At 51.2% G+C, this 57,671-nt stretch carries 58 protein-coding genes and 3 tRNA genes (2 of these 61 running past the window's edge); 16 read left to right on the top strand and 45 right to left on the bottom strand.

What is annotated here, in order from left to right; all coding sequences use genetic code 11:
* From HMY34_RS16365 to HMY34_RS16345, 5 genes are all read right to left on the bottom strand, one after another.
* On the bottom strand, window positions 1–990 hold the 5' portion of the coding sequence (locus HMY34_RS16365; protein WP_202716506.1) for an IS5 family transposase. Its footprint begins 51 nt before the window's first position; 990 of the gene's 1,041 nt are visible here — the first part of the coding sequence; it begins with the start codon at window positions 988–990; the stop codon falls past the left edge of the window.
* Window positions 991–1,109: 119 nt separating this feature from the next.
* Complete coding sequence (locus HMY34_RS16360) at window positions 1,110–1,739, bottom strand: transposase (RefSeq protein ID WP_202716505.1); 630 nt, start codon at window positions 1,737–1,739, stop codon at window positions 1,110–1,112.
* Between the two features lie 18 nt (window positions 1,740–1,757).
* On the bottom strand, window positions 1,758–1,961 hold the full coding sequence (locus HMY34_RS16355) for a hypothetical protein (protein ID WP_202716504.1): 204 nt from the start codon (window positions 1,959–1,961) through the stop codon (window positions 1,758–1,760).
* Between the two features lie 202 nt (window positions 1,962–2,163).
* Window positions 2,164–2,754 carry a putative adenosine monophosphate-protein transferase Fic gene (locus tag HMY34_RS16350; protein WP_202716503.1) on the bottom strand — a complete coding sequence of 197 codons (591 nt, stop codon included), beginning with the start codon at window positions 2,752–2,754 and terminating at the stop codon, window positions 2,164–2,166.
* A complete protein-coding gene (locus tag HMY34_RS16345; protein ID WP_202716502.1) occupies window positions 2,744–2,929 on the bottom strand; it encodes a YhfG family protein in 186 nt (61 codons plus the stop codon). Before HMY34_RS16345 ends, HMY34_RS16350 begins: the two co-directional genes overlap by 11 nt.
* Window positions 2,930–3,176: 247 nt before the next feature.
* Between HMY34_RS16345 and HMY34_RS16340 the strand changes: the two genes are divergently transcribed.
* Both HMY34_RS16340 and HMY34_RS16335 read left to right on the top strand, forming a co-directional pair.
* Window positions 3,177–3,419, top strand: a complete 243-nt coding sequence (locus HMY34_RS16340) for a hypothetical protein (RefSeq protein WP_202716501.1) — start codon at window positions 3,177–3,179, stop codon at window positions 3,417–3,419.
* The gene (locus tag HMY34_RS16335) at window positions 3,412–3,822 is read left to right on the top strand and encodes a type II toxin-antitoxin system VapC family toxin (RefSeq protein ID WP_202716500.1); all 411 of its coding nucleotides are present in this window, start codon (window positions 3,412–3,414) and stop codon (window positions 3,820–3,822) included. Before HMY34_RS16340 ends, HMY34_RS16335 begins: the two co-directional genes overlap by 8 nt.
* A gap of 168 nt (window positions 3,823–3,990) precedes the next feature.
* Here the strand turns inward: HMY34_RS16335 and cysM are convergent, their stop codons facing one another.
* Complete coding sequence (gene cysM, locus HMY34_RS16330) at window positions 3,991–4,884, bottom strand: cysteine synthase CysM (RefSeq protein ID WP_202716499.1); 894 nt, start codon at window positions 4,882–4,884, stop codon at window positions 3,991–3,993.
* Window positions 4,885–5,028: 144 nt separating this feature from the next.
* Here cysM and HMY34_RS16325 point away from each other — a divergent pair, with 144 nt between their 5' ends.
* Entirely contained in the window at window positions 5,029–6,870 is a 1,842-nt protein-coding gene (locus HMY34_RS16325) for an ATP-binding protein (RefSeq protein ID WP_202716498.1), read from the top strand.
* Here the strand turns inward: HMY34_RS16325 and HMY34_RS16320 are convergent.
* The 17 genes from HMY34_RS16320 to rpoE all read right to left on the bottom strand — a co-directional run bounded on the left by HMY34_RS16320 (window position 6,833) and on the right by rpoE (window position 20,505).
* The gene (locus tag HMY34_RS16320) at window positions 6,833–7,492 is read right to left on the bottom strand and encodes a class I SAM-dependent methyltransferase (protein ID WP_202716497.1); all 660 of its coding nucleotides are present in this window, start codon (window positions 7,490–7,492) and stop codon (window positions 6,833–6,835) included. The two genes, HMY34_RS16325 and HMY34_RS16320, sit on opposite strands and share 38 nt — an antisense overlap.
* 65 nt (window positions 7,493–7,557) lie before the next feature.
* Window positions 7,558–7,938 carry a holo-ACP synthase gene (gene acpS / locus HMY34_RS16315; RefSeq protein ID WP_202716496.1) on the bottom strand — a complete coding sequence of 127 codons (381 nt, stop codon included), beginning with the start codon at window positions 7,936–7,938 and terminating at the stop codon, window positions 7,558–7,560.
* The gene (locus tag HMY34_RS16310; RefSeq protein WP_202716495.1) at window positions 7,935–8,783 is read right to left on the bottom strand and encodes a DUF4435 domain-containing protein; all 849 of its coding nucleotides are present in this window, start codon (window positions 8,781–8,783) and stop codon (window positions 7,935–7,937) included. The genes acpS and HMY34_RS16310 overlap by 4 nt, the downstream gene beginning before the upstream one ends.
* Complete coding sequence (locus HMY34_RS16305) at window positions 8,784–10,154, bottom strand: AAA family ATPase (protein ID WP_202716494.1); 1,371 nt, start codon at window positions 10,152–10,154, stop codon at window positions 8,784–8,786.
* Window positions 10,155–10,166: 12 nt separating this feature from the next.
* Window positions 10,167–10,901, bottom strand: coding sequence for a pyridoxine 5'-phosphate synthase (gene pdxJ, locus HMY34_RS16300; protein WP_202716493.1), 735 nt, complete (start codon window positions 10,899–10,901; stop codon window positions 10,167–10,169).
* Window positions 10,894–11,583 carry a DNA repair protein RecO gene (gene recO / locus HMY34_RS16295; protein WP_202716492.1) on the bottom strand — a complete coding sequence of 230 codons (690 nt, stop codon included), beginning with the start codon at window positions 11,581–11,583 and terminating at the stop codon, window positions 10,894–10,896. Before recO ends, pdxJ begins: the two co-directional genes overlap by 8 nt.
* Window positions 11,584–12,489: a GTPase Era gene (era, locus tag HMY34_RS16290; protein ID WP_202716491.1), complete on the bottom strand. Its 906-nt coding sequence runs from the start codon at window positions 12,487–12,489 to the stop codon at window positions 11,584–11,586. It lies immediately after the preceding gene.
* A complete protein-coding gene (gene rnc / locus HMY34_RS16285) occupies window positions 12,486–13,151 on the bottom strand; it encodes a ribonuclease III (RefSeq protein WP_202716490.1) in 666 nt (221 codons plus the stop codon). The genes era and rnc overlap by 4 nt, the downstream gene beginning before the upstream one ends.
* Window positions 13,148–13,528 (bottom strand): DUF4845 domain-containing protein, encoded by a 381-nt coding sequence (locus HMY34_RS16280; protein WP_202716489.1) that lies wholly within the window; start codon window positions 13,526–13,528, stop codon window positions 13,148–13,150. Before HMY34_RS16280 ends, rnc begins: the two co-directional genes overlap by 4 nt.
* A gap of 80 nt (window positions 13,529–13,608) precedes the next feature.
* Window positions 13,609–14,367, bottom strand: a complete 759-nt coding sequence (gene lepB, locus HMY34_RS16275; protein WP_202716488.1) for a signal peptidase I — start codon at window positions 14,365–14,367, stop codon at window positions 13,609–13,611.
* 19 nt (window positions 14,368–14,386) lie between these two features.
* Entirely contained in the window at window positions 14,387–16,192 is a 1,806-nt protein-coding gene (gene lepA / locus HMY34_RS16270) for a translation elongation factor 4 (RefSeq protein WP_202716487.1), read from the bottom strand.
* Entirely contained in the window at window positions 16,185–16,442 is a 258-nt protein-coding gene (locus HMY34_RS16265; protein ID WP_202716486.1) for a glutaredoxin family protein, read from the bottom strand. The genes lepA and HMY34_RS16265 overlap by 8 nt, the downstream gene beginning before the upstream one ends.
* On the bottom strand, window positions 16,429–17,823 hold the full coding sequence (locus HMY34_RS16260; protein WP_202716485.1) for a Do family serine endopeptidase: 1,395 nt from the start codon (window positions 17,821–17,823) through the stop codon (window positions 16,429–16,431). Before HMY34_RS16260 ends, HMY34_RS16265 begins: the two co-directional genes overlap by 14 nt.
* 27 nt (window positions 17,824–17,850) lie before the next feature.
* Window positions 17,851–18,333: a SoxR reducing system RseC family protein gene (locus HMY34_RS16255; protein ID WP_202716484.1), complete on the bottom strand. Its 483-nt coding sequence runs from the start codon at window positions 18,331–18,333 to the stop codon at window positions 17,851–17,853.
* A gap of 82 nt (window positions 18,334–18,415) precedes the next feature.
* Entirely contained in the window at window positions 18,416–19,297 is an 882-nt protein-coding gene (locus HMY34_RS16250; protein WP_202716483.1) for a MucB/RseB C-terminal domain-containing protein, read from the bottom strand.
* Window positions 19,284–19,892, bottom strand: coding sequence for a sigma-E factor negative regulatory protein (locus tag HMY34_RS16245; protein WP_202716482.1), 609 nt, complete (start codon window positions 19,890–19,892; stop codon window positions 19,284–19,286). The genes HMY34_RS16250 and HMY34_RS16245 overlap by 14 nt, the downstream gene beginning before the upstream one ends.
* Window positions 19,893–19,929: 37 nt before the next feature.
* Window positions 19,930–20,505 (bottom strand): RNA polymerase sigma factor RpoE, encoded by a 576-nt coding sequence (rpoE, locus tag HMY34_RS16240; protein WP_202716481.1) that lies wholly within the window; start codon window positions 20,503–20,505, stop codon window positions 19,930–19,932.
* Between the two features lie 112 nt (window positions 20,506–20,617).
* On the opposite strand from rpoE, the gene nadB reads away from it, so the two are divergent.
* The 6 genes from nadB (at window position 20,618) to HMY34_RS16210 (ending at window position 27,717) form a co-directional block, all read left to right on the top strand.
* Window positions 20,618–22,216: an L-aspartate oxidase gene (gene nadB, locus HMY34_RS16235; RefSeq protein ID WP_202716480.1), complete on the top strand. Its 1,599-nt coding sequence runs from the start codon at window positions 20,618–20,620 to the stop codon at window positions 22,214–22,216.
* A 67-nt stretch (window positions 22,217–22,283) separates the two neighbouring features.
* The gene (gene purB / locus HMY34_RS16230) at window positions 22,284–23,651 is read left to right on the top strand and encodes an adenylosuccinate lyase (protein ID WP_202716479.1); all 1,368 of its coding nucleotides are present in this window, start codon (window positions 22,284–22,286) and stop codon (window positions 23,649–23,651) included.
* A 1-nt stretch (window position 23,652) separates the two neighbouring features.
* Window positions 23,653–24,807 carry a cupin domain-containing protein gene (locus tag HMY34_RS16225; RefSeq protein ID WP_228287892.1) on the top strand — a complete coding sequence of 385 codons (1,155 nt, stop codon included), beginning with the start codon at window positions 23,653–23,655 and terminating at the stop codon, window positions 24,805–24,807.
* Window positions 24,808–24,994: 187 nt separating this feature from the next.
* Window positions 24,995–25,297: a hypothetical protein gene (locus HMY34_RS16220; RefSeq protein WP_202716478.1), complete on the top strand. Its 303-nt coding sequence runs from the start codon at window positions 24,995–24,997 to the stop codon at window positions 25,295–25,297.
* Between the two features lie 227 nt (window positions 25,298–25,524).
* Window positions 25,525–26,226 (top strand): response regulator transcription factor, encoded by a 702-nt coding sequence (locus HMY34_RS16215; RefSeq protein ID WP_202716477.1) that lies wholly within the window; start codon window positions 25,525–25,527, stop codon window positions 26,224–26,226.
* Between the two features lie 24 nt (window positions 26,227–26,250).
* Window positions 26,251–27,717 carry an ATP-binding protein gene (locus tag HMY34_RS16210; RefSeq protein ID WP_202716476.1) on the top strand — a complete coding sequence of 489 codons (1,467 nt, stop codon included), beginning with the start codon at window positions 26,251–26,253 and terminating at the stop codon, window positions 27,715–27,717.
* 12 nt (window positions 27,718–27,729) lie between these two features.
* Here HMY34_RS16210 and pbpC read toward each other — a convergent pair whose 3' ends face one another.
* The 9 genes from pbpC to HMY34_RS16165 all read right to left on the bottom strand — a co-directional run bounded on the left by pbpC (window position 27,730) and on the right by HMY34_RS16165 (window position 38,307).
* A complete protein-coding gene (gene pbpC, locus HMY34_RS16205; protein WP_202716475.1) occupies window positions 27,730–30,066 on the bottom strand; it encodes a penicillin-binding protein 1C in 2,337 nt (778 codons plus the stop codon).
* A 12-nt stretch (window positions 30,067–30,078) separates the two neighbouring features.
* Window positions 30,079–34,923, bottom strand: coding sequence for an alpha-2-macroglobulin family protein (locus tag HMY34_RS16200; protein ID WP_202716474.1), 4,845 nt, complete (start codon window positions 34,921–34,923; stop codon window positions 30,079–30,081).
* A 129-nt stretch (window positions 34,924–35,052) separates the two neighbouring features.
* Window positions 35,053–35,128: transfer RNA gene (locus tag HMY34_RS16195), tRNA-Glu, on the bottom strand.
* 49 nt (window positions 35,129–35,177) lie between these two features.
* Window positions 35,178–35,253 (bottom strand) — tRNA-Glu (locus tag HMY34_RS16190).
* A gap of 20 nt (window positions 35,254–35,273) precedes the next feature.
* Window positions 35,274–35,477 (bottom strand): hypothetical protein, encoded by a 204-nt coding sequence (locus HMY34_RS16185; RefSeq protein ID WP_202716473.1) that lies wholly within the window; start codon window positions 35,475–35,477, stop codon window positions 35,274–35,276.
* Between the two features lie 24 nt (window positions 35,478–35,501).
* Window positions 35,502–35,577, bottom strand: a tRNA-Ala gene (locus tag HMY34_RS16180).
* A 43-nt stretch (window positions 35,578–35,620) separates the two neighbouring features.
* Window positions 35,621–36,070, bottom strand: coding sequence for a CBS domain-containing protein (locus HMY34_RS16175; protein ID WP_202716472.1), 450 nt, complete (start codon window positions 36,068–36,070; stop codon window positions 35,621–35,623).
* Window positions 36,071–36,161: 91 nt separating this feature from the next.
* Window positions 36,162–37,574 carry a glutamate--tRNA ligase gene (gltX, locus tag HMY34_RS16170; RefSeq protein ID WP_202716471.1) on the bottom strand — a complete coding sequence of 471 codons (1,413 nt, stop codon included), beginning with the start codon at window positions 37,572–37,574 and terminating at the stop codon, window positions 36,162–36,164.
* 247 nt (window positions 37,575–37,821) lie between these two features.
* Entirely contained in the window at window positions 37,822–38,307 is a 486-nt protein-coding gene (locus HMY34_RS16165; protein ID WP_202716470.1) for a phosphatidylglycerophosphatase A family protein, read from the bottom strand.
* 95 nt (window positions 38,308–38,402) lie between these two features.
* Between HMY34_RS16165 and HMY34_RS16160 the strand changes: the two genes are divergently transcribed.
* The 5 genes from HMY34_RS16160 to grxD all read left to right on the top strand — a co-directional run bounded on the left by HMY34_RS16160 (window position 38,403) and on the right by grxD (window position 42,217).
* Entirely contained in the window at window positions 38,403–38,783 is a 381-nt protein-coding gene (locus tag HMY34_RS16160; RefSeq protein ID WP_202716469.1) for a thioredoxin family protein, read from the top strand.
* Window positions 38,784–38,870: 87 nt separating this feature from the next.
* Entirely contained in the window at window positions 38,871–39,992 is a 1,122-nt protein-coding gene (locus tag HMY34_RS16155) for an FIST signal transduction protein (protein ID WP_202716468.1), read from the top strand.
* Window positions 39,985–41,376 (top strand): ATP-binding protein, encoded by a 1,392-nt coding sequence (locus HMY34_RS16150; RefSeq protein WP_202716467.1) that lies wholly within the window; start codon window positions 39,985–39,987, stop codon window positions 41,374–41,376. Before HMY34_RS16155 ends, HMY34_RS16150 begins: the two co-directional genes overlap by 8 nt.
* Window positions 41,377–41,521: 145 nt before the next feature.
* Window positions 41,522–41,788 (top strand): EF-hand domain-containing protein, encoded by a 267-nt coding sequence (locus HMY34_RS16145; protein WP_202716466.1) that lies wholly within the window; start codon window positions 41,522–41,524, stop codon window positions 41,786–41,788.
* A 93-nt stretch (window positions 41,789–41,881) separates the two neighbouring features.
* Window positions 41,882–42,217 (top strand): Grx4 family monothiol glutaredoxin, encoded by a 336-nt coding sequence (gene grxD, locus HMY34_RS16140; RefSeq protein ID WP_202716465.1) that lies wholly within the window; start codon window positions 41,882–41,884, stop codon window positions 42,215–42,217.
* Between the two features lie 55 nt (window positions 42,218–42,272).
* Here grxD and HMY34_RS16135 read toward each other — a convergent pair whose 3' ends face one another.
* The 7 genes from HMY34_RS16135 to carA form a co-directional block, all read right to left on the bottom strand.
* A complete protein-coding gene (locus tag HMY34_RS16135; RefSeq protein WP_202716464.1) occupies window positions 42,273–42,710 on the bottom strand; it encodes a DUF2384 domain-containing protein in 438 nt (145 codons plus the stop codon).
* A 2-nt stretch (window positions 42,711–42,712) separates the two neighbouring features.
* Window positions 42,713–42,991, bottom strand: coding sequence for a segregation and condensation protein A (locus HMY34_RS16130; protein ID WP_202716463.1), 279 nt, complete (start codon window positions 42,989–42,991; stop codon window positions 42,713–42,715).
* 96 nt (window positions 42,992–43,087) lie between these two features.
* Window positions 43,088–43,825, bottom strand: coding sequence for an adenosylcobinamide-GDP ribazoletransferase (locus HMY34_RS16125; RefSeq protein WP_202716462.1), 738 nt, complete (start codon window positions 43,823–43,825; stop codon window positions 43,088–43,090).
* Window positions 43,825–44,433: an alpha-ribazole phosphatase family protein gene (cobC, locus tag HMY34_RS16120; protein WP_202716461.1), complete on the bottom strand. Its 609-nt coding sequence runs from the start codon at window positions 44,431–44,433 to the stop codon at window positions 43,825–43,827. The genes HMY34_RS16125 and cobC overlap by 1 nt, the downstream gene beginning before the upstream one ends.
* A complete protein-coding gene (gene greA, locus HMY34_RS16115; RefSeq protein WP_202716460.1) occupies window positions 44,433–44,918 on the bottom strand; it encodes a transcription elongation factor GreA in 486 nt (161 codons plus the stop codon). Before greA ends, cobC begins: the two co-directional genes overlap by 1 nt.
* A gap of 4 nt (window positions 44,919–44,922) precedes the next feature.
* Complete coding sequence (carB, locus tag HMY34_RS16110) at window positions 44,923–48,153, bottom strand: carbamoyl-phosphate synthase large subunit (RefSeq protein WP_202716459.1); 3,231 nt, start codon at window positions 48,151–48,153, stop codon at window positions 44,923–44,925.
* A complete protein-coding gene (gene carA / locus HMY34_RS16105) occupies window positions 48,146–49,285 on the bottom strand; it encodes a glutamine-hydrolyzing carbamoyl-phosphate synthase small subunit (protein ID WP_202716458.1) in 1,140 nt (379 codons plus the stop codon). Before carA ends, carB begins: the two co-directional genes overlap by 8 nt.
* Before the next feature lie 251 nt (window positions 49,286–49,536).
* On the opposite strand from carA, the gene HMY34_RS16100 reads away from it, so the two are divergent.
* Entirely contained in the window at window positions 49,537–50,517 is a 981-nt protein-coding gene (locus tag HMY34_RS16100; protein WP_202716457.1) for a polysaccharide biosynthesis tyrosine autokinase, read from the top strand.
* Here HMY34_RS16100 and dnaE read toward each other — a convergent pair.
* Both dnaE and HMY34_RS16090 read right to left on the bottom strand, forming a co-directional pair.
* A complete protein-coding gene (dnaE, locus tag HMY34_RS16095) occupies window positions 50,514–54,044 on the bottom strand; it encodes a DNA polymerase III subunit alpha (protein WP_202716456.1) in 3,531 nt (1,176 codons plus the stop codon). The two genes, HMY34_RS16100 and dnaE, sit on opposite strands and share 4 nt — an antisense overlap.
* Entirely contained in the window at window positions 54,041–54,397 is a 357-nt protein-coding gene (locus HMY34_RS16090) for a nucleotide pyrophosphohydrolase (RefSeq protein WP_202716455.1), read from the bottom strand. Before HMY34_RS16090 ends, dnaE begins: the two co-directional genes overlap by 4 nt.
* A gap of 74 nt (window positions 54,398–54,471) precedes the next feature.
* On the opposite strand from HMY34_RS16090, the gene HMY34_RS16085 reads away from it, so the two are divergent.
* Complete coding sequence (locus tag HMY34_RS16085) at window positions 54,472–55,005, top strand: hypothetical protein (RefSeq protein ID WP_202716454.1); 534 nt, start codon at window positions 54,472–54,474, stop codon at window positions 55,003–55,005.
* 17 nt (window positions 55,006–55,022) lie between these two features.
* Here the strand turns inward: HMY34_RS16085 and rnhB are convergent, their stop codons facing one another.
* The 4 genes in view from rnhB to lpxA are tightly spaced (at most 12 nt apart) and all read right to left on the bottom strand, a layout consistent with a single transcriptional unit that may run on beyond the window.
* Window positions 55,023–55,595, bottom strand: coding sequence for a ribonuclease HII (gene rnhB / locus HMY34_RS16080; RefSeq protein WP_202716453.1), 573 nt, complete (start codon window positions 55,593–55,595; stop codon window positions 55,023–55,025).
* A complete protein-coding gene (locus tag HMY34_RS16075) occupies window positions 55,595–56,134 on the bottom strand; it encodes a hypothetical protein (protein ID WP_202716452.1) in 540 nt (179 codons plus the stop codon). The genes rnhB and HMY34_RS16075 overlap by 1 nt, the downstream gene beginning before the upstream one ends.
* 12 nt (window positions 56,135–56,146) lie before the next feature.
* Window positions 56,147–57,301: a lipid-A-disaccharide synthase gene (gene lpxB, locus HMY34_RS16070; RefSeq protein WP_202716451.1), complete on the bottom strand. Its 1,155-nt coding sequence runs from the start codon at window positions 57,299–57,301 to the stop codon at window positions 56,147–56,149.
* Window positions 57,302–57,304: 3 nt separating this feature from the next.
* Window positions 57,305–57,671 carry the end of an acyl-ACP--UDP-N-acetylglucosamine O-acyltransferase gene (gene lpxA, locus HMY34_RS16065; RefSeq protein ID WP_202719224.1) on the bottom strand. The gene runs 404 nt beyond the window's last position, so only the last 367 of its 771 coding nucleotides appear in the window; its start codon lies beyond the right edge, outside the window; it ends in the stop codon at window positions 57,305–57,307.

The following is a 57,671-nucleotide window of genomic DNA, read 5'->3' as shown; positions in this document are numbered from 1 at the left end:
ATATACGGTTGTTTTGATGCTGAGGCCGAATACTGCCCGTGCCAACCCAATGCTACGGATGGCTTTGCCACCCATCGCACAGATTGACCCAAACACATACTCAACCCGTGCGCGAGGTCTGGCGATGCGGGTGTTGCGGCGTTTCTGGCAGTCGGATTGCGGCTTGCCTTTCTTGGCTTTGTGCTGGATGTGTAACCGCCAGCTACTTTGGTTGAGGCGTTGTTCACGGGATTGGTCTTCGTAACCTTTGTCCGCCCATACGTCACGGCTGGTGTTGGCTTGGTCAAGCACCGCTTCAAAATGGTTGGTGTCATGCTCTTTGGCCGTGCTGATGTGGCGTTTGCGGATGAGTTTGTATTTCCGGTCGGCACTGATGCTGAGTTTGTAGCCGTGGTAGCTTTTACCGTGTTTCTTCGTCCAGCTTGCTTCCGTATCCTTTTGGCGACGTTGCGCAGGTGTCCAGTCCTTCGGTGTTGCCGCTTGTTCCAACAGCACTTTTTCTTCTTTGTGGAAATGTTGTTTAGGGGCTTCCACCAGCGTGGCATCGACGATTTGACCACCACGGGCAATAAAACCGTGTTGTTGTAACTGCCGTTGGACGGCATCAAACAGGGCATCCGCGCCACCTGCCGCGCTGATCCGTTCACGGAACACCCACAAGGTATTGGCATCCGGGATCGTGCTGGAATGCCGCAGACCACAGAAGCGTTGGAACGACAGCCGGTCAAGCAACTGGTATTCCAATGCCTCGTCCGACAGGTTGTACAGGTGTTGCAACACAAAGACCCGTACCATCAATTCCGTTGGGTAGGGCGGAGGGCCTCCTCGCTTGTCACTGGGGCGTGGGGCGATGTGGTCGATTTCTGCTGCCAAGGCGACAAAGTTGACGTGCTGGTTCAGCGTGGACAGCAGGTCGCCCTTGCGGTTGAGTTTCTGTTCACGCTCTTCGGCGGCAAACAGGCTGGTTTTGATGGCACTTTTCTTGGGCATGGCTAGTAACGGGGTCGTTGGCTCGGATGGGTATTTTCTCACATTTGTACGGGGTTCAGGGGGTTTTTAGAGATTCCCAAGCCTGTGAGGACAAACAAAGACAAGCGCTTAAATGTGAATTAAGGGCATTTTCGTAGCTGATTCCAGAAAAACAGGGCCGCAGCTAATCGTCCAAATACATGAACGAGCAATCCTTGGTATGAACGTACATTTGAGGCAAACAGCGTTTCAATCGGTTGGCGTACTTGTGACACAGCGGTTGACAGCCATTGCTCATCGGCATCCAGATAGCGTTGTCCCTTTTTCTTTTTGACCGGTGTGAGCACGGTCAGTTGCTGGAATTGTTCAACATCGGCAGCATCCGGTCGCTGATACGCTTTGTCACCGAAGACTTCCTCCTGCTTCAGAACAGGTCTGATTTGGTCAAACACTTTGCCATCCGGTGCGCTGGCAGGCAGCAAACCGATGTATTCGGGTGTGGGCAACGTTCCCGCTTGTTTACGTCCAATGACATGAACACGTACCCCATAAAAATACAGTTTTTTCGTCGCACAGTAGCCATGATCAGCAATATTGGCAGCGACACAAGCTTTGAAGCGATGCCCCTGTCTTGCCAACGCAACGGGGAAAGAGTCCACTAGCAGTTTTCCATCCGTTGGAGGAACCTCAGACTGAATGCGCTCCAATAGCGGGGCGAACAGGTCAGCCAAACGGTTCAGGCGCATCACATAAGCAGGATAACTCGGCAACGCGGGGAACCAGTCCCGTCAATGGCGATCGGCATAAGTATGAATCTGTTTAATGGTGCGATGACCGTCCAGCAAGCCAAACCAGTACAGCGTAATGACTTCCTCATCCGTCAGTTGTAATTCAACATGGGGAGAGAAACGCTGTACACACGCCCAAAGATCCGCTTTATATTGCTTGCAAAGGTACAGATAAATCGCTATCAATTGATCTTGCCAGTCCATAGTGAGAGTCCAGTGCATCCGAGAAAAGTAGAAAGTTCCCGTATGATAATGGCTTTCACTATGGCTGGTTGTTTGCCCTTAATTCACATTTAACGCTTCAACAAACCCTTAAGCGAATTGTTCCCTACCAAAAACTGCCCGGATTTGCTAGCCCCCGGCGAAGAGGGCTGGGTAGAACCGTATGCGGGAGAGTGAAGCGGCTCTACAAACTGCTGACAATCCGCGCAAAGATTGCCTGCAATGGCGCAAGATCAGCAAAATACCCCCGGATGTTGGCATCCAGCCATTCATCCCGGTTCACTTGTGACCAATCCACCTCATACCCCGCATTGAGCGCAATCGCCTCGAAAAACAGGCGTTGGGTACGCCCGTTGCCTTCCCTGAACGGATGGATCACATTCAGTTCGCAATAATAATTCGCAATCCTGGCAACAAACTCAGTCAACGCCAGCCCTTCCAACCATTGCTCATTCTGCAAACGGGCAAGCAAGCGGTCAGCCTCTTTCTGGATGTACTGGGCAGAACAAAAACGGGTAGTGCCTTTGCTGATGTCCACCGTGCGGAGTTGCCCCGCCCACGGATAAATGTCCTGAAACAAATGCCGATGAATCGCCGCCAACGCACCCAAATCAAACGCGGCAAAATCCGGTTCGAAGGATTCGCTGCGAAGTTGGGTCAACTCAGCTTCAACAGCTTCCAACTCCTGCGCATCACGGATCTTGAGTTTATTGACCAGTACTGAACTGTTCGGGTAACAGTCCGGGTCTTGGCTGACACCGTATTTATCCGACATACCTTGCCTTGATTTGGGCAATGCGGCTTTCAATGTCTTGCGGGGAAAGCAGAGGGGCTTGTTCGTCCAAATGCGTTTGGCTTGATGGCGCAAACCCTTCCAGCCGCAAACTGGCACGGTAGTTACGGCGGCGAATTTGCCGGAAACGGAGCAGTTTTTCAGTTTGACTCAACATGGGTGAGCTCCTTAATTCGGGCAGGCAATCTATTTCGATGGTGCGTTTCATGGGAATGAATACTTTATTCAGGCGGTTGGTGCAGTACAGCCATTGTAGCAAATTGCAGGATGTTGCCCTACCAGAAAACCTGCCCAGATTTGACTGCCCCCGGTGAAGATGGCTGGATAGAGCCGTATGCGGGAGGGTGAGGACACCACGCTTTCCATGCTAGAATCCCGCTATACGCAAAAATCAGGAGAACACCATGCAAGCCATTGAATTCAATGCCACCCCACACAGCGGCATGTTGTTGATACCAGAAATGTACCGTCAACAATGGGAAGGTTTATCCGTGCGGGTTATCTTGCTGCCTGCCAATGAAGCATCCCCAGCAACGCCCAAACCCAAAACACTACTGGAACGCCTGCGTACCATCGAAAAAATCCACGCAGCCCCCGACTTGTCCGAAAACCACGATGCTTACGTGTTGGGGCAAACACATGGTTGAACCTTTATTTGTCGATACGGGCTACGTACTTGCGTACATCAACGCCAATGACCAGCATCACGATGAAGCCCTGCAACTCGAACCGTATTTTGTTGGGCACCCACTGGTAACAACCGATGCAGTCCTGCTGGAAGTAGGCAACGCCCTTTCCCGTAGCTTCAAAACACAGGCTGTCGAAATCATCCAGCACTTTCAGGAAGCAGAGGATGTGACTTTGATCCACATGAACCCCTTGCTGTTCAAGGACGCTTTTGATCTGTACCAACGCTACAAGGATAAAGAATGGGGAATGGTCGATTGTCTGTCATTCGTTGTCATGCGTGAAATGAAGCTCACCACCGCTTTGGCATTTGACAAGCATTTTGATCAGGCTGGGTTTCGGGTGTTAACTGCAAACGGTTGATTACCCCCCGTAAATCTGAACTTGAGGATTGAGGATAAGTGGCCCCCCCTATCACACCATGAGTACGTCAAGCTGGTGGACGCGCCTGCATATGACTCGCCACCGCCGCCAGCAAAATCACAGTTTGTGCCACGCGGTGAAAAGAAGGGTTGAATAATCCATCAGTGCCTATGCCGGAAATACGCCAGTGGAAATGTAACGGTCGCCCCGATCACAAATAATCGCCACAATGGTGGCATTCTCGACTTCTTTAGAAAGCCTCAACGCCGCTGCCACTGACCCGCCGGACGATACCCCGCAGAAAATCCCCTCTTCCGAAGCCAAGCGCCGCATGGTGTCTTCCGCCTCCGGCTGACTCATGTCCATTTCGCGATCAACCTCATTGCGGTGGAAAATTTCCGGCAAATACTCCGGTGTCCAACGCCGAATCCCCGGAATCTGGTCGGTTTGCGTCGCCGGTTGCACTCCCACAATTTGCACATCAGGATTCTTGGACTTGAGGAAACGCCCCGTACCCATAATCGTTCCGGTCGTACCCATGCTACTGACAAAATGCGTCACTTGCCCGTGGGTATCACGCCAGATTTCCGGCCCAGTGGAATGGAAGTGCGCCAGCGGATTGTCTTCGTTGGCAAACTGATTCAACAACTTACCTTTGCCGTCACGATCCATTTGGATAGCAAGGTCACGCGCTCCCTCCATGCTCGCCTCTTTGCTGACAAGGATCAGTTCCGCGCCGTAGGCTTTCATGGAAGCGCGGCGTTCGGCACTCATGGTTTCGGGCATGATCAAGATCATTTTATAACCCTTGATCGCCGCTGCCATTGCCAGCGCAATCCCGGTATTACCACTGGTGGCTTCGATCAGCGTATCACCCGGTTGAATATCACCACGCGCTTCCGCTCGCTGAATCATGCTCAATGCCGGTCGGTCTTTGACAGAACCAGCGGGGTTATTGCCTTCCAGTTTGACCAGAATCGTATTGGTGGTTTGCCCCGGCAAGCGTTGCAGCCGTACTAGTGGGGTGTTGCCGATGAAATCTTCAATGGTGGGGTAATGCATGTCCGGCGCTCTTGATTTTGTGTCAAGGTAAAGAGCTTACCAGCCATCCCCCGGATTCGCTACCTACTGGCGGATTTGACTTGACCTTAAGCCGCAATGCGGTAACGTCACTACCACTCATCATAAAAACAAATCGGAAATCGTGTGAATTCTGTATCCGTAGGAAACGTCCCTGTATCAGCCGCCATGCGCATCCAAAGCGACTATGATCTAAGCCGCCGCTCGATCAATGGCGTGTTCCCCTACATGATTAGTTGGGTTGTGGTGGTGTTGGGGACGGATATTGTGCAGCACAACCCTACCCTCGTTTACGGTATAGGTTTGTTAATGCTGATTTTAGGCAGCATACGCTTTGTATTATTGAAACGATTCCCTGTCCACTACAAGGCACGCCCCGATAGAGCACGACTGCTGCTTAGCATTAATCTGATCGTTTCCGTCAGTGTTTGGGCGCTGTTCACCGCGTGGGGGTTGGTTCATGTCGGGCTGGCGGAGCAAGGAACGCTGATGTTAATGCCACTGTTGATGCTGTGTGTTGGCACGACCACTAGCCTTGCGCCCCACAACCCCTTGTTTATCACCTACGTCAATATCATGATTTGGCCGCAAGTCATTGTGCTGGTGAGCATGGGTACTGCCAGCGCGTATACCATAGCCTTGTCGCTGCTCCTATTCAGTATCGTCACGCAAACCTTTGGTAAGAGCCTGCACCGTGACTACTACCAGCTTCTCTACAAAAATGATTTGCTAGAACAACAAGCTGCTAAATTAGCAACCGCCAAGGAAACTGCCGAAGTCGCCAACCAAGCCAAAAGCCAGTTTCTAGCTAATATGAGCCATGAATTGCGCACGCCAATGAACGGTATTCTGGGCGCAAGCGAATTGCTGACCCCGTTGGTGAAAACGGCTGAACAGCAACAATACGTTGCCCTGATCCACCGCAGCGGCAAAACGCTGCTGGCCTTGCTGAATGACTTGCTGGATTTTTCCAAAATCGAAGCAGGCAAAATGGCGTTGGAACAAACCAGCTATCCGCTACGCGACATGGTGGCGCATTTACAGCATTTGCTCGAAATCCGTGCCAAGGAAAAAGGGCTGGCATTCACCATCAACATCAGTGCCGACATTGCGCCTTACTTGCTTGGCGATGAAATCCGCACGCAACAAATCTTGCTCAACTTACTCGGCAATGCCATTAAGTTTACCGAAACGGGCGCGATCACGCTGACGATCAAACGGACAGCGAATGGCGAACGGCTGCGCTTTGACATTACCGACACCGGCATTGGCATTCCCGTTGAAAAGCAACAACTGTTGTTCCACAGTTTCCAGCAGATGGAATCGTCAACCGCCCGCAAATACGGCGGCACGGGATTGGGATTGGCAATTTCCAAGCAATTAGTCAGCCTGATGCACGGCGAGATTGGAATGCACAGTGAAGAAGGGCAAGGCTCGTGTTTCTGGTTCGAGCTGCCGTATCAGGTAGCCACACCAACCCCTGAGACAATACCAGCCACCGCAACACCGCCGGATGCACCATTGAACCCTGACTGCCGCATTTTACTGGCAGAAGACAACCCGATTAATCAAATTATCGCGCAAGCCATGTTGGAAACGCTGGGTCTTACGCAGGTCGATTTGGTCGAAAACGGCACGCAAGCGATTCAACACCTGATTGATGCCGACTACGATTTAGTGCTGATGGATGTACAAATGCCCGAATGCGATGGTCTGGAAGCGAGTCGCCATATACGCGGGAGCAGCATTCATGCGGGAATGGCAGCAGTACGCAACCCAGCCATTCCAGTGATTGCATTGACGGCGAATACGATGTCGGCTGACATTGCCGAATGCTTGAAAGCGGGGATGAACGGGCATTTGGGTAAGCCGTTGGATACGCCGACCTTGGTGGCGGAATTGCACAAGTGGTGTGCGCAAGCAGCGCCCGTCAAGCATCGCGCCGAAACGTTAGAATATGCCCCTTGAACGGCTGTTCAAGGTAATCGGTATGAATCGGTTTACGCTGCGAACTGGAAAAGCCATGGCCCTCCATTTGCAAACCCAGCTTGTTTTTGCGCCCGCGACCGGGGTCGATCAGAATCACTTCGCACGTCGGTTTCGCACATTTTTCGATAAAGCCCGCCAACTGCTTGATGTGTTGATCTTCGTACAAAAGATCGCTACCAATGATCAAATCAAATTGCCCCAGCGTGTTGGTTTCAGCCGCCCAATCCGCCTGTTCAAACGGAATCACCGCGCCATGATTAAGCAGGGTATTACGTTGCAGGAAAAACGCCACCTCAGGGTGGTAATCCGTGGCAGTAATATCGGCGTGTTGGTGATTCAGCAATAGGCTGGATAACGCCATGCCGCAACCAATTTCCAGAATGCGCTTGCCGTCAGTTTGGTAATCGCACACGTAATGCGCCAGCACCAAACTGGAAGGCCACACTACCCCAAACAGCGACCACTGCGCGGAAAAGATACCCAAATCGTGGGCTACTTGGTCGGGGTCGCTAAACTCTTGCTTGTCACGGAGCGTACAGAGGTGAATATCGGTCTTGCCAAACTCAACCGTTTGGTAGCGAATACGTAACGGCAGCGGCATTTTATCTATCAACCAACAGCAAGGAAGATTGACAGGGTATAGGGATTTGGCGCGTAGGGTTGGGTTTAATTCGACACGATCACAAACGCGAGAGCGTGGGTGCGCTCGTCGGCGACGGAAAGCTGGCACGAGGTTACGCCCATTGTGGTGGCAGTTGCCAACGTTACGCCGTGCAATTGCAGCAGCGGTTTACCGCGTGCATCGTGAGTGGTTTCGATTTCTTGCAAGCGCACTTCTTTGCCAATGCCTGTGCCGAGGGCTTTGGCAAGGGCTTCTTTGGTGGCGAAGCGTTTCGCCAGCCATGCGGCGGGGTTGGCTTGGGTGGCGAAACGTTCGAGTTCACTGGGGTGCAGGATGCGTTCGGGGAAACGGGTGGGATGGCGTTGCATCGTTTCCGCAAGGCGGGCGATTTCCACGATGTCTGTGCCGATGCCTAGAATGGTCATGCACAATCCGGTAGCATATTGAGATTCCAAGTGGTATCAAGCTGTTTCAGTGATTGGAACATTGTGGTTTTACAAAGATCATCGGAGTGAAAGGCTAAATGCAATAATGGCGACAAATCATTACCATTTTTTATTGTTTTCTCACACCCTATTTCACGCAATACAATAAATAATACTTCTAGTAAATCATGTCCTTGAATCATATCTTCCAAGGGTTCAGTTGGCACCATTAATAGTTTTTCGTGTAAAACTGACAGTGGTATGGTTGATTTGATACAAAAATCAGAATATAAATTATCTATATTGACCTGAAGAGAGGAGTTTTTAGGAATATACTTATAAGGGCTAAAGTCAAACTCAAAGGAATACTGTTCAATAACATGCAAATATCGCAAACGACCCCATATCAAAGAGATACTAAGCACATAGTTCAGAATACTATCTTTCTGTTTATTCTCAAAACCACTAAGAGCATCTTCATTAACAAAACCACACAATACACGTTCTAATGCTCTACTCTTAACTAATAACATTTCAAGGTCATGATGATCAGTCATTACTACTCGACCAATACCATAATCAATCTCATTCACCCTGTCAAAATCGGCATCAACTATACCCATCGAAGACAAATCTTGTTTTTCATCTAGTTTTTTTGCAGCACCTAATACACTAGGTTTATTACCGGCGATGCGAATATTGCAGCGTTTTTTATCAACATGATGCTTCCAAAACTTACTATCGCTGTCACCCTCAACCAATAGAAATCCACCATCGTGCGTTTCTTTCAAGAGTTCAATTTCAGAAACAATTACTCCGGGCTTTCTTGCACTTTTAATATTCATTTAGTTGGCTACCTTTGCTTGCTTCGCAGACAAAGCCACCATTAAATTCGAGTGATCACCAATAATATACGGTGAATGTGTAGCCAAAATAACGTCAAACTGTGCAATATCTATAATTGCTTTCAAATCATCAATAAAGCTATCCTGCCAACTCACATGCAGCCCTGCCTCAGGTTCATCAATAAGCACTAGCTGATTTTTTCTTATCAAGAAAATTAAATCATATAACAATATGAACAAATGCTGCTCGCCTGTTGATAATACAGTTAAGGCAATAGAATTACCATCGCTATCACGCATTACTATACCTTTACCATATTCTATCCGCAATGATTTATTGCTAAACTTACTATTAATCAAGGAGAGAAATCTTTCAAGGCGTTTCGCTAAAGGCTCTAGCACATCTAATTTAGATTTCGCATCTTGCGCATGTAAGTTCATTGCCACTAACTTAACAGATGACAAACCCTGTGAAAAACGTTTAGTATCAAATCGATCAGCATCCACATTTACTTCCAATAGCCCAACTTCTTCGTAACGCTTTCTTTGTTGACTAATTTCAGCAAACGATTCCTTTAAAAGCTGAATGTTCGGCACATCTTCACTCAAATCCATTAAGCGATCAGGAAAGGTTTGTTCTAATTGACTGGTTTTTTGCCCATACGTAAGTAATGCCTGATTCAAAAAATCTACTAATTGTTTTGAATAAATATTTATACGAAGACTCACATTGATTGGGCTATCTGCATCACTGAGCTGGAAAGTATTGACTTGACTTTTTAATAAACGATCAACTCCTATCAAATAAGCTGGCAACTGAGTCAATTCACGATGAAAATGCAATAAGAGTATTGCCCACATTTCCAGCCATTTATCAGAAAATTTATCCGGCATGTTAATGGGATTATGCAAACTATAGGATAAATTATAGACAGTATTAGATCCAGCATAGGGATCAATATGCTGTTTAAGAACTTTAGTACATACTTCCAAAAAATCAGGGGCAACCTTAACTAAATTAAATACACCTCGACTAGTTACTGCCCAATCCATATCGACAGTATGAATGTGAAGTCTATGTATTACCTCACCTTCCACGAAATCTCGTGTACAACTCAAAACAGAATCATTATCAAATTTCACCACAAAATAGTCGAAAGGTATTGCTACTAAACGTTGAAATTGACCTAATAATAAATTATGAGCCAAACCTAGAAAAACTGTCTTACCAACCCCATTGGGACCATGAATAATAGTGATTCGCTCTTCACTATTGAGTTTGATGGTGTGATCGTACATCCCAAACAAACCGCGCACACCAATCTCGGTAATACGCAAATCTGAATTTAATAGTGGTTGCTGATCTGTCATATCAAATCTCCTTTATCCAACAGCACGCGCTGCTTGCATCAATTCCAACATTTCCACCGTCGCTTGACGGATACCCACAAACACCGCCCGCGCCACCATCGAATGCCCGATATTGAGTTCGCGGATGTTGGCAATCGCGGCAATCGCTTGCGTATTGTTGTAATCCAGCCCATGCCCCGCGTTCACCTGAATACCGAGGCTGTGCGCAAACTCGGTAGCCGCTTGAATGCGCTGAAGTTCACGCTGCTTGGCTTCGCCCGTGGCATTCGCATACGTACCGGTGTGCAATTCAATCACCGGTGCACCAATGTCCGGCACGCGGCGAATTTGCTCAATATCCGGCTCGATGAACAGCGACACGCGGATATTCGCCGCATTCAACCGCTGGGTCACGCTGCGCACCCGCTCAAACTGCCCGATAATATCCAAACCGCCTTCGGTGGTGAGTTCTTCGCGTTTTTCGGGGACGACACACGCATCATTCGGCAATACATCGCAAGCAATGCCCACCATTTCATCCGTCGCTGCCAGCTCCAGATTCAAACGGCGCGTACACATTTGACGAATCGCGTAGACATCCGCATCTTGAATGTGGCGGCGATCTTCGCGCAAATGAATGGTAATCGCGTGTGCGCCTGCGTCTTCCACCAAACGTACCGCTTCCAGTAAATCGGGGTAAGCCGTGCCACGCGCTTGGCGTAAGGTGGCGATGTGGTCAATATTGACACCGAGTTCGATCTTATTCATGGAACAATTTTCTCGCATTCAAGGTTTTGCCTTTCAGCAACATCTGGATCAGGTAATCAAGCGTATGGCGCAATTCCAGCCGTTGTTCGGGGTTCATCGTTTCGGGTTCGCGCAACGCAATCAGCAAACTACCACTAACGGGAACACCTTTGCCCTCCCCCGCATCCGCATACAAACCGTGGTCGGGGCGGAAACGGTAACGCATTGCGGGTTCGATGTCATGCCCTTCTGCATCATCGTGCCACAGATTGAGAACATAGCCTGCCATTGCCAACATGTCCAGTTCAAACAACGGCAGTGCGAGTACGTCGGCGGGATTTTCGAGGCGGAATAGCGTTTGCTGGTATTGGGCGAATAATTCCGGCTGCGGCTGGTGTTGCCACAAGGCTCGCAACAGCAATTCGTTGGCATACACCGCCCTAATTAATCCGGCAGCTTTCAGTGGGAAACGGCGTTTTTCTTCGGCATTGAACAGAGTGAAAACTTCGCCCTTGCCCGTCCAACTGGCTTCAAGTTGACGGAAAGGTTCGAGTATTCCCTTGGAGCGCATCCCCTTACCCTGTCCGAATTTGGCGACGCAAGTGATCTTGCCCGCCTCACGAGTGAACATATCCAGCAATAGGCTGGTGTCGCGGTAGGGGTTACGCCGTAGGATGAAAATTGGCGAAAGCTCCGGCAACACTCAGGTTGAAATCCCCAAGCTCTGTAAATGCCGTGGACTATTTTCCCAATTTTCTTCCACCCGCACCCACAACTTCAGCATCACCTTACGTTCAAGAAACGCTTCCAGCGCAATCCGTGCCGAACTGCCGATGCGTTTGAGCGCTTCACCCCTATGCCCGATGACGATGCCTTTTTGATTTTCACGGCTCACCCAAATCACCGCGTTAATCTCGGTCAAGTGCGGCTTTTCCTCAAAGGTTTCGATCTCAATCGCGGTGGAATACGGCATTTCCTGATACAAATACGTCATCAACTGCTCGCGGATCAGCTCGCCACAAATGAAGCGGGTCGATTGATCGGTCACATCGTCTTCGGCGTAAACCCAATCCTGTTGCGGCATAACTTTCGCGAGTGCGGCTTTAAGCTGTGGTACGTTCATGCCTTTGGTGGCGGAAAGTGGGAACACTTCCTTGAACGGGTATTTCTTCAATACTTCCGGCAACCACGTCAACAGGCGTTCTTTTTTCTCTAAGCGGTCAACTTTGTTGGCAACCAGAAACACGGGGCAAGTGACATGCCCTAGGCGTTGCAACACCAAATCATCTTCATCCTGCCATTTCAGTGATTCCACGATCATCACCACCGCATCCACACCTTCCAACGCAGCGACAGCTTCGAGATTGATGGTTTTGTTCAGCAAGCTCTTGGAAGTACGGTGAATCCCCGGCGTATCCACGAAAATTATCTGGTAATCGTCTTCGGTCAAAATACCGCGAATGCTGTGGCGCGTGGTTTGCGGCTTATTCGCCGTGGCGGATACTTTGAAGCCAATCAACAAGTTCATCAGCGTGGATTTGCCCACATTCGGGCGACCAACAATGGCGACATGGCCACAACGTTGGGTGGAGGGAGTAGCGTCTGTCATTTGGCTGTTACCTGTTGAAATGCGAGTCCGGCGGCTTCCTGCTCTGCCTTGCGGCGGCTACCGGACGTGCCGGTGGTGCGGATATTGAGTTTGGGGATAACGCATTCTGCCGTAAAGGTTTGTTTGTGTGCTTCGCCCTGCGTATCAATCAGGGTGTAGTCTGGCAAGTCATGCCCGCGTGATTGCAGGAATTCTTGCAAGCGACTTTTCGGGTCTTTGAGGGTGTCTTCTGCTGGCAGATTATCGAGTCGATCACCGTAAGCAGTCAGCACAAACTTTTTGGCGGACTCCATGCCCTGCTCCAAATAAATGCAGCCGACAATCGCCTCGAACGCATCCGCAATAATGGATTTGCGCCGGAAACCCCCGCTTTTCAGTTCGCCTGAGCCTAAACGCAAAAAATCACCGATGGTGAGTTCCACCGCAATCCCTGCGAGGGCGTTTTCATTCACCAATGACGCTCGCAAACGGCTCAAATAGCCTTCGCTGGCGCGTGGCATTCGCTGATAAAGCTCCGTGGTGATAATTAGCCCAAGCACGCTATCACCAAGGAACTCCATGCGCTCGTTATGCTTCCCTTCCGCGCTGCGGTGGGTGATGGCGCGAACAAACGTGTCCGTCGCCATCAATTCGCTACCCAGTAGCTTGGTCAATTTGTTCAAGTATCGTCAGCCGCTCCCAGCTCTTTGGAGTAATTAAAGTTTACTAGAAAATCAATGTTCGCCACCCAAGGTTTACGCACTTCATAGTATATTTCAAGTGCTTTCACATCATTTTTACCCTCGACTGGCACCACTTTGAAATCGCTGGATGCCAAGGAGTTCAAACTGTTCACATTCATATAATCATCGACTTTACGCCGGATTTGCTGAACTGAAGTCTTACTGGAAGACTCCTGTGCCACGCGATCTACCAGCGAACGCACCGAGTAAAACTCCAGGTACAGCGGCACAAGTTTCACGCCAGTAATGAACGCAAAAATCACCAAACCGACACCCGCAACCCACGTCAAAAATGTTGCACCTTGTTGCTTGCGCATACTGCTTACCTTTATTGTTATTGATTGATTAGAAGAAACCCCTCCCACCCTCCCCTTATCAGGGGAGGAGCTAAGAGAAATTACTGCATTTTATTACCGATCCGCGAGAAGTTGAAACCGTCACCACCCCAGTTCATGTGCATCCACACCAGAGTCGCTTTACCGACGATATTAGCCTCAGGAACTAAGCCCCACATACGACCGTCATTGCTGTTATCGCGGTTGTCACCCATCATCAAATAATGACCGGCGGGGATAGTCTGTGAACCCGTGGGGCCAACGCGACCGGGCGTTACCAATATATCATGCGTCACACCCAACAAATCTTCTTTCAGATGAATTGACGGCGGGGTTCTTTGATCCGGGCGAATATAATCCCCCTGCAAGGTACGATTTAGCTCCACTCCGTTTACAATCAACGTTTTATCATTCCAACTGACCACATCACCCGGCACACCCACCAAACGCTTAATGTAATCAATCGACGGATTATCAGGGTAACGGAACACCACCACATCGCCACGCTGCGGCTCACCCACTTCCAAGATTTTGGTGTGCAATACTGGCAAGCGTAAACCATACGCAAATTTATTCACCAAAATAAAATCGCCAATTTCCAAGGTCGGTAACATCGACCCCGAAGGAATCCGAAACGGTTCTGCCACAAACGAGCGCAACAACAATACCGCCAGCAATACCGGAAAGAAGGAACGCGCGTATTCCAATAATACCGGCTCATGCTCAGGTGCTTTTTTCTTGGTAAACAGTGCGTACAGCAACCAAATAATGCCCGTCACTGCCGTCGCGGTGACTAACAAAAACTCCAGATCAAAATCCATGTCTTGTCCTTACTAATGTTTATTTATCGCTGACTCTCAAGACGGCGAGGAATGCTTCTTGTGGAATTTCCACACTACCCACTTGCTTCATGCGCTTTTTGCCCTCTTTTTGTTTTTCGAGCAATTTGCGTTTGCGGCTCACGTCGCCGCCGTAGCATTTCGCGGTCACGTCTTTGCGCATCGCTTTGACGGTGCTGCGGGCAATGATATTACTGCCGATGGCTGCCTGAATCGCCACTTCATACATTTGACGCGGAATCAGGTCTTTCATCTTTTCCACCAACATGCGCCCGCGTGACTGCGCAAAATCGCGGTGAATCATCAGCGCTAACGCATCGACTCTTTCGCCATTCACCAGCACATCCACCCGCACCATCGGCGCCGTTTCAAAATGATCCATCGCGTAATCGAACGAAGCATAACCACGGCTGCACGATTTCAGGCGGTCAAAAAAGTCCATCACCACTTCCGCCAGCGGTAATTCAAACGTCAATGACACTTGGCTGCCCATGTACTGCATATTCTTTTGCACGCCGCGCTTTTCCATGCACAGCGTAATCACGTTGCCCACGTATTCTTGCGGCACAAGAATCGTCCCAATAATGATCGGCTCACGAATTTCTGCCAACTTATTAACCGGCGGCAATTCAGACGGGCTGTGCATGAAATGCGTTTCACCGTTGGTCAGCACCACTTCGTAAATAACCGTGGGTGCGGTGGAAATCAAATCGAGATTGTATTCCCGCTCCAAACGCTCTTGCACAATTTCCATGTGCAACATGCCCAAGAAGCCGCAGCGGAAACCAAAGCCCAAGGCTTGCGAAGTTTCTGGCTCATAAAACAGGGCGGAATCGTTCAATTTCAGCTTGGAAAGCGCATCACGCAAGTTTTCGTACTGATCCGATTCAATCGGGAACAAACCGGCGAAAACACGCGGCTGAATTTCCTTAAAGCCTTGCAACGGGACGGTAGCAGGGCGTTGCGCATCGGTCAGCGTATCGCCCACTTTTGCCACCGCGATTTCCTTAATGCCGGAAATCATGAAGCCCACTTCACCCGCGCGCAAGACGTCCAAATCTTTCATTTTCGGGGTATACACGCCGACGCGCTCGACTTGGAAATCGCGCCCGCTGGACATAAAGCGGATTTTCATTTTCTTGCGCATTTCACCATCAATTACGCGCACCAACACCACCACACCGAGGTAGTTATCAAACCACGAGTCAATGATTAACGCTTTTAGCGGCGCATCGGGGTCGCCCACGGGTGGCGGAATGCGTTGCACCAACTGTTCGAGCAAGTCTTCAATCCCAACACCGCTTTTGGCACTGACGTGAATCGCTTCGGAGGCATCAATGCCGATAATGTCTTCAATTTCCTGACACACGCGATCCGGGTCAGCCGCAGGCAAGTCAATTTTATTGAGGACGGGGACAACTTCCAGATTCAAATCAATCGCGGTGTAGCAATTGGCAACGCTTTGCGCTTCCACGCCTTGCGACGCATCCACCACCAGCAATGCGCCGTCACACGCTGCCAACGAACGCGAGACTTCATAGGAGAAATCCACATGCCCCGGTGTATCGATGAAGTTTAAATGGTAGGTTTCACCATTACGCGCTTTGTAATCCAGCGAGACACTTTGCGCCTTAATGGTAATGCCGCGCTCACGCTCCAGATCCATTGAATCCAGCACCTGTGCTTCCATTTCCCGCTGTTCCAAACCGCCGCAATATTGGATAAAACGGTCAGATAATGTCGATTTACCGTGGTCAATATGCGCAATGATCGAAAAGTTGCGGATATTTTTGTTCGCCTCACCCATGCTGTAATGCTTGCCTCAAAATCGCTTCATCGAAGAAATGCCGGAATAAAATCCGCTCTCCCCACGCCACTACTGGGACATCCGCATTAAAACGCACGGTTAATTCTGCATTCGCGTCGATGTCTACCAGCCCGAAGGTGAATTTCAATTCATCCTGAAATTCATGCAAAAGGGCTGTCATCTCCTCACAAAGGTGACAGCCCACGCGATAATACACGGTCAGATGGGTTTTTGCTTCACTCTCTTGCATTTGACTCGATCTTCATTGCCAGAAAACGTGCCGAATTGTCACGTTGTACCAGCACAGCGACCGTTTTACCAGCTTCCAGCGCAGCGGCAATGGTTTTGAATTCGGCAGCGGAAGTCAGCGGTTTGCCATCGAGTTGCGCAATAATATCGCCTTTAGCAATACCGGTGCGGCGGGCGGGTTCACCCATGACCGCTTCAACCATAACGCCCGCTTCGGTATCAACCACCTGCATTCCCAGTGTGCCGATCATGGGAGCGGGTTGTTGTTCCAGCGCAGTTTCAACCGATTTCGGGGTTTGTGGCACTTGTTCGCGCACGGTCAGGGTTAACGTTTCACGCTTGCCTTCGCGTAAAATCTCCACTGCAACGGCTTCGCCAATCGGGATACTCCCCACAACCGGTGGCAAGGCGGCGGCATTAGCAATCGGTTTGCCCGCAAAGGAGAGGATGACATCGCCCTGATTCAACACCCGTGCGGCAGGCCCGGTCAGCACCACCTGTGCCACCAACGCGCCTTCGGGTTTCGCCATATTGAAGGATTCTGCTAAATCGGCGCTGATGTCTTGCACGTATACACCGATCCAACCACGCGACACCACGCCTTTGTTCTTCAACTGCTCAATGACGCCGTGGGCAATATCCATCGGAATCGCGAAAGAGACTCCCATAAAACCACCGGAACGGCTGTAAATCTGCGAGTTAATGCCCACGACTTCGCCAGCCAGATTGAATAACGGGCCACCAGAATTGCCAGGGTTAATCGCCACATCGGTTTGAATAAACGGCACGTAATTATCGTCGGGTAAACTCCGCCCTTTCGCGCTCACAATCCCCGCCGTGGCACTGTGGTCGAAACCAAACGGCGAACCAATCGCCAACACCCATTCACCGACTTCCAGCGTTTCGGATTTCCCCATACGTAACACCGGCAAACCCGTCGCCGCGACTTTCAGCAAAGCAATATCAGTACGTGCATCACTGCCGACCAATTGCGCGGCTAATTCACGCCCGTCACTGAGCTTGATGGTGATAGCATTCGCGTCTTTCACAACGTGATGGTTGGTAACAATGTAACCGTCTTGCGAGTAAATAAACCCCGAACCACGCGAATCACTGTCAAAATCAAACGGCTGCCCGCCACTGCCGTCACGCTCGAAAAAGCGCTTCATTAGCTCGTCAAACAACTCGTCCGTTTCCGGCGAACGCAATTCATCCGGTAATATTTTCTGCGGGGAAATGCTTTGTTTGGTACTGATATTCACGACGGCGGGGCTATTTTGCTTCACCATTTCAGTGAATTGCGGCAACTCACCGGCGACTGCCATTCCTGCTGACGACATAACACAAACGAGTAACACGACTCGCAACCACGGCATCAGCATGGAATGACACTCCCCAAACAATCAGGCTTACGCAAGCGGCGTAATACCGGTAAACAGCGGCTGCCCGACGACGCGCAAAATCACTGGCTGGAAATCATTGGACTGGAACGAACGCGCCGCCACCAGATTGGCAAGCCGTAACCCACCAAACAAACCTGCCATGCCACTGAAAATTGTCGCCCATTCGCTGGTAATCCCAATGAATGCCAATAATTCACGCCCCAACAATGCCATCAGAATTAAACTAATCAACGGCAACATATACGTCAACAAGGAATAAGCCACCAGCGCATCACCTTGCACCCCCACCACCACTGTATCGCCCGGTCGTGCATAGGACGGGTTCAACACCCGCATTTTCTGTGCTTCTTTATTCAAGAAATCAAAGGGAGGAGATGTGGAACAGGTGGTTTTAGTTGCACAACCACTGCATCCCCCGGATTTTTGCTGGGGAAGAATCCATGCATGACCAGAATCGACACTGACCACTACTGCTGTTTGCTCAATCATACGCTGCGCCCTCTTTTCTAATGCTTTTTCGCCATTATAAGCAGCAGAACTTGACGCAAACTTAATCATGCTAACTTTGGGTTCAACGGGCATATTGCAGGTTTTCACTGATGCGTTGCAGGGTCAGCGCCGGAACTTCACCCACCAACGTGACTTGATGTTGCGCCACTTCAGTTGCGTAGATATTCATCGCACCGGAGGAGATGCCAATGCTATCCAACATGCTAGGTGCGCCCGGTGGCGCGATGAAAACCGACACGGAGGTCATGCCATCCGACAAAATAAGTTGGCGGATCGGTGGCTGACCATTCACGCCTTCCTGCCGCAAATCCTGCACTTGCTGGAAGCCTGCGGGTAAGGAGGCAAACACCCAATCCGTCGCGGGTGGTATCGCGGCGGATGGTGCCGAATTCGCCACTGGGGGGGTTGGCTGGAGCGCTGCCTGCGCAGGCACGGCAATCTCCAAGGCAGTAAACATCAATTGCTCAACCGTATTGTGCGAACGATCCACCAAGGAATATTTCAGCAACATACCGGTGTCTGGCTCGATGCAATAACGCTGCAAGTAACGCATTTTGTCACGCGGACGCGCCACCACAACTTGGCAATTGCGGTTGGCGACAAATTCCTGCCCGCCCAAATCCAAGGCATAAACGGCTTCCATCTGTGGCTGAACCTGCTGGAACTTTGCCAGAGAAAAGCTTTCCGCATCGCTGGCACTTGCACCCTGAGCTAAACGCACCACACTTTCCTTTTCTGTACCATTTTCCAGCGTATGGCTAATCTGGTAATTGGAAAGCTCATTGCCTTGTGAATACACCAGCGTGCCGGAGTAATCCAGTGTATGCACCGCACTGCGCATTTTTGCCAGCAAATCACCTGCCTCGTTTGCCATGCTAGGGGTCGACCACGCCAATACCCCCGCCAACACTGCGATGGAAACCGTGTACTTAATCGTTAGCATAAGAAGCCGCCCGAATAGATGGTGCAATCACCGTGGTTGAAGCATATTTCACATGCTGCGCCACGTACTGTTTCAAAATGTCACGGGTTTGTGGGTCAACCCGCCCGACTTGCTGAATGCGCGTATCCGCATCTGCCACCATGGTCGGTGCTGGAGCTGGCGCATTCACCGGAACAGTAGCAGGCAATGCTGCCGCCATTTGTGCATCCGGTGCCGTTGGCTGGTTGAAAAACAGCAAACCACCCACCGCCACGGCTGCCACGGTCGCTGCCATTCCCATGCCAAACCAACGGTAGGCTTGCACACGGCTAGGCGCTGCTGTGGTATTAGCACGCGCTGGCATGGCAACCACGTTATCCGGCGCATAGGCTGGCTCATCCGCCAATTCGTCTTGAATGCGGGATAGCAAGGAAATACCCTGCCCCATCGGTTGCCCTTTGCTGGCACGCATGGTCTCGCCGATAAAGGCGTAGCGTGACAAGGTTTGCCCTAATGCGTCGTCTTTTTTCAGCTCATCAAGCAAACGACGCCGCTCAAATTCACCGCTCTCGTCGTCAATAAACGCCGACAAGAATTCTTCTTTACTGGTATTCATAATTTCACCTGCACCTGAGACACTACTCTCGGGGGTTTTAGCCAAGTAAGGGTCTCAATACTTTATCAATCGACTCACGCGCCCGGAAAATCCGTGAGCGTACAGTACCTATTGGACAGTCCATTGTCTCTGCAATTTCTTCGTAGCTCATGCCTTCCAGCTCCCGCAGCATGATCGCGGTACGCAAATCTTCCGGTAAATCATCAATGGCTTGCGACACCGTGGCCTGAATCTCTGCGGTCAGCAACTCGCGTTCGGGAGTAGCATATTCCTTTAGAGCCGAGTCACCCTCAAATTGTTCCGCTTCATGTGCATCAATATCGTTATCCGGCAAACGGCGGTTCTGAGAAACCAGATAATTTTTGGCACTATTAATCGCGATACGGTACAACCATGTATAAAAAGCGCTCTCACCACGAAAGTTTTTCAGCCCTTTATAGGCTTTAATGAAAGCTTCTTGCGCGACATCCTGCGCAGTATCGTGGTCATGAACATAGCGCAACACAAGGCTGATAACCTTGTGCTGGTATTTCAACACCAACACGTCAAATGATCTTTTATCCCCCGACTGGACACGTTGTACCAGTTCGAGATCGGTTAGGTTCATGCCCATCAGGGCCTTACTCCTTGGTTATTATCTCACTAAGACTATATGCTACATGCCACACAGCAAGATTAGAATAGTTAAACTTGATGAATTCCGCACAGGAATAAGCGAGACAAATATGTATGATGTATTAATCATCGGCAGCGGTGCGGCTGGTCTGACCCTAGCACTCAGCCTGCCCGACGACTGCAAGATTGCGGTATTGAGCAAAGATGTGCTCACCGAAGGCAGCACTGTCTACGCGCAAGGCGGCATTTCGGCGGTTTTAGATGCCACCGACAGCGTGGCTTCACACATTGAAGACACCCTCAATGCAGGTGCAGGTTTGTGCGACGAAGCCGCTGTGCGTTTTACCGTGGAAAATGGCGCAAGTTCGATCAAATGGCTGCTGGAGGCGGGCGTACCCTTCACGCGCGAAGAAAACGATACCGAACGCTTGCACCTAACCCGCGAAGGCGGCCACAGCCACCGCCGCGTCGCCCACGCTGCCGATGCCAGTGGCGCAGCGATTGAACACACGCTGGTCGGGCAAGTACGCCAGCGCAGCAATATCAAGTTATTGGAACACCATATTGCGGTCGATTTAATTACCTCGCGTAAATTAGGGCATCGCAGCAATCGTTGTATCGGCGCGTATGTCCTCAATCGCAAAGCCAAGCGCATTCAAACCTTGCAAGCGCGTTTCACCGTATTAGCCACGGGTGGCGCAAGCAAAGTTTACCTGTACACCAGCAACCCCGACGGCGCGAGTGGTGACGGTATCGCGATGGCATGGCGTGCCGGTTGCCGCGTTGCCAATATGGAATTCATGCAATTTCACCCGACGTGCTTGTATCACCCACAAGCCAAATCCAGCTTGATCACTGAAGCGGTGCGCGGCGAAGGTGGGCGTTTATTGTTGCCGGACGGTAGCCGTTTTATGCCGCGTTTTGACCCGCGTGCGGAACTTGCCCCGCGTGACATCGTAGCACGCGCCATTGACCACGAAATGAAACGACTGGGGCTGGATTGCGTTTACCTCGATATTAGCCACAAACCGCGTGAATTTATTCTCAGCCATTTTCCGAATGTGTATGCCACTTGTGAACAGTTTGGCTATGACATGAGCAAACAACCCGTGCCAGTTGTACCTGCGGCGCATTACACCTGCGGCGGGGTGATGGTTGATCACAACGGGCATACCGATGTGGATGCGCTGTATTGCATTGGTGAGGCATCGTATACCGGGCTGCACGGTGCAAATCGACTGGCGAGTAATTCCTTGTTGGAATGCTTGGTGTATGGCAAATCGGCGGCGCAAGACATTATGCAACGCCTGCAAGAACCGGCGCTGGATTTGCCGATTCCCAACTGGGATGAAAGCCGCGTAACGGATTCGGATGAGCGCGTGGTGATTACGCATAACTGGGATGAAATCCGCCGCTTTATGTGGGATTACGTGGGCATTGTGCGTACCACGAAGCGCTTGCAACGGGCGCAGCATCGCATTGAATTATTGCTACGCGAGATTGACGAATACTACGCCAACTTCCGTGTCACCAGCGATTTGATCGAATTGCGCAATCTGGCATTGGTGGCATGGCTGATTATTCGCTCGGCGATGAACCGCCCTGAAAGCCGTGGCTTGCATTACACGCTGGATTATCCGAAGACAAACGTTAAGTTGGAGGGGATTCCGACGATTTTAGACCCGATGACGACTTACCATCCACATTAACAGACTTAACACCCGATGAATTTGCGGTACAATCCCAGCCTTTCAGACTTTTGGCTCAGGATACGGCATGGAACTTTCTGCACTCACCGCTCTTTCTCCCACTGATGGGCGTTACGCCAGCAAAACAGCGGCGTTACGCCCGTGGTTCAGCGAATACGGCTTGATTTACCACCGCGTCCTCGTGGAAATCCGCTGGTTGCAAATGCTCGCCGCCCACCCACAAATCAGCGAAGTCCCTGCCTTTTCTGCCGACACCAACGCCTTTTTAGAAAGCATCCTCAGCAATTTCAGTGAAACCGATGCGCTGCGCGTCAAAGCCATCGAGCGCACCACCAACCACGACGTGAAAGCGGTCGAGTATTACCTCAAGGAAAAAATCGCCGGACAAGCCGAACTGGAAGCAGTCAGCGAATTCATCCACTTCGCCTGCACCTCCGAAGACATTAACAACCTCTCTCACGCCCTCATGCTCAAAGGCGGCATGGAACAGGTAATTCAGCCAGAACTCGCCGCCACCCTCGGTGCGATCCGCCAACTCGCGCACGACTACGCCGAGATTCCGCTACTCTCACGCACCCACGGGCAACCCGCCACCCCGACCACCTTGGGCAAAGAAATGGCGAATACCGCCTACCGCCTGCAACGCCAACAACAACAGATTCTTGCCACCCAATATTTCGGCAAAATCAACGGCGCAGTCGGCAACTACAACGCGCATCTCAGCGCCTACCCCGACATTGACTGGCAAGCCACCGCCGAACAATTCGTCACCTCCCTCGGTTTAACCTGGAATCCGTACACCACCCAAATCGAACCGCACGATTACATCGCCGAAACCTTCGATGCGGTAGTGCGTTTCAACACCATCCTGATCGACTTCTGCCGCGACGTGTGGAGCTACATTTCCCTAGGGCATTTCAAACAAAAAGTCATCGCGGGCGAAGTCGGCTCTTCCACCATGCCGCACAAAGTCAACCCGATTGACTTTGAAAATGCCGAAGGCAACCTCGGCATTGCCAACGCCCTCATGACGCATTTAGCACAAAAACTGCCGATTTCGCGCTGGCAGCGTGACCTCACCGACTCCACTGTATTACGCACCCTCGGCGTAGGCTTGGGGCATTCCTTAATTGCCTACCAATCCGCCTTAAAAGGTATCAGCAAACTCGAAGTCAACGTTGCCAGCACTGCCGCCGACCTCGATGCCAACTGGGAAGTGCTCGCCGAACCCATCCAAACCGTGATGCGTCGCTACGGCATCGAACAGCCCTACGAAAAGCTCAAAGCCCTCACCCGTGGGCAACGCATTACGCCAGAAGGCTTACGCGAATTCGTCAATACGCTGGATATGCCGCAGGAAGCTAAAGATGCGTTGATGGCGCTGACGCCAGCGACGTACATCGGCAATGCCATCGCGCAAGCCAAGGCGGTGTAATATGGCGGGTATGTTTGGTGATATTTCCGTTGAAGAATTTCTGCGCGATTACTGGCAAAAAAAGCCCCTGCTGATCCGCAATGCCTTCCCCAATTTCCAATCGCCCATCACGCAAGACGAACTGGCGGGTTTGGCCTGTGAAACCGATACTGCCCGCATCGTCATCGAACAAGGCGGCGCACACCCGTGGGAAGTGCGCCACGGCGCGTTCGACGACGACGATTTCAGCAATTTGCCAGAAACGCATTGGACTTTGCTGGTCAACGACACCGATCAGCATTTGCCCGAATTAAAAGCCATTATCGAGCCGTTTCGCTTCATCCCCGACTGGCGCATCGACGATTTGATGATCAGCTTTGCGGTGGAAGGCGGTTCGGTTGGCCCGCATGTTGACCAATACGACGTATTCCTATTGCAAGCGCAAGGGCAACGCCGCTGGCAAATCACCACGCAATTCGCTCACCCTGACAATTTCCTGCCTGATTTGGAATTACGCATTATGAGCGACTTCCAAGCGGAACAGGAATGGATTGTCGAACCGGGTGATTTACTGTATCTGCCGCCCAACGTGCCGCATTACGGCGTCGCATTGAACGAGTGCATGACGTATTCCATCGGTTTCCGCGCCCCTTCCCAAGCCGATATGCTGGAAAAACTGCTCGAAGATTCGCTGGAAGATGCACGTTTGCAACAACGTTTTGCCGACGCGGAGCGCATTCCGCAAGCTAACCCCGGTGAATTAACCGCTGCGGATATGGATAAACTGGTGGATTTTGTGGTTGATGCACTGCCACAAGATGAACAATCTTTGCAGCGGTGGGTCGGCAAGTACCTCACAACACCCAAAGCCAACACGCAACTCTGTGAAGCAGAACCCGTCAGCCGCGCGGAATTTAGCCGCCTCATTCGGCATAAAAAACGCTTTGAAAAGTCACTGGATGCACGCTTGCTGTACTTTCTATCAGCCAATGACATCCACTTATTTGCGAACGGTACTCATTACTCAATTGATGCCCAACACCTTCAATTTGTTGAATACATGTGTCAATCAGCCATGCTACTGCATAAAGATTATTCGCACTTTTTAAGCGAATCTTCTTGCTTCGACACATTACAAGAACTGCTGATAAACGGTATTTTCGTTATAAAAAAGTAAGCAATGCCAGTGTTATTTTGTTTAAAAATTTTTCTATAATTATCATCATTATACATAAAAATAACTAATCATTATTCACCTTAAGTTCAGTTTTGATTGATTAATATACTGAACAATAATGTACGTATATTCTTTCGGGAATAGTTCCAGAATTTTTGATTATTTTTTATGTAACAGGGGAAACACGATGGATTTCAAACGATCCATGTTTGCTGCTTTATGCAGCGTAATGGTAGTGGTGACTGCTAACACCATACTGCCCAATATTGCGGTTGCCGCAGACAGTGAAGAAAAAATTTCACTGAAGCGCACCAACCCCAATGAACCGATAGGACGGGATGCGGTACTCTCGAAAGTGAAAGCGACTTACAAAGGCCGCGTACTTTCTGTTCAGGAAAAGCCCTTGCCCGGCTATCCAGATTGTCATATCGTGCGCATGTTGGCATTAGATGGTGAATACTTAACCATCAAAGTTGCGTGTAGCGACTAAAGTATCTGCTCGAAATCATTGAAAAATAGCGAAGATTTTATTTAAATACCCGAAATTCCATCCGAATCTTCGGGTATTTTTTTATAATTTTTATTAATAATCATCATTGATGGTTTTTTATTACCTGTAAGCTGGTGTATGATTGCGTTTTCGGAGCTTGCTGATTAATAAGGCTCCTGTATACATTCAAACGATAATCCGTTGACCAATCAAAAAAGAGCCGTGTTATGCGCGTACTGATAATAGAAGACGAAAACATCATCCGCGAACAAATCGCTGAAAACTTAAAAAAGAGCGGTTTTACCGTGGATTTGGCTGCTGATGGTTCCCAAGGGCTGTATGTTGCTCTCGAATACCCCATTGATATTGCAGTCATTGACTTAGGATTACCCCAATCCAAAGGCAGCCCTGTCAATAATGATCTGGGTTTGGATATTATCCGTGCCATTCGTGCCAAAGGCTTGAGTTATCCCATCATTATTCTGACCGCGCGTGACCGTTGGCAAAGCAAGGTGGAAGGGTTGGAAGCCGGTGCTGACGATTACGTTACCAAACCGTTTCATACCGAAGAGCTTATCGCTCGTCTGCGCGTGCAATTGCGCCGTACCGGACGTTGGACACAAGCCGAACTCAGTTGCGGCCCGATTCGCTTAAATACCTCCGAACAACGGGTGTATGTTAACGAAACAGAAATCACCCTAACGGCTTATGAATACCGCGTATTGGAGCATTTAATGTTGCACGCGGGTGAAGTGATTTCCAAAACACGCTTAACCGACAGCTTGTACGAAGAAGATACCGACCGCGATAGCAATGTGATTGAGGTATTTATCCGCCGTTTGCGCATTAAATTAGACCCGGATGATACGCTCAAGCCGATCGAGACCCTGCGCGGGCGCGGCTACCGTTTCACCTTAACACGCACGTAAAACCCGTATTCGGTAGCAACCTTTATGCTCAGCTCCTTACGTAGCCGCCAACTCATCAGTGGGTTTGGCGTTATTATGGTCGGTATTCTGATACTAGGCATCATGCTGCACTGGTTTTCTTACAGCTATAAAATTGAACAAAAAAAGACCGAATTAAGGGAAATATCTTACGATGTACTGGGGTATTTGAACTTTCAAGATGGTCAATTCGGCATCCTGCCCGACGCAGATATGTTAGCCAAAGCTCAGCAAAGGATCAGTGAGCACAATCTGGATGACGTCACCCAAAACCATTTCGCGTATGTGATCAATATCGAGAAAGCCCAAGTGGTTTGGAGCGCCGCTACCCTCAGCAAGCCCAATGATCTGGTCGACGAAGATTATTACCTGCACTTCAAAATCAGTAAGGTGTTAAAAACCAGCTTTGAACCCACTTTCGATCAGCTCAAACCTTTGCCACCTAAAAATACGCTTCGCCTGAAAGATGATCCAACCGCGCTACAAACATACGATCAGGAGTATTTGTTGGCGATTCAAAGCTTTTTCCAGCCCAAATACGGCACGTTCCAGTTTATTGTGGGCGTTTCTATCGCGGATATTGAAAAAGAAATGCAGGACATGCGCCAAAAATTTGCGATCTTATTGTTTCTATCCGCCGTACTGGTATTGATTGCGCAACTGGCGCTGAGTTTTTGGGTGGTCGCCCCGATTAAAGAATTTGAGAATGAAGTCAAAGCGATTGAGGCCGGTGCACGCGATAGCATCCATGACCATTACCCTGAAGAATTAATTCCCGTCAAAAACGCACTGAATGGTTTATTGAGTTACGAAAAAGGCCAAAAGCAGCGTTACAAAGATACTTTGGATGATTTGGCGCATAGCATCAAAACCCCGTTGACCGCGATGCAAAACCAACTGGATCAATTGCGCCGTGAAGCCAACTTAGATCCAAGCTACAAAATTGCTGCTACCGTATTTGAAACGCAAATCGAACGCATCCGTGAAATCATTGGACATCAATTACGCCGTGCTATGGTAACAAACCAAGGCGCGATGATTTTATCCCAACCGGTACGCCCCGTGCTGTTCCGATTGCGCGAAACCTTGCAGAAAGTTTACCGCGACAAATCCTTTGAAATTCGCATCAATGTCGACGAATACGCCAAGTGCCGCATGGATGCCGAAGACATGATGGAACTGTTTGGCAACCTGCTGAATAATGCCTGCCGTTTCTGCAAAGACGTGGTGGAAATCTCCGCGCATCACGAAGACAACCTGCTAGTCATTGATATTGACGATGATGGCATGGGCTTTCCACTCAATAACCCCGCAAAATTATTGCAACGCGGGATTCGTGAAGACAGTAAAAGCGATGGTCAGGGCATTGGCATGGCGGTCAGTACCGAAATTGTGTCAGCCATTGGCGGCAAAATTGAACTGCTGGTGTCACCGTATGTGGGTGCGCGGGTACGCTTGCATTTGCCGGTATAAGTGTCTGATGCTTCAGGGCTGGCTGATAACGCGAATGCTGACTTTATCCACCGCTCCGGCGGTGTCAAATACCGTCAATTCGTAATCGCCTGCCCGCGTAAAGGTGTGGCGCAAACCGCTACGCGCCGTGTCCACGCCAACCGGTTCGCCGTTCACCAACCAGAAATACTGATCTTCGCCACCGTCCGCCAGCAAATCCAACGTTACGCCGTTGTTGGGTTGCCCTGCGGCTACTTTGGGCAAATACAAGCGCGTACTGTCATCCAAATGCCGAACCGCCAATTGTTTCCCGCCCTGATACGCGCTACCGGGCGGGCAACTGCTATCAAAAGCGGGTAAACGTATTTTTTCCAACAAGGTAGTGGCTAACCAAGGTTGCAATTCCAGCGGCCATTGAGCGACTTGTCGCGCCATACGCGCCGGGACATTGCAAGCCGACGTTACCCGCAAGCCGGTGGCGGGGTTAAGCCAATACGTCTGCAAACCGGCTGACCATGAATAGTGCTGAAAATGCGGCAAGGTTGGAGGCACATTGCCGTTCAAAATCCACGCTTGCTGACGAACATGACAATGTTCCGGGGCAGTTTGCGCCGCACTTTCCCCCAAAGGCCAACAAATATCCTCTTGCGTCACATTTGCCGGACGGCGACGGGCATTCATGCCCGACTGCTTGGGCAATGCCCGAAATACGTCAAATAAAATCGGGCCTGCCGCCGCAACCCCCAAACTGCCGGGTAATGGTGTACCGTCTGGGCGACCTGTCCACACCCCAACCGTGTAGTAATCACTTACCCCGATCGCCCAAGCATCCCGAAACCCGTAACTGGTTCCCGTCTTCCACGCCACACCCGCTGCATTAATACTGCCCTCTGGCGGCGGAATCGCCCGCAAGATTTCCTGAATTATCCACGCTGCCCCTTCGGACAACATTCGGCGTTCTTCGAGCGGATCATCCGCCACAAAGCGCGGCTTGATGCTAATACCGCCGCGCCCTAATGCGCTAAATCCCCGCACCAAATCTTCCAAGGTCGTGCCAGCGCCCCCCAAAATCACGCTCAAATTCGGTTCAGCGTGTTCAGGAAAACTGATCACCACCCCGCCATGACGCAGCCGCGCCACAAAATTCGTCGGTGTCAAACGTTGCAAGATGTCCACCGCAGGCACATTCAACGATTGCTGCAACGCTTGCATCACACTCACCGCCCCCGAAAAATGCCGGAAAAAATTCTGCGGGGCGTAATCATTCAATTTCAGCGGCACATCACTCAGCAAACTCGCCGAATGCAGCAGGCCATCATCCAACGCCATGCCATACAAAAACGGCTTCAAAGTCGAACCGGGGGAACGCACCGCCTGCACCATATCCACGTGCCCAAAACGTTCGGCATTGTGGAAATCCGCCGATCCCGCATACGCCCGCACGTAGCCCGTGTGATTTTCAAGCACTAAGACCCCGACCGAAGCCTTCTCCGGCAAACTGTTCACGCGGGTGCGCAATACATTGTCAACCGCCCACTGAATATTCGCATCCAAGGTGGTTTGTAACCGTGACACTTTGTTGGCAAAAGCGCGGATTTTCATGCGTTCCGCAAACAACGGCGCTTTCATCGGCTGTTGAAAACGCAATTTCATCACGGGTTCAACCATCGCGTCCACCACGGTGTCTTGCGACCAAACGCCTTGTGTCGCCATGCGGCGCAGGACTTTATCGCGGTAACGTTGCGCCAATTCGGGGGAGCGATCCGGGCGCAAACGCGAGGGGGCTTGCGGCAACACGGCTAATAATGCCGCTTCTGCATGACTCAGTGCTAAGGCAGGCTTGTGTAACCAAGCAAAACTGGCGGTTTGCACGCCTTCGATAGGGCCACCGAAAGGCGCAAGGTTGAGGTAAAACGTCAGAATATCCGTCTTGCTGTAATGCCATTCGAGTTGTAAGGCCCGAAACATCTGCCGAATTTTCCCACTCACGGTACGGTCATGGGGGTCTAAAATTCGCGCCACTTGCATGGTCAGCGTCGAACCACCCGAAATCACTCGCCCGCCTTGCAACCATTGCCAGCCTGCCCGCACTAAAGCGAACGGATTAATGCCGGGATGCTGATAAAACCAACGGTCTTCGTAGGTCAGCAATGCCTCGACATACAAAGGCGACACTTCCGCTAACGTCACCGGATAGCGCCACACGCCTTCATTGTCTGCAAAAGCCCGCAACGGGGTTCGGTCTTGTGCCAGAATCAACACACTGCGCACCCGCTCAGGCTCTGGCAGCGGCCACCACCAATCCGCCAATACAAACAGCAACAGGCACAACAGCGCCGAGCCAGCCGCCCTTATCAGATAGGTGCGCATTATGCGTTGCGCTTACGGAATCACCAGCGCGGGCGGCACCGCCCCTAAGCCGTTCAGTTCCGGGCGGTACATGTCTTCAACATAAGGCGGCGGCACCGCAAACTTGCCTGCTGACACCACCCGCACCAAATAGAACAAATGGTGGCGTGTTTTCGCCGTCAACGGCAGTGCAGCGATGTAACGGTCATCGCGGAATTCCTGCGTGCGCAATTCGCTACTGCCCAACAGCTCTAACACCGGCTTATCCATCCCTTCAAATTGCAAGCCCTCTAAGGATTCATTGCTCGACAAATTGGTATTCTCAATTTCAAAGCCTGCGGGCAATAAATCCGCGACTAATGCATCATTGATGTCAATATTGCTGCTCATCGTGAGATGCGTGAGCAATAATGCTCCGACTTTAATGCCATCGGGTGATACTTTTTTGCCATCCAAACTGTACCAAGCGCGTTGTATTTCAATCGGATCGCTATCCGGTGCAGGCACGCTATTCGGGTAGCCATCCACATTCAACGCCAAGTATAGCGGCTGCGGCGCTGTCACCTGAATGCCTTGCTGAAAATCTGCCGCGCTCAGAGCACGGTATTGCGTACCACTGCCTGCCAAATCCACGCTATCTTTGCCGATGGTCAGCGCCGCTTTCCAAGCCGTTTGGGATTTCTCCTGCACTTTCAAGCCCGCTAACAAGGTGAATAATTGCTCTTGTGTGCTGAAATAATTGCGGTTATGCAGCAAATCCACCAACTGATTAATTTCTGAAGCGAGTTGCGGCAATTTAGCCTTATGGCGTAATAGCAAGTACAACACCGCCGCTTGATCACGCAAGCTGCTGCCGTAATCACCGAGGTATTTTTGCTCATCGCGCACCAGCGCCAAACCCTGTTGAATCGCCGCGTCACCGCGTTTACTGTCACCGCCCGGCACCATTTGCAACGCCAAACCCAAATGCACCAACGGTAAACCGGAAGCCGCTTTGCCCAAGTCTTTTTCATACATGACTTTCAGCGTTCCCGGCGAAGCACGTTTCACCCGCGCCAGCACGTACCCTGCATAAGCGCGAGCGGCGAAATCAACATGCTCTGGCCTATCCGAAAAATCATACCGGCTTTCCGCAGCGCCTTCGCCTTCCTGCAAACGCTCTTCCAGGTTTTGCAGCGCCCGCTGCAACAACCATTCCGGCACCGTAAAGCCCTGCTCTTTGGCATCCAGCAAAAAATCCACCACATACGGCGTGAGCCAATATTCTTCTTGCCCACCGTTGGCATCGCCCCACAAGGTGAAACCGCCGTTGGCTAACTGCATTCCCGCCAAACGCAATAATGCCGCCGTGACCCGCTCATTGCGCTCTTTCATCTCCAACGGTTCGAGACCTAACGATTCCGCTACATTTGCATCCAAGAATAAATAAGGCCAGGCGCTACTAGTGGTCTGTTCCAAACAACCGTAAGGGTATTGCAACAAGCCTTGCAACGCATTCCGCAACGGCAACACCGGCGTTGCCCCCACACTCAGATTCGCCTGCAAACCCGCCGCCTGAAACGGTTGAATCGTCGCCGCATCCAGCTTCAGCGTTTCACCCGCCGCCAATTCCCGCTTTTGTGCCAAATATTGCGCCGGGTATGCAGGGCGTATCGCAACCTGAAGCTGACGCCGCGCGGTAAAGCCTTTCCCCGTCAACTCCAGATTAATCTGCCCGCTACCCATCGCTTGCTGCGCGGAGATTGGCAAACGTAGCGTTTCGCGCTTACCCGCCACCAACGCGAGTTCGCGGGTATCGGTCACACCCGACAACAGCGCATTGCTGCTGAGTTTTAATGTCACCACTTGCGTTTCTGTCGTGGTGTTATTCACGTCAACACTCAGAAAACTGCTGTCACCAGCGGCAAGAAAACGGGGTGCAGCCAAACTTGCAACCACGGGTGAAGCCACTTTCATCTCACGTTCGGCGCTACCAAAACGGTCTGCTGTTGCAGCAACCGCCATTAAGCGTAAAGTTCCATCGAAGCCGGGTAAGGGCAATTCAATTTTAGCCTTGCCCTCGGCATCAAACGTCACCGCACCGCTAAACAGCGACACAATTCGCAAATCTGCCTGCCCCAACGTGCCACCGCGCCGTCCACCGGCATCGCCACCAAAACGTTGGCGTAGGGGCGCACCGTCCACACTCTCAATAATCTTGCCGTAAGCGTCATACAGACTAGGCGTGTATTGATGTTGTGAGAAATAAAACGCCAGCGGATCGGGTGTTTTGAAATCGGTAATGCTCAATACGCCCACATCCACCGCCGCCAAAGTCACGATCGCCTGTTCGCCACTGAGATTATCCGCACTGACGGTCACAGTCGTGGTCTTTTCGGGCAATACTTTTTCGGGCGCTTCAATGCTCACATTCAAACGCCGTGCATCCCGATCCAATGGCAGGAAAATCACCCCCAACGCACGGTTTGGCGCAATTTTTTGCTCACTACTCGCGGGGCGGAACGATGTCACTGTGACGTATAAATCGTGGCGATCCCACGCTTTATCCACGGGAATTTCCACCGTCATGCCGTCGGCGGGCAATGTCACCCGCTGTGACCACAACAGCGCTTCACCCTCCACCGCCACCAGTGCTTCACCAGCGGCAGGCGGGGTAATTTTCAATTTGACCACATCACCCGCTTGGTACTTGGCTTTATCCAAAGCCAATTCAATCTGGTCAGGGCGTGCGGCATTGTTCTCCGCTTGCTCCCAATCCCAGCCTGCATGGAACGGGTAAACCGCTTTCAAGCCAGTTTCTGCATCTTCGACTTCCAAGCGGTAATAGCCGTATTGCACCGCAAATACCGCTTTGCCACGCGCACTTGCATCCAAAGTAATTTTTTGCTGCACGGTCGGGTATTCACTGGAAATCTCTTTACGCTGCCAACCTTCGGCATTGTTGTATTCCCAGAAATAGTCCTTCTCTTCCCTGACCAAGGTCACGGCAAGCGCTTGAGTAGTGGGAACCGCCTGCCCTTCTGCATTCAGGCGCACCAACTCGAAACCCGCCTCACCGTTATCGGCTACGGTGTCTTTGCTGAATAAGGGACGAATGCCCACCAAATTCGGGCTAGGCCAAAACGGAACATCCAACTTACGGGTAACGCTGCGCCCGCCGGTTTCGTGCAGACTGCCGATAATGCTCAAGGTCAACGGTGAACTGATGTTGCCCACTAACGCCGGGCTTTCCACAAAACCGCCGCCGGTTTCATTGAGCATCACTTCAGGCAAATCTTCGCGACTCACCAATTTCTCATCGGCAGGATCGCCAAAATAGTACTCTTTAAATTCGGCTAAAGGATGGCGATTCACGCTCACCGTGCGCACAGCGGTTAATTTATTGCCACTGGCAGGTGCACCGTACAAATAATCACCCTGCGCCGCCACCACCAGCTTTTTCCCCGCCGTCAACAGCTTCTCTTCCGCACTCAAGGCCAGCTTCATCCGTTCTGGCATGAAATCTTCGACGTGGAAATTAAAACTGCTGACGGGAGCAGCATCTTTGGCGTTGATCCGCACTTCTGCTTTCCAAGTTCCCGTTGGCGCATCTGCCGGAATCGGCAAGCGGTAGCTGAAAAAGCCAAGATCGGCATTGGCAGCCAGCAAGTTTTCTTCCAATAATAATTTGGTATCGGGGCGCACAATGCGCAAGTGCAGGTTTTTCAGCGAAACCGCTTTGCCATCCCGATCACGCAACAACACCGACAAATCCATCGGTTCACCGGGGCGGAACAAATCACGGGTGCTGTAGATAAACGGTGCAATCGGCTTATCCGGCAATCCGGTTACGGCGTATTCTGACAAATCCAACGCCGCTTCCCGTAAATCCAAAAACGCAAACTGCGTTTCCTGCTGCGCCGTCAGCAATAAATCACCACTGGGTCGATGTTCAAAACTGACACGCCCATCCGCATCGGTTTCCAGCGTCAACACTTCTTTTTCACCCTGCAACTTCAATTGCACCCCGGACAGCGGCTTGCCAGTGTCCAAAGCATTCGCAAACACTTCCAGCCCACGCGCATACAAACGCACATGCAAGCCAATATTCGTCACGACGAACTGCGTAATTCGGTAAGCCTCATCGTTAAAACGCCCCGGTTCTCGCATCACCGCAAAATACACGCCCGGCGTTTTCAATTCTTGAATATCTTCTACCGGAATCAACATCGAAGTACGCGCATTCAACTTGGCATCGGTCACGTAGCGGCGGGCATACACACTTTCGGTCACGGCATGGATTTCTTCCAATTGCCACTGCGACAAACGCCCGCCCAAACTGACCGTTTTGAGCATATCCGGCAATTTTTCTGGCTGCACCCGCAGGAATTCAATGTCCAATTCCGGCACATTCACCACCCGAATCGGCAATCCACCCGTCAATTTTGCAGGCAAAATGCTGCCGGTCGTCGCAAAATCAAATGCGGGGCTAATATCGCGGGTTTTAAGGCTGGTATCCGACGGTTTTTGCAACTTCAGGCCGTTTTTACTGGTGACGCCCGGCCTAATCTGCACGCGATAATCGGTTTGTGGTTTGATATTGCTGAAAAATAGGCGACGCGATTCGCTGGTCATCACCCACTGACCTTCGACCATTTTGCCGTTAGCCGTTAAGGTGATGAAGCTGTTGTAATTCTCGGTTGGATTCAAGTCTTGTGAAAAAGTCACCGCCAACGCCGGGCTGGTATCCAAGGTACGCTCCGACACATCCACTACCAACATTTGCGTCAATAAGGCTTCATTGCTGTATTGTGGCACTTCTGCCCTTGCCAGCCCCATGAATAGCAGTAACAGGCACACCCATAACCACGGTAACACGCGACGAATTTGATAAGCCATTATTGTTCTCCACCCTGCAAGACTAGATGTATTGTATAGAATGCCAGTATAGACTTTTTTGGCACAGAGACGTTACCACAATGTGGTGATAATGTTTGATTGGATGGGGAAGGGGAAGAAAGAAAAAAGTGGCGACCCTATGGGGATTCGAACCCCAGTTACAACCGTGAAAGGGTCGTGTCCTAGGCCTCTAGACGATAGGGTCGCTGATGTGAACTTGTTGTGTGCTACTTGCATAGCTAGACTTGGAAAAGTGGCGACCCTATGGGGATTCGAACCCCAGTTACAACCGTGAAAGGGTCGTGTCCTAGGCCTCTAGACGATAGGGTCGCTGATGTAAACTTCCAAACCTATTGTTTGTCATTTTCTCGTGGTGAAAAAATAACAATGGTGGATAACCCGGCAAATGTAATCAAAAAACCGAGTGGCACCGCCAGTAAAAACATTTTCGCCAACTCATCGCTGTCTGCAAACATGAAGCCGAATCCAAAGATTAAGCCTACGACTGTTATCACCAGACCAGTGATCAAGCTGTAACGACCAAGACGATCCATAAATACTCTCACGTCGGTCAATAATGGTGGAGCTAAGCGGGATCGAACCGCTGACCTCTACAATGCCATTGTAGCGCTCTCCCAACTGAGCTACAGCCCCACTGCGAAAGAGAGGCGAATTCTGAGGGAATTCGCCGATCTTGTCAAGCGCCTTTTAAAGAATTTGCGAAGATTGCTTTATGCACATCGCCAAGGCTAATAATCCCCACCAACTTGCCTGCTTCGACCACCGGAATCCGGCGAATTTTCTGCACGCACATAATAGAAACCGCTTTCATCAACGGCATCTCAGGGCTGGCAGACGCCACCAACTTGCTCATCAAATCGCTGGCTTGCAAACTCAAGGCATCACTGTAACCTTTTTCCATCTTCTCGAAATCAGGCACGCCCTCTTCACGAGCCACCTCAGAGATGTCAGGGAACATCTTACGTAATACGTCTTTTTCAGAAATCACGCCGACGACATTGTTATTGTCATCCACGACCGGCATACCGCTGATTTTGTTAAAGCACATAACTTCGACCAAATTACGCACCGGGGTATTGGGCTTAGCGGTTTTGACGCTGGTATTCATGATGTCTTTGACTTTCATTTATCCTCCTCATTCATGCTAGGTTTTAGTCATATAAACATAGCATAAAATCCCCCATAAATCGTATTAGCTTAGGGGGATATGGCTCACCTTAAGCCGCCAAAGTGCGAATAAAGCCAATTGCCCGCTGAATCCGCTGCAATACTCGCTCACGCCCGATCAATTCCAAGGTGATTTCCAGTGACGGCGAAGAAGCGCTGCCCGTCACCGCCACCCGCAACGGTGGCCCCACCTTGCCCAGTTTCAAGCCTAATGTTTCGCAAGCGGCTTGAATAGCGGCGTGGATCGCCTCACCCTGCCAAGTAGCCAAGGCTGCTAATTCATCATGTACCACCAGTAAATTATCCGCCGTATCCGCTTTAAATTGCTTTTGCACCGCAACCGGATCGAATTCTGCAAACTCTTCGTAGAAATAACGGCTAATGGCTACCATTTCCACCAACGTCTTGGCGCGTTCGCGTTGCGCATTGATGACAGCGGCTAATGCAGGGCCTGTGGAGATATCCAACGCTTGCGCCTGCAAATGCCACTGCAATTGCGCTTCCAGCTCTGCTACGGGCAGTGTTTTGATATAATGTTGATTAAGCCAGAGCAATTTTTCGGTATTAAAGGCAGACGGAGCACGGTTGATAGCTTCCAGAGAAAATAGCTCAACCATTTCCTCGCGGGAGAAAATCTCCTGATCCCCGTGTGACCAGCCCAAACGCACCAGATAGTTCAACACGGCTTGTGGAATAAAGCCGTCATCACGGTATTGCATCACCCCGACAGCCCCATGACGCTTGGACAAACGCTGCCCATCCGACCCCAGAATCATCGGCAAATGGGCGAACTTCGGCGGTTCAAAACCCAATGCCCGCATGATATTGATCTGGCGCGGGGTATTGCTGATATGGTCGTCACCCCGAATCACGTGCGTCACCTGCATATCAATATCGTCCACCACCACGGTCAAGTTATACGTGGGTGTGCCGTCAGAACGCGCAATGATTAAATCATCCAGTTCGGCATTACTAATAGTAATTTTGCCACGCACCACATCATTAATTTCCACCACGCCCGTTTGCGGGTTGCGGAAACGTATTACCGGCTCAATCCCTGCGGGTGGTGTTTCGTCCTGACGGTCGCGCCATAACCCGTTATAACGCGGGTTTTCTTTACGCGCCATTTGGCCTTCGCGCATCTGTTCCAGCTCTTCCTTGCTGCAATAGCAACGGTAAGCGTGACCGCTCGCGACCAATTGTTGAATCACTTCCGCGTAACGGTCGAAACGCTGGGTTTGGTAGAACGGGCCTTCGTCATGCCCCAAATTCAACCACGCCATGCCTTCCAGAATCGCATCCACAGACGCCTGCGTGGAACGTTCACGATCAGTGTCTTCAATACGCAAAATGAAAGTGCCGCCCATCTTGCGGGCATACAGCCAAGAAAACAGCGCAGTACGTGCGCCACCAATGTGCAAATAACCAGTCGGGCTGGGAGCAAAGCGAGTTCTGACGTTCATGACATTCCAGTGATTGATTTTTAAATAATACCTTAAGCAAAACTGAACGAAAAATAACCGAAATATTCAGTTCAAATTCAGTGGCACCCTCACATAATCAGCCTCGTTCAAGGGCTAAAGGGGTAGAAGAATAATAACAGGGCTACGCCCCTTCTTTTTTATTCCGCATTGAAGCGCCCAATAATAATAACAGGCTTCGTGTATTGAAAGCCTTCCTTCGGGAAGGCTTTTTGCTGTCTGCGCAATCTCAAGCGCCAAACAATCTTGCCAACACTTGCAACGCAATCCAAGCGTAAATGCCCGCCAGTATATCATCGAACATAATTCCAAAGCCGCCGGGTACATCACGATCCACCAAGCGTATCGGCCACGGTTTCCAAATATCGAACAGGCGGAACAAGAAAAAGCCCACCACAATCCACACCCACCCTGTTGGTGCTGCCAGCATGGTTAGCAAGAAACCCGCAAATTCATCCCACACAATACCGCCGTGATCATGCACACCCAGACGCCGTGAGGATTCACCACAAATCCAAATGCCGACCAGCGACATCACCAGCAATACGGCGACATAACCCCAGAGCGGCAATTGCACCAGCAACAGATACAACGGAATCGCCGCTAAAGTACCCGCCGTGCCGGGCGCAAACGGCGATAAACCACTGCCAAACCCGAATGCCAAAAAATGGACGGGGGAAGAAAAAACCGTTTTTGCCGTTACTGTTACGTGCATGAGAGCAAATTCCTATGGGCTTAAGGCTTAGGGATTATACACATCTAGCCTCAGGTCGCTATAATTGCGCCCTATCACTTAACCGGAAACGCACCATGACCACTTACACCTTTATTTATGACATCAACGGCATTGCCGATTTTGAAGAACGGGTACTAAAAGCCTCGTTACGCACCCCCGTGCTCGTCGATTTCTGGGCGGATTGGTGTGGCCCGTGCCTATTCCTTGATCCGGTATTGAAAGCCGTTATTCCCGAATACCACGGCAAAGTGATACTCGCCAAACTCGATACCGAAGAAGATGAAAATATGAAACTGGCAGGTCGTCACCAAGTGCGCGGTTTTCCCACTGTCATTTTGTTTGAACAGGGTGAAGAAGTCGCCCGCTTTAGCAGCGCCCGCAACAAACCGTTCGTCAGAGATTTTATCGACACCAACAGCAAAATGCTGGCAAAAGTTAACCCCTTACATCCATAAGACTAGCGTCTTGGAATGAGTCATGCCATTATTCCGATAAAGCAATCATTAATAAAAATTATCATTAGTTGAGGGAATGGCACCACCATGAAAATCCATACGCTTTCCTATACCACCACCCAAGGTTTTTCTGACAATTTGCCTGCCATGACAAGCGCACAGCAGCTTGTGCTTGTCTTTGGGGCTTCGGATTTTATCAATCAACCCGCACCCTTTGAAGTGCTAACGGCACAATACCCAAAAGCTATTTTTATGGGATGTTCCAGTTCAGGTGAAATCCTCGCTGGTCATATTCGTGACCACAGTCTGGTCATTGCGTTGGTAGAATTTGAATCCACCACATTACGCCTCGCGCAAGTGGCGATTCACAACCCGTCAGAATCACGCACCATTGGGCGTTTTCTGGCAGATAACCTCGCGCACGACACCCTAAAAGGCATTTTTACCCTCTCAGATGGCTTAAAAGTCAACGGCAGCGAACTCACCCAAGGGTTTAACGATGTCGTCAGTGCGGCGATCAGCGTCACCGGCGGGCTGGCAGGTGATGGCGAACGTTTCGTGAATACCTGGGTATTAAAAGACGGTAAACCCACCAGCGGCATCGTCACCGCGCTCGGCTTCTATGGCAATATTCAAATCAGTCATGGCTCCAAAGGCGGTTGGAAACCTTTCGGCCCAGCCCGCGAAGTGACTCGCGCTGAAAACAACGTTTTATACGAACTCGCCGGTAAACCTGCTCTGGCTTTGTATAAAACCTACCTCGGTGAAATGGCCACCGGATTACCCGCCACCGGGCTACGCTTCCCCTTAGCCCTGAGCCGACCCGGTGAAACCAAAGAACTGGTACGCACCATCTTAGCGGTTGATGAAGCCACGCAATCGCTGACCTTTGCCGGAGACATTCCCGTCGGCTCGCAAGCGCAATTAATGCGGGCAAATCTGGAACAATTGGTGGAAGGTGCTGAAGATGCCGCGTTAATGTGCAATGCCGACACCGACAAAACCGTGCTGTGCATTGCGATCAGTTGCGTCGGGCGGCGCATGGTCATGGGCGCAGATGCTGAGGAAGAAGTCGAAGCAGTGCTCGATAATCTACCGGAAAATACCACCCAGATTGGTTTTTATTCCTACGGCGAAATTTCACCGTTTTCCAAAGGCAATTGTGATCTGCACAATCAGACGATGACGCTGACCACGCTGTATGAGTGATTACGACCGCACGCTTAACCGGCAGTTACGCAGTCTGGGGTTAAACCCAGAAGCTCCCCCTGACGCTGCCAGTTGGCGTGCCTTCCTGAATCGGATCAGTCACACCTACGATGATCACAAACAAGCCTACTATGTGCTGGAACGTTCATTAGAAGTATCTTCGCAGGAAATGCTGGCGCTCAATGCCACGCTCCAACAGGAATCGCAGGAAAAAATTCGCGCTCTGCAACAATCCAAGGAAAAATCGCGCTTCCTCGCCAATATGAGCCATGAAATCCGCACCCCCATGAACGGCGTCTTGGGGATGCTGGATATTCTCGCCAAAACCCCGCTAAACCCACAGCAGCAAGAATACCTGCACACTGCCTACAGCTCCTCCGAAATCTTATTGGATGTCATCAACGCGGTGCTGGATCTTTCCAAAATCGAATCCGGTAAGCTGGCACTGGAACGCATCCCCTTTAACATGCACAAACTCGCCGCCGATATGGTGCTGTTATTCAGTGGCTCTGCGACCAAAAAACACCTAACGCTAAGCAGCCAAATACTCAATGACTGCCACGCATGGTTTTACGGCGACCCCATTCGCCTGAAACAAGTGCTGGGGAATTTATTGGGCAATGCGGTCAAATTCACCACCAGCGGCACGGTAGCGCTATACATCGAAGCCTTGCAAGAACAACCCGAACAAACCACCCTGCGTTTATTGGTGGCGGACACTGGCCCCGGTATTCATCCGGCACAACAGGAAGCGCTCTTCAATGCCTTCAATCAAGCGGATGAATCCACCACCCGCCTCTACGGTGGCACGGGATTAGGGCTAACCATCGCGCAAGAATTAGTACACCTCATGGGAGGTTGTATTCGGATAAAATCCACACCAGGGCAAGGCAGCACTTTCTACTTTGATCTCACCCTCACTAAACATCACCTCGTCAGCAACCCCTACGCTGATCATCCACACGCCACAACTGACCCTTCTGCCAATAGCGTATTGAAAGGACATATTCTGCTGGTTGAAGATAATCTGGTGAATATCAAAGTGGCACAAGTCATGCTTACCAAACTGGGCATGAGTTTCGACATTGCGATGGATGGGCATGAAGCGGTCGCCATGCTGGCTAACAATCGCTACGACTTGGTACTAATGGATTGCCAATTACCCAGCATGGATGGCTACGAAGCCACGCGCCAATTCCGCCAAATGGAACAAACACGGCAAACACCGCGCACTCCCGTGGTTGCACTCACTGCCAACGCCATGCAGGGCGACCGCGAAAACTGCTTGCAAGCGGGCATGGATGATTACATGACCAAACCCATTTCCATGGCAAGCTTGCGGCAAAAACTGCAACAATGGCTGACACCAACCCTCACGTCTTAAAATGTTCATCCCCTGTTAGCATCGCAGGATTATGCTGATACTGCGTGAAGAAAAACCAAAATTCTGACGCAATGCTGTCAACGTTGCTTTGGAATTCGCGTTAATCCCTTTCACCGACAACAAATTAACCAAACAGGGGTGCATTATGAACAAAATGATTTTATCAGCGCTAAGCGTTGCCGTATTACTCAGCGCAGGAAACGCGGCTGCCGCAACTGATCCAGATTTCAAACGCTTGGATACTAACAACGATGGGCTAATTTCTTGGCCGGAATACGCCGCCAAAAATCCCAAATCCGGCAGACTCGACCCGCGCCGCATTTTCGACAATGTGGATACTAATCGTGACGGCTATATCGATCCGGCGGAATTTGCCGAGATGAAACGCCGCCGTGATAACCGTAAGCCGTAGATGCGGCTATTCCTCATGGAATCTGACGTTTATTTATTTTGGGCAACAGGTAGAATGTAATCATCATCACTAAACCATAATGAGGATTATCGCATGAGCGCATTAGACCGTATCGACCAAGCCGTTAAAAGCAACCCCGTCGTCATTTTCATGAAAGGCACACCGAAAATGCCACAATGTGGGTTTTCCAGCCGCGCATCCCAAGCATTAATGGCGTGCGGCGAAGAGTTTGCTTACGTGAACGTATTGAGTGACCCGGAAATTTTCCAAGATTTACCACAATACGCGAACTGGCCAACGTTCCCGCAAGTGTATATCAACGGCGAATTGATCGGCGGCTGCGATATTACGCTGGAAATGTACCAAAACGGTGAATTACAGAAAATGGTTAAAGAAGCCATGCAGGGTAATTCAGGCGAAGCGGCTTAATCAGCCACACTGAGCACATAAAAAAGGGCTTGAATATCAAGCCCTTTTGCATCAACTAGGCTGCTGCTGCCTTCTTTTCTTCAGCCGCTGCATGAAGCGCATCGTTGATCGCGTAACCGTAAGCACAATCCACTTCAATTCTGACCCGCATTAAACCGTCATCGCCCTCATCCAACATCACCGCTAAAGGGTGACGACGCTGAAAACGGCGGTGCGGCTTGCTCAACCACATCACCCGCATCTGGCTGCTGAACGGAAACGTGGTGCGCAACGCATCGGCAATGCCCACAATGTGGTCAATGCGGTTCATCATTTCGGTGGTTTGCGGGAAAGTTTTATCGCCTTGACGGTATTGCTGCAAATGGCGCGGGCGCACTTCTTCGCCCAACTGCAAAATTGCCAGCATCTCATCCGCGCTGATCTTCCATTCATCCATGTGATTAAGAACAGCTCGCGTCAAAGCGCCCATTTCTTCGCTTGAAAAGGTTTGCATGGTTAATCCCTCTTTTTCAGGCCAGCAATCGACACCACTTTCGTCGCACTGACTTCATCAATAAAGTGCGGACGCTCTTCACTCACCCCAGCCAATTGCGCCAATTCACGTTCACGCGCTGCAATCAAATCAAAGCATTTTTTCACGTCTTCAACCGTCGCATCGGATAAGGGGTAACGCACGGCTGAATCTGAAGGGGTTAAATCGCGAATAATGCCGCCGAGGGTTTTACGCATCGCCATCAGGATACGTTTTTCTGTGGAGAACTGTTCTGCTGACATAATAATTATGGCCTGCCTGTAAAGCTGCGAAATAATAAGATTATCTTAACAGCTAAGCCAATACCATACCACCAAGATGGGGATTGCGCGGTACTCTCAAGCGGTCACGGCGGCGACAAACAAACCAACTGCCTCCAATAACACAATACTCGCGCCAATAGACTCCCAAGTTAGCCCGCCACTCGTCTGTTTGAGGCGTAAACGAATCAGCAACAGCAACACAAACACCCCCAATAACGGGATTCCTGCCACCAATGCGATCGGTAATGCCAAAAACAACCAAATAAACAAGGCAACGTAGGGAAATTCAACCCGAAAATCTTGCGCCAGCGTTTGCCCCGGCGCACTTAGCGTGAACCCAATCAATGCCGCCACTAACAGACGTGCCGCCAGCGGTGCCATCATAATGTACAGCCACAGTTTGTATTCAATCAGCACTGAAAGCGCTGAAAACTTGACCATCATCACCAGCGCCATGACCCCCATGACACCGAAATGCGGCATCGGCAACTGCGCCGCCTCTGCATCATCCGCTACAGCAGCGCTTTGCCCACCAAACAACCACACATTAACGCTACGCGCCAATGCATCCAGATGATGCAACTCACTGATAAACAACCAAGCCGTCAACAAAATCACCGACGCCAACATCGGTTCAATGCCTTGCAAGCGCCATGCGGTTAGGGCAAGTAACCCACCCATTAACGCACCAATCACCGGAAACCAGATCAAACCACGCCCTTTTTCTTCCGCCGAAAACGCGGAAATTGGCGGTGCTGGCAATAATGTCAACACCCGCAACGCCACCTGAAAAGAACGCAGCACGGCTTTCATTATCCGCAACCGTGTACCAACAAACTGGCCCATTCACCGCTACGGTCACGCAATACCCGCAAGCGGGTCAACGCGCCGTACTCAATGTTCAAGGCCAGCAAGCGCTCATCCGACATTTGCAATACGTGCGCAATAATCACCCGAATCACCAAGGCATGAGTCACCACCAGCACCCGTTCGCCTCGATAGGCACGTCCCATTTCTGTCCATGCATCCAACACACGGGCGCGAAAATCGCCAAAGCTTTCGCCGCTCGGTGGCGATACTTGCGCGGGATTCAGCCACCATTGCGCCAACGCTTCGGGATGCGTCGTCATCACGTCTTGCGGATTACGCCCTTCCCATTCCCCGAAATGAATTTCCCGCAAACGCTCATCGCGCACCAGCGGCAAATCCTGTTTTTGTGCAAACCATTCGGCGAAAGCAGCGCATTGCATCCGAGGCGAAGTCACCACGGCATCCCAGTCTGGGCTGGCACGACCGAAAGCTTGTTTGAGCTGCTTCCAACTGGCTTTGGTGAGCGGGGTATCGAGTTCACCGCAGAACACGTCTCCCGCTTCCACCGCACCGTGTTGCAACAGGCCAATATGAGTAAAATTATTGGCCACTATTGATAGCTAACCGCAACGATTTCATACTCACGCTTGCCACTCGGCGCTTGCACGACCGCCACGTCACCTTCTTCCTTACCAATCATCGCCCGCGCAATCGGGGAAGACACCGCCACACGGTTGTGCTTAATGTCTGCCTCAATGTCGCCAACAATCTGGTAAGTAATGGTTTCGCCGGTTTCGACCGCTTCAAGCTCGACGGTTGCACCGAAAACCACTTTGCCGGGATTCATTGCACCCACGGCTACCACATCAATCACTTGCGCCATCGACAAGGTACTTTCCAGTTCTTTAATACGCCCTTCGCAAAAGCTTTGCTGCTCACGTGCTGCGTGGTATTCGGCGTTTTCTTTCAAATCGCCATGCTCACGGGCGGTCGCAATCGCCTGAATAATTTGCGGGCGATCTTCGGTTTTCAAACGCTGCAATTCAGCCTTCAAACGCTCCGAACCCTTCAATGTTAGCGGTGGTCTTGTACTCATCGCTTCAAACCCCTTGTTCTGTTATTTCCTGATGTAAATCTTGTAAGCAATAAACCTGCTCACTGTCAGTGTAGGCCATCGCTTTGCACAATGCCCGCGCACCTTCAATCGTGGTGGTGTAGGTAATTTTGTGCTGCAAGGCTTCGCGGCGAATCTCAAACGAGTCGCGGGTCGACTGTTCGCCTTCGGTCGTGTTCACGATCAGGTCGATTTCCTCGTTCTTGATCATATCGACGATATTGGGGCGGCCTTCGCGCATTTTGTTAACGATTTCGCAGGTTACACCGACGTTCTGCAATTCGCGTGCCGTGCCACGGGTGGCAACGATTTTGAAGCCTTGCCCGATCAGCATATCACCCACTTCTTTCAGGTGACGGCGGTCTGCTTCGCGCACACTGATGAACGCCACGCCAGAGGTTGGGTAAACTTCGCCCGCTGCGTATTGCGCTTTCCCGAAGGCTTCGGCAAACGTCCTGCCCACGCCCATGACTTCGCCCGTGGATTTCATTTCGGGGCTAAGGATTGGATCAACGCCGGGGAATTTGATGAACGGGAATACCGCTTCTTTCACCGCGTAGTAGGACGGGATGATTTCGTTCAACGCATTCTGCGACGCTAAACTTTGACCAGCCATGCAACGTGCCGCCACTTTTGCCAGCGGACGACCAATCGCTTTGGACACGAAAGGCACGGTACGTGAGGCACGCGGGTTTACTTCCAGCACGTATACGTCGTCGCCTTTGATGGCAAATTGCGCGTTCATCAAGCCGATAACGTTGAGGGCTTTGCCCATCTGTGCCATTTGCTCACGCAATTGGTCTTGGATGTCCGCACGCAAGGAATACGGTGGTAAAGAACACGCTGAGTCACCGGAGTGGATACCCGCCTGTTCGATGTGCTGCATAATGCCGCCGATCAGCACGTTCTCACCGTCGCAAATCGCGTCAACGTCCACTTCGATGGCATCGTCCAAATAACGGTCGAGCAATACCGGAGAATCATTGGACACGGATACTGCCGTGGTCATGTAACGGCGCAATTCGTTTTCGTGGTAAACGATTTCCATCGCCCGCCCACCCAGCACGTAAGACGGACGCACGACTAACGGATAGCCGATTTCGTCTGCCAAGCGTACCGCTTCGTCGATGCTTCTGGCAGTGCGGTTCGGCGGCTGCTTCAAGCCAAGCTTGTGAATCAGTTGTTGGAAACGCTCGCGGTCTTCCGCCAAGTCGATGGAATCCGGCGATGTACCAATGATCGGCGCACCCAATGCTTCCAAATCACGTGCCAATTTCAGCGGGGTTTGCCCACCGTATTGCACGATCACGCCGTAAGGTTTTTCCAGATCCACGATTTCCATCACGTCTTCGAGCGTCAGCGGCTCGAAATACAGACGGTCAGAGGTGTCGTAATCGGTGGAAACAGTTTCAGGGTTGCAGTTGACCATGATGGTTTCAAAGCCATCATCACGCAACGCCAACGCCGCGTGGACGCAGCAGTAGTCGAATTCGATCCCTTGACCGATACGGTTGGGGCCGCCACCCAGCACCATGATTTTCTTACGGTCGGTGGGGTTGGATTCGCACTCTTCTTCGTAGGTGGAATACATGTACGCGGTATTGGTTGCAAATTCCGCCGCGCAGGTATCGACGCGCTTATACACTGGGCGCACATTGAGCTTGTGACGTGCCGCCCGTACCGTTTTCTCGGTTTCGTGCAACAGCTTAGCCAAACGGCGGTCAGAGAAGCCTTTGCGTTTCAATGCCCGCATTTCGTCGCTAGACAGGCTATTGAGCAAGCGGTCTTTCAAACCATTTTCAAGGTCAACCAGTTCTTTGATTTGCACCAAGAACCACGGGTCGATGCTGGTTTGCGCGAACAGCTCTTCAATGCTCATGCCCAAACGGAAGGCATCTGCGACGTACAAAATACGTTCGGAACTGGCTTCGGTCAGTTGGCGGCGCAGCGTATCTTTCGCATCAGGGTCTTGCGGATCAATGCGCTCGTTCAAGCCATCAATACCGGTTTCCAAACCGCGCAGGGCTTTCTGGAACGACTCTTGGAAAGTGCGCCCCATTGCCATGACTTCGCCCACGGACTTCATTTGCGTGGTCAAACGCGAGTCAGCTTGCGGGAATTTCTCGAAGGTGAAACGCGGGATTTTGGTGACAACGTAGTCGATGGATGGCTCGAACGACGCAGGCGTTGCCCCACCGGTAATCTCGTTGCGCAATTCATCCAAGGTGTAGCCGACCGCCAGTTTCGCCGCCACTTTCGCAATCGGGAAGCCGGTGGCTTTGGAGGCGAGTGCGGAAGAACGTGACACCCGTGGGTTCATTTCGATAACGATAATGCGCCCATCTTTCGGATTGACCGAAAACTGCACGTTAGAACCGCCGGTATCCACACCGATTTTGCGTAAGACCGCGATGGAGGCGTTCCGCAGCAATTGGTATTCCTTGTCGGTCAAGGTTTGCGCTGGCGCTACCGTGATCGAGTCGCCGGTGTGGATGCCCATCGGGTCAAGGTTTTCGATGGAACAGATAATGATGCAGTTGTCGTTACGGTCACGCACGACTTCCATTTCATACTCTTTCCAGCCGAGCAGGGATTCTTCCAGCAGGACTTCGGTGGTCGGAGACATATCCAGCCCACGCGCCACGATGGTTTCAAATTCCTGCTTGTTGTAGGCAATACCGCCGCCGCTGCCGCCCATCGTGAACGAGGGGCGAATAACCACGGGGAAGCCAAGGGTGGCTTGCACCGCACGGGCTTCGTCCATCGTATGGGCTACGCCGGAACGGGCGGATTCCAGACCGATTTCATCCATCGCTACTTTGAATTTCTGGCGGTCTTCTGCCATGTCGATGGAGACTTCGTTCGCACCAATCATGTCCACGCCGAACTTTTCCAGCACGCCCTGGCGGGAAAGGTCGAGCGCACAGTTGAGCGCAGTTTGCCCACCCATTGTGGGCAGTAGCGCGTCAGGGCGTTCTTTTTCAATGATTTTGGCGACGGTTTCCCAACGGATTGGCTCGATGTAAATCGCATCCGCCATGTTGGGGTCGGTCATAATGGTCGCGGGGTTGGAATTGACCAAAATGACGCGGTAGCCTTCCTCACGCAGCGCCTTACACGCTTGCGCACCGGAATAGTCGAATTCGCACGCCTGACCGATAATGATCGGGCCTGCACCAATAATCAGAATGCTTTTAATGTCAGTGCGTTTAGGCATGTGCGGCTCTCATCATCTCAATGAAACGGTCGAATACAGGGGCTACGTCGTGCGGGCCGGGGCTGGCTTCGGGGTGTCCTTGGAAACTTAACGCGGGGCAGTCGGTGCGTTCGATACCTTGCAATGTGCCGTCAAACAACGAGCGATGCGTCGCACGGACGTTGGCTGGCAGCGTGGTTTCATCCACCGCAAAACCGTGGTTTTGGCTGCTGATCATCACGCGCTTGCTGTCCAAGTCTTGCACCGGATGGTTCGCGCCGTGATGCCCGAACTTCATCTTGACGGTTTTCGCGCCACTAGCAAGACCGAGCAATTGATGACCGAGGCAAATACCGAACGTGGGGACTTTTTGTTCCAGCACTTCGCGGATAGCGGCAATCGCGTAATCGCACGGTTCTGGGTCGCCGGGGCCATTGGAGAGGAATACGCCGTCTGGTTTCATCGCCAGTACATCTGCCGCTGGGGTTTGCGCAGGCACGACAGTAACGTGGCAACCACGATCCACCAACATGCGCAGGATATTGGTTTTGATGCCGTAATCGTAAGCGACGATGTTGAATTCAGCCGTTGTCGCGGTAGAGGGGCGTGGGGTGGCGGGGTTTAACTGCCAACTGCCTTCTGTCCACACATAGCTGGACTTGACGGTGACTTCTTTCGCCAAATCCATGCCCTTCAAACCGGGGAAGGAACGTGCCGCATCCAGTGCCACATCCACGGAGAGGTTTTCACCTGCAATGATGCAGCCGCGTTGTGCGCCTTTTTCACGCAAAATGCGCGTTAAACGGCGTGTGTCGATGTCGGCAATCGCGACAACGTTATTGCGGGCTAAATAATCTGGCAGGGATTCTTCCGCACGCCAGCTACTGTAAACCGCAGGCACGTCACGCACGATCAGCCCAGCCGCGTGGACTTGGGTGGATTCGCAATCTTCCTGATTGACACCAACGTTACCAATATGCGGGTAAGTCAAGGTAACGATTTGGCGTGAATACGACGGGTCAGTCAGGATTTCCTGATAGCCTGTCAGTGCGGTATTAAAGACCACTTCACCCGTGGTTTGGCCATCACAGCCGAGGGAACGCCCGTGGAAAACACTCCCGTCTTCCAGCACCAGCAGTGCTTGCTTGTTCAAAAGAACCTCCGAAGTCTACATACGAAACGGGATGAGGCGTGGCTCATCCCGTGAAATTAGTAGGATGGCATTTTACTCTTTGCCCGACGGAGTGTCCATGCACGCTTTCACGGAAACTTAATGCTTATGCGCTGATCTATTGTATCGGAGCAGATGCAATATGTTTATGCAAACACGCTTTCAACCATGCAAATTATATTTTCTTATGTATAATCAGTGAAATCAGGGCTAAATTGGGGAATTTGTCAATCATGAATGCACACGAAAAAGGGTTCATACACGTATCAACCTTCGACACCGGCGGTACATCGCTGCGGGAAGAATTCCGTAAATTGCGTATTGTGGTTAAGCGCCGCGAAAAAACGTTGCTGAGTATGTATTTAACGGTTTTTTTAGCCGCGTTGTTTACCACAGAGGCGTTAAGCCCTGACCTTTTTAAAAACTTTATCTTAAGTTTTATTTTAGGCTTGTGTGCCGGGATGATTGCCGCATTTGTCCGCGAAGGTACGGACGCGATTATCAAAAATCCAGACATGCTGGCGCGCGTATTGCCGATTCCACTGTTGGGCGTTGCGCCTGCCATCCCCAAAAAAGCGGGCAATTATGCGTTTCAGAGTGCCGAGCGCCCCGATTCCAACGTGGCGGAAGCGTTTCGTTCCCTGCGCAATAATCTATTAGTCGTCACCCAGCAACAGCGCCCAAAAGTCATCAATGTGACCAGCACCGATGCGAGTGAAGGCAAAAGCAGCACCAGCATTAACCTCGCCACTGCCTTTGCAAAAGCGGGGACACGGGTATTGTTAATTGATGCGGATTTACGCCGCCCAACGCTGCACAAGCATTTTAAATTAGACAACACCAAGGGGCTGGGTAATTACTTGGCAGGGTTAGATGATTTCAAAACGCTCATCCGCCCCACCAAGATTACTAATTTGCAACTGTTGTCATCTGGCCCGATTACCCCGCATCCAGTGGAATTATTGTCCAGCGAACGTTTGACGCAATTGATTGCCACCACTGAACAACAAGATGCGCCGTTTGACCTGATCATTATTGACTCACCACCCGTGATGGGCATGGCGGATGCGTTGCTTATCGGCAATCGCGTCCATGCCACTTTATTGGTAGTTGCGTGTAATGAAACCCGCCGTCGCCCGCTTCATGCCGCGTTTGAGCGTTTGAAACAGGCGCGTACCAATATGGTCGGTGTAGTGTTGACCAAGGTGCGTTAAAACACCAAGCTGACATTTTCCTTGCCCAATAGCTGGCGTAGATCACGCACTCCGGCATCGTCTAGCGGCACTGTCCACGTTCCACCTAAGCGCAGATCGGCACGCGCTTGGGCATTAAAATATTCAATTGTAATCGGAAAACTGCCCGCTGTTGCTGCTGGTTTCAAGCGTTGGCGCAGGGCGGGCAATATGCCTTGCTGCACCTGCTGCTCTTCCAGTCGCAACACCAATTTGCGCAGGAAGTTTTCACGCACGGACTGCATATTGTGAACTTTTTCGACGCGCAACCGCGTTTTACCCGTGCGCTGATCGGTATCGAGTGTACCTTCCAATACCACGCAGGCTTCTTTTTCCAACAAATTGCCGTACTGGGTAAACGTATCGGTGAAAATCATCGCCTCGTAATAAGCGGTATTGTCGTCCAATTGCACAAACGCACGTTTGCCATTATCGGTGTGTTGCGTGCGCACACTCGCCACCAACCCCGCTAACATCACCGGCTCACGGCGGTACTTAGTGCTGTCGTCTTCGGCAATATCGACCAATTTTTTGCGACTGCCCAAACCGGCAATTTCTGACTGGTATTCATCGAGGGGATGCCCGGTGAGGTACAACCCCAGCGTTTCTTTTTCCAAACGCAACCGTTCTTTTTCAGGAAACTCTTCGCGCTCTGGCATGGTGGCTTCTGGTGTCGATTCCGCCACGCCGCCGCCAAATAATCCGCCGAACAGGTCGGTTTGCCCCGTGCCTTGATTGCGATTGTATTGTTCTGCCATGCGCATGGCTTCGGGCAGGTATTCGAGCATGGCGCGGCGCGTCCCGCCCAGGCTGTCGAACGCACCGGATTTAATCAGGGTTTCCAATACACGGCGATTAACCTTTTGTGTACCCGCACGTTTGCAGAGATCCGCCAGTGATTTAAATGTCCCATCTTTATTGCGCTGTTCCACCAAAATACTCAAGGCGGCTTCGCCTGCGCCTTTGACTGCGCCCAGCCCGTAAATAATGCGGTTTTGGTCATCCACCGTGAATTGGTATTCGGAGCGGTTAATATCCGGCGGCAACACCTGCAAATTCAATTGGCGGCAATCGTCCAACAACGTGACAACTTTTTCGGTGTTATCCATATCCGCTGACATGACTGCAGCCATGAACGCGGCGGGGTGATGGGCTTTTAGCCATGCGGTTTGGAAGGCGACGAGGGCGTAGGCGGCGGAATGGGACTTGTTAAAACCATATTCCGCGAATTTCTCCATTAAATCAAATATATAGCCCGCCTGATTTTCATCGACATTATTGTTACGCGCTCCCTCCATGAAAATGGAACGTTGTTTTGCCATCTCTTCTGGTTTCTTTTTACCCATTGCGCGGCGCAACATGTCCGCCCCACCCAGCGTATATTGGGCAAGGACTTGCGCAATCTGCATAACCTGTTCTTGGTAAACAATAACGCCGTAGGTCGGTTTGAGGATTTGCTCTAAGCTCGGATGCGGGTATTCGACCTTGGCAATGCCTTTTTTACGGTTGATGAAATCATCCACCATCCCCGATTGCAATGGGCCAGGGCGGAACAGTGCCACCAATGCCACCACATCCTCAAACACATCCGGTTGTAGGCGGCGGATCAGGTCTTTCATGCCGCGTGATTCAAGCTGGAACACGGCGGTGGTTTTTTGCGCCTTGAGCAGATCAAAGCTGGCTTTGTCATCCAGCGGAATGCGGTTAATATCAACGGGCGGCAAACCTTTCGCCGCTTGCTTACGATTAATGGTTTGCAACGCCCAGTCGATAATGGTGAGGTTGCGCAAGCCCAAAAAGTCGAATTTGACCAGCCCAATGTCTTCCACGTCATTTTTGTCGAATTGCGATACCACGCTATCGCCATTTTCCTCGCAGCAAATCGCGGTGAAATCGGTCAAATCAGTCGGGGAAATCAATACCCCACCCGCGTGTTTGCCGGTGTTGCGCGACAAGCCTTCCAATGAAATCGCTAAATCCAGCAAAGATTTAACATCTTCATCGCGCTCGGACAATTCAATCAAATCGGGGGAAATCAGTTCAGAATCTTTTTTCGATTTCTCACTAATCCCCAACGCATCTTGCAGGGTAATACCAATGGTGAACGGGATCAATTTTGCAATCCGATCCACAAAACCGTAGGGATGCCCCAGCACCCGCCCCACGTCACGCACCACTGCTTTTGCCGCCATCGAACCGTAGGTGATGATTTGCGAAACCTGATTACGCCCGTAAGTTCTGGCAACGTAATCAATCACTTTATCGCGCCCATCCATGCAGAAGTCGATGTCAAAATCAGGCATTGACACCCGTTCTGGATTGAGAAAACGCTCAAACAGCAAGTCGTAAGCCAGCGGATCAAGGTCGGTGATTTTCAACGCATACGCCACCAATGAACCCGCACCAGACCCCCGCCCAGGGCCTACCGGAATACCGTTATCTTTTGCCCACTGGATGAAATCCGCAACGATCAGAAAGTAGCCGGGGAAACCCATTTTATTGATCACGCCGAGTTCGATTTTCAGGCGTTCGTCGTACACTTTGCGCTTTTCGGCAAACGTTGGCGTACCGCGTGGGTATTGGTCGCCATAAAGGAAATCAAGGCGTTCTTCCAACCCTTTTTCGCTGACTTGGCAGAAGTATTCGGCTTCAGTCATGCCCTCAGGAATCGGGAATTGTGGCAGGTAATTTTTACCCAAGGTCAGCGACACATTGCAGCGTTTGGCAATTTCGACCGTGTTACTGATGGCGCTAGGGATGTCGGCGAACAGTTCCGCCATTTCGTCGCCCGTGCGCAAATATTGCTGCGGGCTGTAACGTTTGGGGCGTTTGGGGTCAGCCAGCACGTAGCCGTCGCGAATGCAGACCCGCGCTTCGTGGGAAGCAAAATCGGATTCGGCAATGAAACGCACATCGTTGGTGGCGACTACGGGGATGTCGTGCGCAAGGGCAAGGTCGATGGCGGCGTGGATGTAGCCTTCTTCGCCATCGCGCCCGGTGCGTTGCAGCTCTAAATAATAGCGGTCGGGGAAGGTTTCCAGCCATTCTTGCAGGCGTTTCTCAGCGAGTTCTTGGTTGCCAGAGAGCAAGGCTTGACCTATATCGCCCTCGCGTCCGCCGGAGAGCATGATGACGCCGTCGCTGAATTCCTTGATCCACTCGCGTTGTACACGCGGTACGCCCAGCACTTGCCCTTGTTGGTAAGCGCGGGATACGAGTTTGGTTAGATTGCGGTAGCCGGTGTTGTTTTGGCACAGCAAAATCGTGTGGAACAAGGTATCCGTGCCTTGTTCGTCTGCCAGCAACAGGTCGAGTCCGAAAATGGGTTTTATGCCTGCGCCCATTGCGGCTTTGTAGAATTTCACCAAGCCGAAAAAGTTGTTTTGGTCGGTAATGGCAAGCGCGGGTAAGTCTTTGCTCGCGGCAACTTTCATCAGCGGTTTGATGCGGATGGTGCTATCGACCAGCGAATATTCGGTGTGGAGGCGGAGGTGGACGAATGGGGTCATGCGTCGTCTCCTGCCTGCAATTCGGTATATTTCTTCGCCGACCCTTTCGCCAATTCCACCGGATATTTACACCGATTCTGCACCATCTTCTCCCGCACCGCCGCTTCCAAATCAATCCCCAAATCCGCACACAAATACGTCAGGTAGGTTGCGACATCCGCCACCTCATCACGCAACTGCGGCATGATTTTATCCAATGCCGCACCCTGCCGGTCTTCCCACTGAAACAATTCCAGCACTTCGCCCGCCTCTAGCGAAAGTGAAATTGCAAGGTTGCGCGGGGTGTGGAACTGCGCCCAATCACGTTCGGCGCGGAAGTGCATGAGTTCATCCACAAGGTCTTTCGGCAGCATGGTAATGTCCTGTTGAATCCAATAAGCATTATAATCCCCGAATCAGAACCTGACAGAAGAAAAGGACACTCACAGTGCTGAAATTTCTACCCGGCATTTTATTGCTACAAGCCATCACCGTGGTATTGGTATTGATTGCGCCCGCCGAATTGAGCGGCTGGGGCTGGTTGCGACTGTTGATTCCTGTCGGCATTGTGGGCGTACTCACCGCCGCTTGGTTCAGTTCAATGGCGGCACACCACAACAAAGATGAAATCAATCGCTTACAAGAATGCCACGCGAAAGAGCGCGAAGCGCTGCGCGTCAATGCCGAACGCGCCAAGCATCGCGTCATCAAACAAGCACATCAGGAGACAATTCAGGAAGTACGTCGCTCTTCCACCGAAGCGAATATCAAGGTGGGCATCGCGTTTGCGGGGGCAGCGGGCATCGGCGGTTTGCTGTTACTGACGCAGTTCATCACGCTAGGGTTACTAATGTTGACCACGGCTGGCGGCGCACTGGGCGGCTATGTGTTACGCATCCGTCAAGAAAAAGCCAAAATGGAATTATTACCCAAAGCAAAAACCAAGCCTCGTCTGATCAATGCTTCACCGACTACCAAATAATAGTCGGCACACAAGGCTTATGTGGCGGCGGCATCCAGTGCTTTTTTAACCGGGGCAAAACTGCGCCGATGAATTGGCGTTGCGCCAAATTCCTGCAAAGCGGCTAAATGCGCCGCCGTGCCATAGCCTTTATGCTTGGCAAAACCGTATTGCGGGTACAGCGCATCCAATACCACCAACTCCGCATCCCGCGCCACTTTCGCAATGATCGACGCAGCACTGATTTCCGCCACTGTCGCATCACCGCCAATAATCGCTTCCATTTTATACGCCAGCTTTGGGCAATGGTTGCCATCAACCTTCACAAAATCAGGCTGGATGTTTAAGCCTTCCAACGCCCGTTGCATCGCCAGAAACGTCGCTTGCAGAATATTGATCGCATCAATTTCTTCCACCTCAGCACGCCCAAGGCTCCATGCCAGCGCCTTTTCGCGGATTTCAAGCGCTAACCGCTCACGCCGTTTCTCGGTCAATTTCTTGGAATCGTTCAGACCAATAATCGGGCGTTGCGGGTCGAGGATGACCGCCGCCGCGACCACTGCCCCCGCCAATGGCCCACGCCCCACTTCATCCACACCCGCCACCAACATCACGCTTTCCTCAATACAAATACCGAGGCGGGCGGAATATTGAAAAATACGGTGCTCACCCGTTGGATTTTAAAACCTTCACGCTGCAAACGTTCAAATAAGCGAATTTGCTTAATAAATGGGGTATAACTCATCTGCACAATCGTTGAGCCACTGTTAAGCGCATCACGGAATTGTTCCACCAATTTTTCAGAATAAAACATCCCCGTGACCGGCATACACGACACCATAATGCAATTGCCTAAACCTTCCTCACTATCATCCACGGGCAGTGTGAAAAAATCCTTCGCCAACAGCGGGGTATCGGCGCCAAAACGCGCATGAAATTGGCGTACAAAATCAGGATGCTTCTCCACAAATGCAAAGGGAACAGGGGTTTGCATGAAATATTGCGCCACCACCCCACTGCCCGTGCCAATAAAGATACCGCGTGCATACTGGGAAAAATAACGCGCCGCGACCTCAAACATTTTCGCCCCAAACTTATCGCTGGAACTAATGACGGAGCCGGTGTGTTTGAGTTTGGTAAGATAGACCATGGTGTACTGTCTCTAGGATTTTTTGGTCGGAAAATGGGTAAGGATAGCATGAGCGGCGCTGGCACTCGCGTTTTGTCGTAGTTGCGCGTGCAATGCCTGAAAACGTTGCAAAATATACTGCTGGCGTTCAGCGGGTAGGTTAAATAGACGTTCTAACGCCTGTACCAGATTCGCAGGTGTCACCTGTTCTTGCAACAATTCCGGCACAAGCTCCTCACCAGCAAGATTATTCGGCAAGGTAACAAATCGGACTTTGAGCAATTTGAAGGTGCGAATCAGCCAAGCAGTCAATGGTGCAACCCGATAAGCCGCCACCATCAAACGTCCGGCTAACATGCCTTCCAACACCGCCGTTCCAGACGCTAATAGAATGTGATCCGCCGCTTGCATTAAGGTGCGGGATTGCCCGTTCAATACCTTAAGGATGAGTTCTGGAGCAATATCCTGCCGAATCGTTTCCAATTCTTGCCGCAAGCGCGGCGTTGCGGCGGGTGTTGCTAAGCGTAATTCAGGGTATTGTTGCTGCAATTGCAAGGCGGCTTTGAAAAAATCCGGGGCGAGACGGCGCACTTCACCCAAGCGACTGCCCGGCAAAATCGCCAGCAGCGGTTTGGTCAGCGGCAAATCCAATTGCTCACGGGCGCTTTGCCGATCCGCGTTGAAGCTTACTTCATCTGCCAATGGATGCCCGACGAACACCGCCGGAATGCCATGCTCGCGGTAAAAATCCACTTCAAATGGGAATAAGGTCAGCATTAAATCAAGATTGCCACGCATTTTGCGCACCCGTTTGGCACGCCATGCCCATACGGACGGGCTGACATAATGCACCGTGGGAATGCCGAGTGCGTGTAACTTTTTGGCAATGGGCAGGTTTAAATCGGGCGCATCCACGCCAATGAATAAATCCGGCGGATTTGCTTGCCAACGTTGCAGCAGTTGTTTGCGGATAGCCAATAATTCGGGCAAGCGCGGCAACACTTCCACCAGCCCCATGACCGAAAATTTTTCCATCGGGAATAAACTGGTGCAACCCGCCGCCTGCATTTCACTGCCTGCAATCCCTTCAAACACCAGTTCAGGGCGAAGTTCGCGCAAGGCAAGGATCAGACGCGCCGCCAGTAAATCACCTGACGCTTCTCCGGCAATGATGGCTATACGCTTCATGCGTTAACGAATCAGCCCCCGCTGGCTGTGATGGCAGAAGTCGAGTAATAAGCGAATCTCGGCGTGTTCACCGAAATCCGCATCAATTTTCGCGAGGGCTTCCTGTGTGGTCAGATTGTGGCGGTACAGAATGCGATGCGCTTCTTTAATGCGATGAATCGCTTCGGTGCTATAGCCCCGACGTTTCAAGCCTTCCATATTGATACTGCGCGGCTCAGCGGGCGTGCCTGTCACCATGGCATACGGCGGCACATCTTTCGCAATCGCCGACCCCATGCCGGTGAATGCGTGTTCGCCAATGGTGCAAAACTGGTGTACCAAGGTGAAACCGCCCAAGATCACCCAGTCACGGATTTCCACATGCCCCGCC

The sequence above is a fragment of the Thiothrix subterranea genome (assembly GCF_016772315.1).
Taxonomy (GTDB): Bacteria; Pseudomonadota; Gammaproteobacteria; order Thiotrichales; family Thiotrichaceae; genus Thiothrix; species Thiothrix subterranea.
The sequence above is the reverse complement of the archived record's forward strand: the minus strand, read 5'-3'. Positions and strand labels throughout refer to the sequence as shown.

What these genes read in the sequence shown, in the direction of transcription:
- rnhB (WP_202716453.1), bottom strand. Translation starts at nt 55,595, where the DNA reads ATGTTGGTGGCGGGTGTGGATGAAGTGGGGCGTGGGCCATTGGCGGGG.
- HMY34_RS16200 (WP_202716474.1), bottom strand. Translation starts at nt 34,923, where the DNA reads ATGGCTTATCAAATTCGTCGCGTGTTACCGTGGTTATGGGTGTGCCTG.
- HMY34_RS16100 (WP_202716457.1), top strand. Translation starts at nt 49,537, where the DNA reads ATGAATGCACACGAAAAAGGGTTCATACACGTATCAACCTTCGACACC.
- HMY34_RS16220 (WP_202716478.1), top strand. Translation starts at nt 24,995, where the DNA reads ATGGATTTCAAACGATCCATGTTTGCTGCTTTATGCAGCGTAATGGTA.
- HMY34_RS16175 (WP_202716472.1), bottom strand. Translation starts at nt 36,070, where the DNA reads ATGAAAGTCAAAGACATCATGAATACCAGCGTCAAAACCGCTAAGCCC.
- HMY34_RS16145 (WP_202716466.1), top strand. Translation starts at nt 41,522, where the DNA reads ATGAACAAAATGATTTTATCAGCGCTAAGCGTTGCCGTATTACTCAGC.
- HMY34_RS16355 (WP_202716504.1), bottom strand. Translation starts at nt 1,961, where the DNA reads ATGGACTGGCAAGATCAATTGATAGCGATTTATCTGTACCTTTGCAAG.
- HMY34_RS16210 (WP_202716476.1), top strand. Translation starts at nt 26,251, where the DNA reads ATGCTCAGCTCCTTACGTAGCCGCCAACTCATCAGTGGGTTTGGCGTT.
- HMY34_RS16125 (WP_202716462.1), bottom strand. Translation starts at nt 43,825, where the DNA reads ATGAAAGCCGTGCTGCGTTCTTTTCAGGTGGCGTTGCGGGTGTTGACA.
- HMY34_RS16320 (WP_202716497.1), bottom strand. Translation starts at nt 7,492, where the DNA reads ATGCCGCTGCCGTTACGTATTCGCTACCAAACGGTTGAGTTTGGCAAG.
- HMY34_RS16280 (WP_202716489.1), bottom strand. Translation starts at nt 13,528, where the DNA reads ATGCGCAAGCAACAAGGTGCAACATTTTTGACGTGGGTTGCGGGTGTC.
- carB (WP_202716459.1), bottom strand. Translation starts at nt 48,153, where the DNA reads ATGCCTAAACGCACTGACATTAAAAGCATTCTGATTATTGGTGCAGGC.
- HMY34_RS16245 (WP_202716482.1), bottom strand. Translation starts at nt 19,892, where the DNA reads ATGAATACCAGTAAAGAAGAATTCTTGTCGGCGTTTATTGACGACGAG.
- grxD (WP_202716465.1), top strand. Translation starts at nt 41,882, where the DNA reads ATGAGCGCATTAGACCGTATCGACCAAGCCGTTAAAAGCAACCCCGTC.
- HMY34_RS16305 (WP_202716494.1), bottom strand. Translation starts at nt 10,154, where the DNA reads ATGACAGATCAGCAACCACTATTAAATTCAGATTTGCGTATTACCGAG.
- pbpC (WP_202716475.1), bottom strand. Translation starts at nt 30,066, where the DNA reads ATGCGCACCTATCTGATAAGGGCGGCTGGCTCGGCGCTGTTGTGCCTG.
- pdxJ (WP_202716493.1), bottom strand. Translation starts at nt 10,901, where the DNA reads ATGAATAAGATCGAACTCGGTGTCAATATTGACCACATCGCCACCTTA.
- HMY34_RS16265 (WP_202716486.1), bottom strand. Translation starts at nt 16,442, where the DNA reads ATGCAAGAGAGTGAAGCAAAAACCCATCTGACCGTGTATTATCGCGTG.
- HMY34_RS16135 (WP_202716464.1), bottom strand. Translation starts at nt 42,710, where the DNA reads ATGCAAACCTTTTCAAGCGAAGAAATGGGCGCTTTGACGCGAGCTGTT.
- HMY34_RS16350 (WP_202716503.1), bottom strand. Translation starts at nt 2,754, where the DNA reads ATGTCGGATAAATACGGTGTCAGCCAAGACCCGGACTGTTACCCGAAC.
- era (WP_202716491.1), bottom strand. Translation starts at nt 12,489, where the DNA reads ATGACAGACGCTACTCCCTCCACCCAACGTTGTGGCCATGTCGCCATT.
- lepB (WP_202716488.1), bottom strand. Translation starts at nt 14,367, where the DNA reads ATGGATTTTGATCTGGAGTTTTTGTTAGTCACCGCGACGGCAGTGACG.
- HMY34_RS16130 (WP_202716463.1), bottom strand. Translation starts at nt 42,991, where the DNA reads ATGTCAGCAGAACAGTTCTCCACAGAAAAACGTATCCTGATGGCGATG.
- cysM (WP_202716499.1), bottom strand. Translation starts at nt 4,884, where the DNA reads ATGCATTACCCCACCATTGAAGATTTCATCGGCAACACCCCACTAGTA.
- HMY34_RS16160 (WP_202716469.1), top strand. Translation starts at nt 38,403, where the DNA reads ATGACCACTTACACCTTTATTTATGACATCAACGGCATTGCCGATTTT.
- HMY34_RS16090 (WP_202716455.1), bottom strand. Translation starts at nt 54,397, where the DNA reads ATGCTGCCGAAAGACCTTGTGGATGAACTCATGCACTTCCGCGCCGAA.
- HMY34_RS16310 (WP_202716495.1), bottom strand. Translation starts at nt 8,783, where the DNA reads ATGAATATTAAAAGTGCAAGAAAGCCCGGAGTAATTGTTTCTGAAATT.
- dnaE (WP_202716456.1), bottom strand. Translation starts at nt 54,044, where the DNA reads ATGACCCCATTCGTCCACCTCCGCCTCCACACCGAATATTCGCTGGTC.
- gltX (WP_202716471.1), bottom strand. Translation starts at nt 37,574, where the DNA reads ATGAACGTCAGAACTCGCTTTGCTCCCAGCCCGACTGGTTATTTGCAC.
- HMY34_RS16075 (WP_202716452.1), bottom strand. Translation starts at nt 56,134, where the DNA reads ATGGTCTATCTTACCAAACTCAAACACACCGGCTCCGTCATTAGTTCC.
- purB (WP_202716479.1), top strand. Translation starts at nt 22,284, where the DNA reads ATGGAACTTTCTGCACTCACCGCTCTTTCTCCCACTGATGGGCGTTAC.
- HMY34_RS16215 (WP_202716477.1), top strand. Translation starts at nt 25,525, where the DNA reads ATGCGCGTACTGATAATAGAAGACGAAAACATCATCCGCGAACAAATC.
- HMY34_RS16260 (WP_202716485.1), bottom strand. Translation starts at nt 17,823, where the DNA reads ATGCTGATGCCGTGGTTGCGAGTCGTGTTACTCGTTTGTGTTATGTCG.
- HMY34_RS16255 (WP_202716484.1), bottom strand. Translation starts at nt 18,333, where the DNA reads ATGATTGAGCAAACAGCAGTAGTGGTCAGTGTCGATTCTGGTCATGCA.
- lpxB (WP_202716451.1), bottom strand. Translation starts at nt 57,301, where the DNA reads ATGAAGCGTATAGCCATCATTGCCGGAGAAGCGTCAGGTGATTTACTG.
- HMY34_RS16225 (WP_228287892.1), top strand. Translation starts at nt 23,653, where the DNA reads ATGGCGGGTATGTTTGGTGATATTTCCGTTGAAGAATTTCTGCGCGAT.
- greA (WP_202716460.1), bottom strand. Translation starts at nt 44,918, where the DNA reads ATGAGTACAAGACCACCGCTAACATTGAAGGGTTCGGAGCGTTTGAAG.
- HMY34_RS16150 (WP_202716467.1), top strand. Translation starts at nt 39,985, where the DNA reads ATGAGTGATTACGACCGCACGCTTAACCGGCAGTTACGCAGTCTGGGG.
- HMY34_RS16165 (WP_202716470.1), bottom strand. Translation starts at nt 38,307, where the DNA reads ATGCACGTAACAGTAACGGCAAAAACGGTTTTTTCTTCCCCCGTCCAT.
- lepA (WP_202716487.1), bottom strand. Translation starts at nt 16,192, where the DNA reads ATGGGTGAGGCGAACAAAAATATCCGCAACTTTTCGATCATTGCGCAT.
- acpS (WP_202716496.1), bottom strand. Translation starts at nt 7,938, where the DNA reads ATGACCATTCTAGGCATCGGCACAGACATCGTGGAAATCGCCCGCCTT.
- HMY34_RS16345 (WP_202716502.1), bottom strand. Translation starts at nt 2,929, where the DNA reads ATGTTGAGTCAAACTGAAAAACTGCTCCGTTTCCGGCAAATTCGCCGC.
- HMY34_RS16340 (WP_202716501.1), top strand. Translation starts at nt 3,177, where the DNA reads ATGCAAGCCATTGAATTCAATGCCACCCCACACAGCGGCATGTTGTTG.
- HMY34_RS16335 (WP_202716500.1), top strand. Translation starts at nt 3,412, where the DNA reads ATGGTTGAACCTTTATTTGTCGATACGGGCTACGTACTTGCGTACATC.
- rpoE (WP_202716481.1), bottom strand. Translation starts at nt 20,505, where the DNA reads ATGGGCATGAACCTAACCGATCTCGAACTGGTACAACGTGTCCAGTCG.
- HMY34_RS16155 (WP_202716468.1), top strand. Translation starts at nt 38,871, where the DNA reads ATGAAAATCCATACGCTTTCCTATACCACCACCCAAGGTTTTTCTGAC.
- HMY34_RS16185 (WP_202716473.1), bottom strand. Translation starts at nt 35,477, where the DNA reads ATGGATCGTCTTGGTCGTTACAGCTTGATCACTGGTCTGGTGATAACA.
- HMY34_RS16250 (WP_202716483.1), bottom strand. Translation starts at nt 19,297, where the DNA reads ATGCTAACGATTAAGTACACGGTTTCCATCGCAGTGTTGGCGGGGGTA.
- nadB (WP_202716480.1), top strand. Translation starts at nt 20,618, where the DNA reads ATGTATGATGTATTAATCATCGGCAGCGGTGCGGCTGGTCTGACCCTA.